Origin of the sequence: Azohydromonas australica DSM 1124 (assembly GCF_000430725.1) — a bacterium.
Classification (GTDB): domain Bacteria; phylum Pseudomonadota; class Gammaproteobacteria; order Burkholderiales; family Burkholderiaceae_C; genus Azohydromonas; species Azohydromonas australica.
In genome coordinates this window covers 1-55501 of the sequence record NZ_AUMO01000066.1, presented here as the reverse complement: position 1 = coordinate 55501, position 55501 = coordinate 1, and the positions used below count along the sequence as shown (strand labels likewise).

At 72.4% G+C, this 55501-nt stretch carries 50 protein-coding genes and 1 riboswitch (1 of these 51 cut by a window edge); of the genes, 15 read left to right on the top strand and 35 right to left on the bottom strand.

Features of this window, described 5'->3' with window-relative positions:
• Positions 1-648, top strand: partial view of a LysR substrate-binding domain-containing protein gene (locus H537_RS0111535; RefSeq protein WP_043458591.1) — the 3' portion only. It extends 252 nt beyond the left edge of the window; only the last 648 of its 900 coding nucleotides appear in the window; its start codon lies beyond the left edge, outside the window; the stop codon is at positions 646-648.
• Between the two features lie 144 nt (positions 649-792).
• Here H537_RS0111535 and H537_RS0111530 read toward each other — a convergent pair whose 3' ends face one another.
• The 15 genes from H537_RS0111530 to H537_RS0111460 all read right to left on the bottom strand — a co-directional run bounded on the left by H537_RS0111530 (position 793) and on the right by H537_RS0111460 (position 21861).
• Positions 793-1020, bottom strand: coding sequence for a hypothetical protein (locus H537_RS0111530; protein ID WP_028998057.1), 228 nt, complete (start codon positions 1018-1020; stop codon positions 793-795).
• 125 nt (positions 1021-1145) lie between these two features.
• Entirely contained in the window at positions 1146-2879 is a 1734-nt protein-coding gene (locus tag H537_RS42390; protein WP_051242395.1) for a GGDEF domain-containing protein, read from the bottom strand.
• Positions 2872-4632, bottom strand: a complete 1761-nt coding sequence (locus tag H537_RS42385; RefSeq protein ID WP_028998056.1) for a GGDEF domain-containing protein — start codon at positions 4630-4632, stop codon at positions 2872-2874. Before H537_RS42385 ends, H537_RS42390 begins: the two co-directional genes overlap by 8 nt.
• Positions 4616-7690: an NAD(P)-binding protein gene (locus tag H537_RS0111515; RefSeq protein WP_238446664.1), complete on the bottom strand. Its 3075-nt coding sequence runs from the start codon at positions 7688-7690 to the stop codon at positions 4616-4618. Before H537_RS0111515 ends, H537_RS42385 begins: the two co-directional genes overlap by 17 nt.
• Positions 7691-8012: 322 nt before the next feature.
• Entirely contained in the window at positions 8013-8834 is an 822-nt protein-coding gene (locus H537_RS42380; RefSeq protein WP_051242394.1) for a caspase family protein, read from the bottom strand.
• Positions 8835-8861: 27 nt separating this feature from the next.
• Positions 8862-9524: an anti-sigma factor family protein gene (locus tag H537_RS0111505; RefSeq protein ID WP_028998054.1), complete on the bottom strand. Its 663-nt coding sequence runs from the start codon at positions 9522-9524 to the stop codon at positions 8862-8864.
• Positions 9521-10111 (bottom strand): RNA polymerase sigma factor, encoded by a 591-nt coding sequence (locus H537_RS42375; protein WP_051242392.1) that lies wholly within the window; start codon positions 10109-10111, stop codon positions 9521-9523. Before H537_RS42375 ends, H537_RS0111505 begins: the two co-directional genes overlap by 4 nt.
• Positions 10112-10200: 89 nt before the next feature.
• Complete coding sequence (locus H537_RS49060; RefSeq protein ID WP_051242389.1) at positions 10201-10791, bottom strand: OmpA family protein; 591 nt, start codon at positions 10789-10791, stop codon at positions 10201-10203.
• Between the two features lie 96 nt (positions 10792-10887).
• Positions 10888-12636, bottom strand: coding sequence for a caspase family protein (locus H537_RS49055; RefSeq protein WP_156901608.1), 1749 nt, complete (start codon positions 12634-12636; stop codon positions 10888-10890).
• The gene (gene tagF, locus H537_RS49050; protein WP_051242386.1) at positions 12633-13307 is read right to left on the bottom strand and encodes a type VI secretion system-associated protein TagF; all 675 of its coding nucleotides are present in this window, start codon (positions 13305-13307) and stop codon (positions 12633-12635) included. Before tagF ends, H537_RS49055 begins: the two co-directional genes overlap by 4 nt.
• Entirely contained in the window at positions 13289-16732 is a 3444-nt protein-coding gene (gene tssM / locus H537_RS0111480) for a type VI secretion system membrane subunit TssM (protein ID WP_051242384.1), read from the bottom strand. The genes tagF and tssM overlap by 19 nt, the downstream gene beginning before the upstream one ends.
• Positions 16733-16748: 16 nt before the next feature.
• Complete coding sequence (icmH, locus tag H537_RS42355) at positions 16749-18614, bottom strand: type IVB secretion system protein IcmH/DotU (protein WP_156901607.1); 1866 nt, start codon at positions 18612-18614, stop codon at positions 16749-16751.
• A 28-nt stretch (positions 18615-18642) separates the two neighbouring features.
• Positions 18643-20088: a serine/threonine-protein kinase gene (locus tag H537_RS42350; RefSeq protein ID WP_051242379.1), complete on the bottom strand. Its 1446-nt coding sequence runs from the start codon at positions 20086-20088 to the stop codon at positions 18643-18645.
• 25 nt (positions 20089-20113) lie between these two features.
• Positions 20114-20986 (bottom strand): Tll0287-like domain-containing protein, encoded by an 873-nt coding sequence (locus H537_RS0111465; RefSeq protein ID WP_028998052.1) that lies wholly within the window; start codon positions 20984-20986, stop codon positions 20114-20116.
• Positions 20983-21861 (bottom strand): FecR family protein, encoded by an 879-nt coding sequence (locus tag H537_RS0111460; protein WP_043458574.1) that lies wholly within the window; start codon positions 21859-21861, stop codon positions 20983-20985. The genes H537_RS0111465 and H537_RS0111460 overlap by 4 nt, the downstream gene beginning before the upstream one ends.
• Before the next feature lie 197 nt (positions 21862-22058).
• Here H537_RS0111460 and tagH point away from each other — a divergent pair, with 197 nt between their 5' ends.
• From tagH to H537_RS0111435, 5 genes are all read left to right on the top strand, one after another.
• The gene (tagH, locus tag H537_RS42345; RefSeq protein ID WP_028998050.1) at positions 22059-23165 is read left to right on the top strand and encodes a type VI secretion system-associated FHA domain protein TagH; all 1107 of its coding nucleotides are present in this window, start codon (positions 22059-22061) and stop codon (positions 23163-23165) included.
• 44 nt (positions 23166-23209) lie between these two features.
• Positions 23210-23301: riboswitch (S-adenosyl-L-homocysteine riboswitch) on the top strand.
• 70 nt (positions 23302-23371) lie between these two features.
• Complete coding sequence (gene ahcY / locus H537_RS0111450; RefSeq protein ID WP_028998049.1) at positions 23372-24805, top strand: adenosylhomocysteinase; 1434 nt, start codon at positions 23372-23374, stop codon at positions 24803-24805.
• 33 nt (positions 24806-24838) lie between these two features.
• Positions 24839-25612, top strand: a complete 774-nt coding sequence (locus H537_RS0111445; protein WP_028998048.1) for a TlyA family RNA methyltransferase — start codon at positions 24839-24841, stop codon at positions 25610-25612.
• Positions 25609-26466, top strand: coding sequence for a methylenetetrahydrofolate reductase [NAD(P)H] (metF, locus tag H537_RS0111440; protein ID WP_028998047.1), 858 nt, complete (start codon positions 25609-25611; stop codon positions 26464-26466). The genes H537_RS0111445 and metF overlap by 4 nt, the downstream gene beginning before the upstream one ends.
• A gap of 150 nt (positions 26467-26616) precedes the next feature.
• A complete protein-coding gene (locus H537_RS0111435; RefSeq protein WP_028998046.1) occupies positions 26617-27234 on the top strand; it encodes an OmpW/AlkL family protein in 618 nt (205 codons plus the stop codon).
• A 67-nt stretch (positions 27235-27301) separates the two neighbouring features.
• Here the strand turns inward: H537_RS0111435 and H537_RS42340 are convergent, their stop codons facing one another.
• Together H537_RS42340 and H537_RS42335 are read right to left on the bottom strand one after the other, a co-directional pair.
• The gene (locus H537_RS42340) at positions 27302-27928 is read right to left on the bottom strand and encodes a 5-formyltetrahydrofolate cyclo-ligase (RefSeq protein ID WP_051242376.1); all 627 of its coding nucleotides are present in this window, start codon (positions 27926-27928) and stop codon (positions 27302-27304) included.
• Between the two features lie 94 nt (positions 27929-28022).
• A complete protein-coding gene (locus H537_RS42335) occupies positions 28023-28400 on the bottom strand; it encodes a DUF2917 domain-containing protein (protein WP_064735951.1) in 378 nt (125 codons plus the stop codon).
• A gap of 93 nt (positions 28401-28493) precedes the next feature.
• On the opposite strand from H537_RS42335, the gene H537_RS0111420 reads away from it, so the two are divergent.
• The 3 genes from H537_RS0111420 (at position 28494) to H537_RS0111410 (ending at position 32626) form a co-directional block, all read left to right on the top strand.
• The gene (locus tag H537_RS0111420) at positions 28494-29450 is read left to right on the top strand and encodes a LysR substrate-binding domain-containing protein (RefSeq protein ID WP_028998045.1); all 957 of its coding nucleotides are present in this window, start codon (positions 28494-28496) and stop codon (positions 29448-29450) included.
• Positions 29451-29633: 183 nt separating this feature from the next.
• Entirely contained in the window at positions 29634-31628 is a 1995-nt protein-coding gene (locus H537_RS0111415) for a lytic transglycosylase domain-containing protein (protein ID WP_028998044.1), read from the top strand.
• 47 nt (positions 31629-31675) lie between these two features.
• Positions 31676-32626 (top strand): complex I NDUFA9 subunit family protein, encoded by a 951-nt coding sequence (locus H537_RS0111410; RefSeq protein ID WP_028998043.1) that lies wholly within the window; start codon positions 31676-31678, stop codon positions 32624-32626.
• A 78-nt stretch (positions 32627-32704) separates the two neighbouring features.
• On the opposite strand, the gene glmU is transcribed toward H537_RS0111410, so the two are convergent.
• Positions 32705-34075 carry a bifunctional UDP-N-acetylglucosamine diphosphorylase/glucosamine-1-phosphate N-acetyltransferase GlmU gene (gene glmU, locus H537_RS0111405; protein WP_028998042.1) on the bottom strand — a complete coding sequence of 457 codons (1371 nt, stop codon included), beginning with the start codon at positions 34073-34075 and terminating at the stop codon, positions 32705-32707.
• Here glmU and H537_RS0111400 point away from each other — a divergent pair.
• Positions 34074-34946 carry a DUF6279 family lipoprotein gene (locus tag H537_RS0111400; RefSeq protein WP_028998041.1) on the top strand — a complete coding sequence of 291 codons (873 nt, stop codon included), beginning with the start codon at positions 34074-34076 and terminating at the stop codon, positions 34944-34946. The two genes, glmU and H537_RS0111400, sit on opposite strands and share 2 nt — an antisense overlap.
• 22 nt (positions 34947-34968) lie before the next feature.
• On the opposite strand, the gene H537_RS0111395 is transcribed toward H537_RS0111400, so the two are convergent.
• The 4 genes from H537_RS0111395 to H537_RS0111380 form a co-directional block, all read right to left on the bottom strand.
• A complete protein-coding gene (locus H537_RS0111395) occupies positions 34969-35619 on the bottom strand; it encodes a DUF4136 domain-containing protein (protein ID WP_028998040.1) in 651 nt (216 codons plus the stop codon).
• 64 nt (positions 35620-35683) lie between these two features.
• On the bottom strand, positions 35684-36604 hold the full coding sequence (gene ttcA / locus H537_RS0111390; protein WP_238446665.1) for a tRNA 2-thiocytidine(32) synthetase TtcA: 921 nt from the start codon (positions 36602-36604) through the stop codon (positions 35684-35686).
• A gap of 26 nt (positions 36605-36630) precedes the next feature.
• A complete protein-coding gene (locus H537_RS0111385; protein WP_028998038.1) occupies positions 36631-37035 on the bottom strand; it encodes a dihydroneopterin aldolase in 405 nt (134 codons plus the stop codon).
• A gap of 1 nt (position 37036) precedes the next feature.
• The gene (locus H537_RS0111380) at positions 37037-37813 is read right to left on the bottom strand and encodes an SDR family oxidoreductase (protein ID WP_238446663.1); all 777 of its coding nucleotides are present in this window, start codon (positions 37811-37813) and stop codon (positions 37037-37039) included.
• 19 nt (positions 37814-37832) lie between these two features.
• Between H537_RS0111380 and H537_RS0111375 the strand changes: the two genes are divergently transcribed.
• Both H537_RS0111375 and H537_RS0111370 read left to right on the top strand, forming a co-directional pair.
• Positions 37833-38939 (top strand): class I SAM-dependent methyltransferase, encoded by a 1107-nt coding sequence (locus H537_RS0111375; RefSeq protein WP_028998036.1) that lies wholly within the window; start codon positions 37833-37835, stop codon positions 38937-38939.
• 32 nt (positions 38940-38971) lie between these two features.
• Positions 38972-39163 (top strand): DUF2905 domain-containing protein, encoded by a 192-nt coding sequence (locus tag H537_RS0111370; RefSeq protein WP_028998035.1) that lies wholly within the window; start codon positions 38972-38974, stop codon positions 39161-39163.
• Here H537_RS0111370 and H537_RS0111365 read toward each other — a convergent pair.
• Positions 39160-40407 (bottom strand): multifunctional CCA addition/repair protein, encoded by a 1248-nt coding sequence (locus H537_RS0111365; protein WP_028998034.1) that lies wholly within the window; start codon positions 40405-40407, stop codon positions 39160-39162. The genes H537_RS0111370 and H537_RS0111365 overlap by 4 nt on opposite strands.
• A 302-nt stretch (positions 40408-40709) precedes the next feature.
• Here H537_RS0111365 and H537_RS0111360 point away from each other — a divergent pair, with 302 nt between their 5' ends.
• Positions 40710-41066: a hypothetical protein gene (locus H537_RS0111360; RefSeq protein WP_028998033.1), complete on the top strand. Its 357-nt coding sequence runs from the start codon at positions 40710-40712 to the stop codon at positions 41064-41066.
• 91 nt (positions 41067-41157) lie between these two features.
• On the opposite strand, the gene H537_RS0111355 is transcribed toward H537_RS0111360, so the two are convergent.
• From H537_RS0111355 to tsaB, 3 genes are read right to left on the bottom strand one after another with little or no spacing between them, the layout of a single operon-like run.
• Positions 41158-42138, bottom strand: a complete 981-nt coding sequence (locus H537_RS0111355) for a uracil-DNA glycosylase (protein ID WP_028998032.1) — start codon at positions 42136-42138, stop codon at positions 41158-41160.
• Between the two features lie 5 nt (positions 42139-42143).
• On the bottom strand, positions 42144-42650 hold the full coding sequence (gene rimI, locus H537_RS0111350; RefSeq protein ID WP_028998031.1) for a ribosomal protein S18-alanine N-acetyltransferase: 507 nt from the start codon (positions 42648-42650) through the stop codon (positions 42144-42146).
• Positions 42647-43399, bottom strand: a complete 753-nt coding sequence (tsaB, locus tag H537_RS0111345) for a tRNA (adenosine(37)-N6)-threonylcarbamoyltransferase complex dimerization subunit type 1 TsaB (protein ID WP_211234996.1) — start codon at positions 43397-43399, stop codon at positions 42647-42649. The genes rimI and tsaB overlap by 4 nt, the downstream gene beginning before the upstream one ends.
• Positions 43400-43488: 89 nt before the next feature.
• Between tsaB and dacB the strand changes: the two genes are divergently transcribed.
• Complete coding sequence (gene dacB, locus H537_RS0111340; protein WP_028998029.1) at positions 43489-44922, top strand: D-alanyl-D-alanine carboxypeptidase/D-alanyl-D-alanine endopeptidase; 1434 nt, start codon at positions 43489-43491, stop codon at positions 44920-44922.
• A gap of 22 nt (positions 44923-44944) precedes the next feature.
• Here dacB and H537_RS0111335 read toward each other — a convergent pair whose 3' ends face one another.
• From H537_RS0111335 to purE, 4 genes are read right to left on the bottom strand one after another with little or no spacing between them, the layout of a single operon-like run.
• Entirely contained in the window at positions 44945-45943 is a 999-nt protein-coding gene (locus tag H537_RS0111335) for an SGNH/GDSL hydrolase family protein (protein ID WP_028998028.1), read from the bottom strand.
• Between the two features lie 56 nt (positions 45944-45999).
• Positions 46000-46983, bottom strand: a complete 984-nt coding sequence (locus H537_RS0111330; RefSeq protein ID WP_028998027.1) for an L-threonylcarbamoyladenylate synthase — start codon at positions 46981-46983, stop codon at positions 46000-46002.
• A 2-nt stretch (positions 46984-46985) separates the two neighbouring features.
• Positions 46986-48170 (bottom strand): 5-(carboxyamino)imidazole ribonucleotide synthase, encoded by a 1185-nt coding sequence (locus H537_RS0111325; protein ID WP_028998026.1) that lies wholly within the window; start codon positions 48168-48170, stop codon positions 46986-46988.
• Positions 48167-48631, bottom strand: coding sequence for a 5-(carboxyamino)imidazole ribonucleotide mutase (gene purE, locus H537_RS0111320; RefSeq protein WP_028998025.1), 465 nt, complete (start codon positions 48629-48631; stop codon positions 48167-48169). The genes H537_RS0111325 and purE overlap by 4 nt, the downstream gene beginning before the upstream one ends.
• Positions 48632-48737: 106 nt before the next feature.
• On the opposite strand from purE, the gene H537_RS0111315 reads away from it, so the two are divergent.
• A complete protein-coding gene (locus tag H537_RS0111315) occupies positions 48738-49691 on the top strand; it encodes a tetratricopeptide repeat protein (protein ID WP_028998024.1) in 954 nt (317 codons plus the stop codon).
• Between the two features lie 80 nt (positions 49692-49771).
• Here the strand turns inward: H537_RS0111315 and H537_RS0111310 are convergent, their stop codons facing one another.
• The 5 genes from H537_RS0111310 to H537_RS42330 form a co-directional block, all read right to left on the bottom strand.
• Complete coding sequence (locus H537_RS0111310) at positions 49772-51028, bottom strand: methyl-accepting chemotaxis protein (RefSeq protein WP_238446662.1); 1257 nt, start codon at positions 51026-51028, stop codon at positions 49772-49774.
• A 305-nt stretch (positions 51029-51333) separates the two neighbouring features.
• Positions 51334-52242: a phosphoribosylaminoimidazolesuccinocarboxamide synthase gene (locus H537_RS0111305; protein WP_028998022.1), complete on the bottom strand. Its 909-nt coding sequence runs from the start codon at positions 52240-52242 to the stop codon at positions 51334-51336.
• Between the two features lie 116 nt (positions 52243-52358).
• Positions 52359-53423 (bottom strand): class II fructose-bisphosphate aldolase, encoded by a 1065-nt coding sequence (gene fba / locus H537_RS0111300; RefSeq protein ID WP_028998021.1) that lies wholly within the window; start codon positions 53421-53423, stop codon positions 52359-52361.
• 211 nt (positions 53424-53634) lie between these two features.
• Positions 53635-55065 carry a pyruvate kinase gene (gene pyk, locus H537_RS0111295; protein ID WP_028998020.1) on the bottom strand — a complete coding sequence of 477 codons (1431 nt, stop codon included), beginning with the start codon at positions 55063-55065 and terminating at the stop codon, positions 53635-53637.
• A gap of 133 nt (positions 55066-55198) precedes the next feature.
• Positions 55199-55501, bottom strand: a 303-nt coding sequence (locus H537_RS42330; RefSeq protein WP_043458571.1) for a phosphate acyltransferase, incomplete at its 5' end; no start/stop codon positions are given.

The following is a 55501-nucleotide window of genomic DNA, read 5'->3' as shown; positions in this document are numbered from 1 at the left end:
GACGACGTGCGCCAGGGCGTGCGCAACACGCTGTACGTGCACTCCACGCCCAGCCTGGCCAGCCTGTGGCTTATGCCGCGGCTGGGCCATTTCGCGCAGGCGCATCCGGGGGTCTCGCTGTTCCTGTCGGCCTCGCACCAGCACAGCGACTTCGCGCTGGGGCAGGTGGACCTGGACATCCGCTACGGCGTGCCCAGCTGGCCCGGGCTGACGGTGCGCCCGCTGTTCGAGGAGCACATCCTGCCGCTGGCCTCGCCGGCCTTCATCGAGCGCTACCGGCTGCGCGAGCCGGCGGAGCTGCTGCAGGCGCCGCTGATCCAGTCCACCGTCAGCGTGGTGCAGTGGGCCGACTGGCTCACGGCGCAGGGCGTGGAGGCGCCGGTGGAGCGTTTCGCGCTGCGCTTCGACCGCGCGCAGCTCGCGCTGGACGCGGCCCTGCAGGGCCTGGGCGTGGCGCTGGAGAGCAGCACCATCGCCGCCGGCCACATCCGGGCCGGGTGGCTGCGGCCGGTGTTCGACGAGCGGCTGCACCTGCCGGTGAAGGCGCACTTCCTGGTCTACCCGCCGCGGCACGAGCAGCGCCACGAGGTGGCGCAGTTCCTGCGCTGGATGCAGACGCAGGTGCCGCAGCCGGAGGCGGCGGACTGAGCACAGGCGCGCACGCCGGTGGCCTGGGAGGTGGTTTCTCCGCTCGCCCTGGGCTTGTCGAAGGGCCCGCGGCTCGCATGAGCGCGGCAGGCACTTGGACAAGCTCAGCGCGACCGGGCGCTTGGGGGCGTCACGAAGCGGCGCTCAGTGCAGCGTCACCGGCGCGACGACGGGGCGCGCGAACTCGCGGCCGATGACGGTGCGGGCGTAGAAATAGTTCAGCCGGGTATGGACGTCCAGCGCGTCGATGTCCACGTGGCCGGCCTCGTCGCAGGGGAAGGCGAAGACGCGGTCCTGTTCCAGCAGCGAGCTGTAGCGCAGCTCGTAGGCGGCTTCGGCGTGGTCCTGCAGGCTCAGCATCGAGGCGTTCATGGAAGGCTCCTTGAAAGCGGTGGATCGATGCCCTTGGGTTGCGGGCGAGCGCGCCGCTGTTCATGCAGTGGAAGCTTCGCGCCGAAGGTGGCCGGCACGCGCGTGAAGAAGGTCACAAAGGCGCTTCAGCCGCCGTCGCGCACCGCAGACCGGTCGGCGGCACGCCTGCGAGGAGCTTCCGCCGCGAGCGACCGGTTGGCGCGCTTGCTGGCCTTGTGGGCGTACATGCGGTTGTCGGCGCGCTGGATCAGCGCCTCGGCCGTCTGCGCCTCGTAGCCGAAAGCCATGCCGAAGCTCACGCCGCTGGCGGGGAAGCCCTTCGCGCGCAGCCGCCGCTCCAGCACCGGCAGCGCGGCGCACAGCCTGGCCTCGTCGCTCGCGTGGCCCAGCACCGCGAATTCGTCGCCCCCCAGGCGGAACACCGCCGTGCGCTGGTCGCAGAGCGTGCGCAGCAACCGTGCGAAGGCGCACAGCAGCACATCGCCCTGCGTGTGGCCCTGGGTGTCGTTGATCGCCTTGAGCCCGTCGAGGTCGATCATCGCCAGCAGCGTCCGCTGCACCTGCGCCTCGCTGCGCTCGGGCGCCAGCGCCTGCGCCAGCATCTGGTCGAAGGCGTGGCGGTTGAGGATGCCGGTGAGGTGGTCGGTGCGGGTCTGGTCCAGCGCGCGGTCCAGGCGCCGCAGGTACTCGTCCTTCTGCCGCGCCAGCAGCCGCACCTTGTCGGCCAGGGCGAAGGCCAGCAGCAGCCCGTAGGCGCTGACGCCCAGGACGGTCAGCACCTCGGGATTGCGCACCGGGGTGTCCATGAAGTCCAGGTTGGCCAGCAGCAGGATGGCCGCGGGCACGAGGAGGACCAGGAAGCCCGCCAGGAAGTAGCGCGCCGGCTCGAAGCCCGAGCGCAGGCTCTTCCAGACCGCGCTGCCGGTCAGCGCCAGCGCCAGCAAGGTGAGCAGCGAGCACAGCGAGTTCGCCAGCGGCAGCGCCAGGAAGCTGATGGGCAGCAGTGCCAGCGACAGCGCGATGGTGAAGTACGTCAGCCGCGCCAGCCGCGGTGCCAGGCGCGGCAGCTGCAGGAAGCGGATGCAGAACCAGCCGTTGAACACCGGCAGCAGGAAGAAGCCCACGAAGTGCCAGCGCAGGTCGAACCACTGCAGGCCCTGGGCCCCGAGATGGAAGGACAGCCCCCAGGCCACCGCCGAGCACAGCATGAACAGCGCGTAGTGCAGCAGCGCCCGGTCGCGCGTGCCCCAGAACAGGAACAGGTTGTAGAGCGCCAACGTCACCTGCGTGCCCAGCGAGAACAGCACCAGCAGGTTCTCCGTCAGCACGACGTGGCGGTAGGCGTCCTGGGTGAGCAGCGTCGCGCGGGGCACGCGGGCGTAGTAGGGGCTCTCCATGTACAGCAGCACGTGCGCCACCGCCCCGGGCGCCAGCGCCACGTCGCCGCCGTAGTGCAGCAGGTACTGCGGCTCCTCGGCCACGTAGCCGGAGGAAAAGCGCTGCGGCGGCTGCCCGGCCTGCAGCACGTAGGCCTCGATGCGCTCGATCAGGCTGGCATGCGGGTCGAGCACCCAGCGCGTGGCGCTCGAATCGTTGCGCACCACGGCGTGCAGCCAGTAGCGACCGCCCAGCAGGTGCACGGTCGCGGCCGGCTTGAGCCGCGACAGCCAGCCGTCAAGCTGCTCCACCGCCGCCGGGGGCGCGCTGCCGTCGGCCTGGTACAGCCGGCCGTGCAGGATCAGGTCCACCTCGCCGGCCGGATCGAGGGGCACGGGCGCTGGCAGATCGGCCCGCGACACGCCCAGCACCAGCAGGAGCAGCAGGGCGACCAGCAGGCGCAGCAGCCGGGGCTCAGACATGGTGTTGCAGCGGGGACTCGCCCGCGTCGGTCGGCAGCGGCGGTGCGCGGCGCGCGGCGCCCTTGCCTGCCTTGTGGGCGTACATGCGCTCGTCCGCCAGATGGAGCAGCGCCTCCGTCGAAGGCGCTTCGTGGCCCAGGGCCAGGCCGAAGCTCACGCCGCTGTCGTGGAAGCCGGCCGCGCGCAGCCGCGCCTCCAGCCGGGGCAGCGCGGTGCGCAGCCGCCCCGCGTCGTCCGCCCGGCCCAGCACCGCGAACTCGTCGCCGCCCAGGCGGAACACCGCCGTGCCCTCGTCGCGCAGCGTCTCCAGCAGCCGCGCGAAGGCGCACAGCAGCGCGTCGCCCTGCGTGTGGCCCTGGGTGTCGTTGATCGTCTTGAGCCCGTCGAGGTCGATGATCGCCAGCAGCACCCGCCGCGCCCCGGCGCCGCCGGGCCCGGTGGCCAGCGCCTGCGCCACCATCTGGTCGAAGGCGTGGCGGTTGAGGATGCCGGTGAGGTGGTCGGTGCGGGTCTGGTCCAGCGCGTGGTTCAGGCGATGCAGGTACTCGTCCTTCTGGTGCGCCAGCAGCCGGATCTTGTCGGCCAGCGCCAGGGCCAGCAGCAGCCCGTCGACCGCGCAGCCCAGCAGCGACAGCAGCTCGGGATTGCGCACCGGGGTGTCGAAGAAACCCAGGTTGGCCGGCAGCAGGATGGCCCCGGGCGCGGCCAGGACCAGGAAGCCGGCCAGGAAGTAGCGCGCCGGCCTGAAGCCCGAGCGCAGGCTCTTCCAGCCCGCGACGATGGCCAGCGGCAGGAACAGCGAGATCACCGCCGAGCACAGCAGGTGCGCCACCGACAGCGCGAGGAAGCAGCTGGGCAGCAGCAGCAGCGCCAGCACCACGATGCCCCACGCCAGCCGCGTCAGCACCGGGGTCAGGCGCCGCATCTGCAGGAAGTGGATGCAGAACAGCGGGTTGAACACCGGCAGCAGGAACAGGCCGACGTAGTGCCAGCGCAGGTCGTGCCAGCCCAGCCACTGCGCGCCGATGTGCAGCGTCAGCGTCCAGCCGGCCAGCAGGGACAGCATGTACAGCGCGTAGTACAGCAGCGCCCGGTCGCGCGTGCCCCAGAACAGGAACAGGTTGTAGAGCGCCAGCGTCAGGACCGCGCCCAGCGCCCACAGCATGAGCAGGTTCTCGGTCAGCACCACGGAGCGGTAGCCGGCCTGCGTGATCATGCCCACCCGCGGGGTGCGGGCGAAGTAAGGGCTCTCCATGTACAGCAGCACGTGCGCCACCGCCCCGGGCGCCAGCGCCACGTTGCCGCCGTAGTGCAGCATGTACTGCAGCTGCTCGGCCACGTAGCCGGAGGAAAAGCGCTGCGGCGGCTGCCCGGCCTGCAGCACGTGGGCCTCGATGCGCTCGACCAGGCTGGCGTGCGGATCGAGCACCCAGCGCGTGGTGGTCGAGTCGTTGCGCACCACGGCGTGCAGCCAGTAGCGCCCGCCCAGCGGGTCCACGCCCGTGGCCGGCTTGAGCCGCGACAGCCAGGCGTCGATCTGCTCCGCCGCCGCCGGGGGAGCGCTGCCGTCGGCCTCGTACAGCCGGCCGCGGGGGAGCAGGTTCACCTCGTCGGCCGGATCGAGCGGCACGGGCGCCGGCGGCGTGGCGGCCGGGGCACACAGCGCCCACAGCAGCAGCGCCAGTGCCAGGACCCAGTGCAGCGGCGTCGCGCCGCGGTGCCCGGCCCGGGCCGGTTCAGCCGTCCTGCTCACCGGCGATCACGGCCGGGTGCCCGCAGATGGCGCGCGAGGCCTGCATGCCCGACATCACCGCCGCCTCCACGCAGCCCGCGTTGAGGCCGGTGCGGATCCAGTCCCCGGCCAGGAAGAGGTTGCTGAAGCCGCTGCCGTCGGTGGCCAAGCGGTAGCGGGTGCTGCCCACGACGGACTGCACGTAGCGCTCGGAAGGGTCGACGTTGGCGCGCCAGTACTGGCTGTCCAGGCGGCGCACGCCGGTACCGCCGCTCAGGTCGTAGAGCGCGTTCCAGTCGAAGCCCTGCGGCGTGGCGGTGGCCGGCCACAACAGCTGGGCCTGGCGCTCCAGGCACAGCTGCGCCGCTTCCTTGACTTGGCGCTTCATGCGTGCCGGGAAGCCGTGGTCGAACGCGGGCGGGTAGTCCCGCACCTGCAGCACGCTGCAGAAGTAGGAGACGTTGCCCGGTGCCGACTGCGCGGGCCAGTCCTCGCGGCACAGCACCTGGTCCATCGGGCACCAGGTGTCGAAAGGCTCGCTGTAGCCCGTGAGCACCGGCTCCTGCCCGTCCTCGCCGTACAGCGTCCAGCCCAGCCCCCGCAGGTCCGGCACCGTCCAGGCCTGGAAAGCCTGCGTCGCCACCGCCTTCACGTGGGCCACGCAGCCGGCCAGCGCCGGGCTGCGCGCCACGAGTTCCGGCGCCAGCACCGGCACCGAGGCCACCGAGGCGCCGAACACCACCTTGTCGAAGTCCACGCCGCGCTGCAGCGTCACGCGCGGCAGCGGCCGGCCGAAGGCGCGCTCGAAGCGCTCGGGCCAGTCCGACCAGTGCGAATCGAGGTCGTACATGCCGTCCTGCAGCAGCCCGGCCTGCGCCGGGTCCAGCTGCGCCGCCAGCGGCTCGCTGGGCCAGCAGGGCAGCCCCTTGACGTCCACCAGCGGCTCGTAAGCCGCCACGCCCGGGGCCAGGTCGATCTGGCGGCGCACGTGGATCTGGTCCACCGTGTCGCCGCTGCCCGGGACCAGCGCCTCCACCTCGTGGAAGAAGGCGAACTTCACGCCGCGGCGCTTGAGCACCTGGTACAGCGGCGTGAACACCACGTCGCCCATGCCGGCCTGCATCTTCCACATGAAGGCGCCGCGGTAGTCGCAGGCCATGCGCAGCACGCCGCGCAGCATGGTGCCGGCCTCGATGTTGCGGCGCTGCGCGTCCCCGTCCTCGTAGGCGAAGACCAGGTCGTACAGGCCCCGCACCAGCGCGGAACCCACCGTCAGCACCTCGTTGGCGCCATGGCGCCTGAGCCAGGCGCTGAACTCCTCGTCGTTGAGCACGTCGCAGCCGCGCTCGGGCACGTGGTCCTCAAGCATGCCGATGAGGATGGCGAAGCCCAGGTCCGACATCACGAACTGGCGCCGCAGCGGGCCGACGGTGTCGTTGGCGGCGTGCTCGGCGAAGTGGCGCTGCAGCCAGGCGTGCAGCTCCTTCAGCGCGGCCAGGTGCCGCGGCAGCTCCAGGTGCGGATCCACCACCTGCGACAGCGCCAGGGTGGCGGCCACGAGGGCGTCGAGGCAGACCCGGGCATCCGCCGCCAGCACCTTCGCGTCATGGCTCACGTGCAGGGCCAGGTGATGCAGCCAGCCCGCCACGCCCTGCGCATCGGGCTCGTCGGCCACCGGCGGCGGCTCGTCCGGGCAGGCGTGGCGCACCAGCTCCGCCACCCACTGCCGCAGCCAGCCGTGCGCGGTGACCATCAGGCGCCACAGGTCCACCTTCTCGGTGCCCTGGCCCGGCACGCCCGGCATGGGCGGCAGCTCGATGGGCCACAGCGCCCAGTGCTCGCCCACGCGCTCGGTCAACGTGATGAAGTCCTGCGGCTTGAAGGCCTCGTCCCAGGTCGCCAGCGGCGCTCCGGGCGGGCGGTCCAGCAGCCCGTAGGCGCGCTGCATCACCTGGAAGGCATTGGCGTAGAAGCCGAACCAGATGTGCAGCCCGTGCTCCTCGATGCGCTGGCCCTGCAGCGCGTTGCGCCCGCTCGCGCCCTTGCCGCCCAGGCGCCAGCCCGGCTGGTAGACGGTGATCTCGCGCCGGTTCTGCCAGCCGGGTTCGTCGCTGAGGAAGAACGCGGCGGTCAGCGCGCCGGCGCCGCCGCCGATGACGGCGATCTTCTCCGGCGCGATGCTCGAGTTGTCATGGATCTCGTGGCCCGGCGGCAGCTCGAAGTCGAACTCCACGGCAAAGGGCAGCAGCGCGGGCTGCGTGCCCAGCTGCAGGCCCAGCGAGCGGTCCAGCGGGAAGCTGGCGAAACGGTGCACCTGGCACTGGTACTCGGCGCCCAGCAGCCGCACCTCGTGCACCGCCTTGACCTGCACCGGCGCCGCCACCACCGCCTGGTACACCGCCTTGCGGCCCGTGGCGTCGGGAAACTGCTTCAGGAAGATCTGCTCGAAGCTGTGCGCGCGCAGCAGCCGCACCGCGTCCTCCCAGCCCTGGCGGTCCAGCGCCAGCAGCCCGGGCAGATCGGCTTCCATGAGCTCGATGGCCTGCTCGATGAGGTCGTCCAGCCGGCCCAGCACCGTGTGCGGGCCCTCGCCCGTGGCCGTGACCTCCAGCAGCGGGTGCATCTGCAGCCGCGAGTCGGGCGAGAAGGGCTCGAAGCCCTTGGCCGCCACCGCGAAGCGCGTCGCCGGCGCGTCCGGCGGCGGCAGCGTGCACTCGGCCATGTACTTCGTGTAGCCGTAGATCTCGCGCCCGTTGATGAGCGCCATGCAGTCGTCGACCCAGATGTGGCACGGGTACATGAACACCGCATCGACGCCGCGGCTGCCCGCGTTCACCTGCCCCACCAGGACCCACGTGACGACGTCGGTCTCCTCTCCCCAGCCCTTGGCCTCGTCCGTGGGCCAGGACGAGAAGGCGTGCCCCAGGCGCGCGAAGCTCACCAGCACGTACGGCGACAGCACCTGGAAGCGCATCGCACCGCCGGCCACGCTCGTCAGCGTCTCGTCTACCGTGGCCTGCAGCCGCTCCAGCTCGCCGCGCACCCAGAAGCCGTACATGCGCACGCGCTGCATCTGCATGGGCGGATGCATCAGCACGGAACCCGCGGGGTAAAGGAAGTCCGGACGCTGCGCCATATCACCTGTTACTTGGTGTAATCGGAAGGCGCAGTGTAGCCAGTCACCTTTTTTGCGATACGGCCTCAATTGCTGCGGCGCACTGCAGCGTGACGGGTGTCACTACCGGGCGGCGAATTTCCAGGCGCTGCCGTGCGAGGCCAAAGCCCTGGCAGCCGGCGCCAGTGGAGAGGCGCCACGGGCGCGGCGTTGTCCGGAAAGTTTTCCTGCGGCCCCCAGCCTCCGCGGCACAACGTCCCGGGCGGCGCGGGCCGCTCAGCTCGGCTCAGCGCAGCACGGTGCAGCCGCCGCCCGGGCCCGGCTTGAAGCAGAAATCGCCGGTGAGGCTGGAGCTTTCCCAGGGCACCTGCACGCGCCCGGTCTCGCGCGCCACGCTCAGGCGCACCTGCTTGAACAGCATCTCGATGGGCAGCCCCGGCGTCTGCAGCGCGCCCAGCAGGTGCTTGGTGTAGAGGCTGTGCGCCTCCTTGGGGTTGTCCAGCGCCACGCCGCCCGGCGCCGTGGAGAAGGCCACCATCGACCCCAGTGGCGCCTCCACCGGCGCCAGCCCGGCCGGCGTGGCGCCGCGGAATTTCAGGCGCCGCCCGTCGGGCCCCAGGATCTCCGCGCCGGAGAACGGGTTGTTGCGGCAGGCGTCGAGGATGACGATATTGATGCCCTGCGGCAGCGTGCCCAGCCGCTCCAGCAGCTCGTTGAGGTCGGCGCTCTTGGCCGGCACCTCCTCCTCGGCGCGGATCTCGGTGTCCACCGGCAGCAGGTAGTTGCGGCCCTTCACCTGCACGCCGTGGCCGGCGTAGAAGATCAGCCGCACGGCGGCGTTGCGCGTGTCCAGCGAGAAGCGGCGGAAGGCCTCGATGAGGTCGCGCATCGAGGCGTCCTGCACCAGCGCGACCTCGAAGGCCAGGTTGCGCAGCGCGCCGGCCATGGCCTGCGCATCGGCCGCGGGGTTCTTCAGCGGCCCCACGCGGTAGGCGCTGTTGCCGATCACCAGCGCCACGCGGCGCTCGGCCGGCGCGGCAGTGGCCGCGCGCATACCGGCCGCGGCCAGCAAGGCGCTCAGGCACAGGGTGCGTCGAAGCGGCTGCATCCTGAAGTCACTCCCTTTGAAGCTCGATCACTGCCGCGCCGGCAGCCCGTCCACCACCTGCAGGCCTTCCACGATGGGATCGCCCTTGAGCTGCGCGGTGATGGCGTCGATCTGCTGCGCCGGCACGCGCACGTAGTAGTCGCCCAGCTGCCCGGGCCCGGCAGCCAGGCTGCCGTGGATGTTGACCAGCAGCAGCCGGATGTCGGCCTCGCGCGCGTCGGCCTTGAAGTTGAGCTTCAGATACGGCCCCTGCTCCACCACGCTGCCGCGCAGCGCGCGCAGCTCGGTGCTGGCGTCCTCGTTGCGCTCCATGAGCTGCAGGATCGCCACCCCCTGCACCGCCACCAGCGCCACCGCGCCGGCCAGCGCGGGCCGCAGCACGGCCTGCGGCACCAGCGCGGCGAGCCAGCCACGCAGCTTCCTGCCGAAGCCCGGCTGCGCCGCGTGCCGTACGCCCTGCGGCGCCGGGCCCTCGGTGCGGATGCGCTGCAGCGCCCGCTCCAGGCCCACCTCGGCGGACACCGGCGGCACGTCCTCGCGCACCTTGGCCTGCAGCGAGCGCAGCCACTGCGCCTCCGCCTGCGCCTCGGGATGCGCCTGCAAATAGCTCTCCACCTGCTCGCGCTCGGCGTTGCCCAGCGTGCCGTTGACGTAGAACGGCAGCAGTTCTTCCAGTCGTTCGTCGTTCATGGCGCTGCTCCGGTGAGCGATCCGCCGCCTTCGCGCTCCAGCAGCAGCTTCAGGCAGTTGCGCAGCTTCTGCCGCGCGTGGAAAAGCCGGGTCTTGACGGTGTTCTCGGGGCAGGACTGCACCTGCGCCACCTCCGCCAGCGACATCCCCTCGTAGAACACGAGGTGGATGGCTTCGCGGTGGTCGTCCGAGAGCCGCTCCATGCAGTGCTGCACGCCCTCGCGGCGCTGGCGCTGCGCCAGCTGCTCGAAGGCGCCGGCGTCCTGGCTGGCGATGACCTCGGCGATCTCCTGCAAATCCTCGTACACCGCGTCGGGCTTGCGCGAGCGGAAGGCCATCAGCACCTTGTTGCGCGCGATGCCGATGATCCAGGTGCTGAACTGCGACTCGCCGCGAAAGCGCGCGGGTGCCTTCCAGACTTCGTACAGGGTGTCGGCCACGATTTCCTCCGCTTGGGCTTCGTTACCGAGTTTCCTGATCACGTAGGCATAGAGCCGGCGCGAGAAGGCCCGGTACAGCTCCCGGAAGGCCACCTCGTCGCCCTGTCCGATGCGCCCCAGCAGGCGCAGCACCTCGTCGTTGTCCATGGGGGGAGCGCACCGAAGGCACGAGCAGGGATGGAAGGCTCATGGTAGAGGCCGCCTTGAAGGATTGAAAACCGCGCGCCGGGTGGGGCTCACTCGCCGCGGAATTGCACGCGCCGGTTCTGCGGCGCGTCGGGATCGAGCCCGGCCAGCGGCGCGAGCTCGCCCAGGCCCACGGCATGCAGCCGCTGCGGCGCGATGCCGTGCTGCGACACCAGGTACTGCCGCACCGCCTGGGCGCGGCGCTGCGACAGCCGCTCGTTGTAGTCCTCGCCGCCGACGGCGTCGGTGTGCCCTTCGATGCGCACGGCCCGCTCGGCCGGCAGCAGCCGGATGCCCTGGGCCAGCGCGTCGAGCTGGCGCCGCGCGGCGGGATCGATGTCGGCGGAGTTGAAGCCGAAGCGCACCGGCAGCGCCAGCGCGCCGGCGTCGGCCGCGGGCTCGGCGGCAGTCGTGATGGCTTCCCGCGCTGGCGAGGCCTCGTCGAGCAGGCGCAGGCCGCGGAACTTGGGTTGATGGGCGGGGGGCGCGGCCAGGATGGCGGCCACGTCCTTCGGATCCACGGCCTCGTCCGCGCCGTAGAGCCGCACCGATTGCGCCCCGGCCGGGTCGACGGCGACGAGGGCGGCCGCCGCCGCCAGCGCCACGGCCACCGTGGCGGCAAAGGTGATGCGCTTCGTCATGGTGAGGAGTCCGGAAGGGAGGGATGCCGCTGGGTTGCGGCCGGGCCGGACCGGGTTCAAGGAATCGTGCGCGGCACGCGGTGCCGCGCCCTCGCCTCACCGCAGCTCGTACTCCACCAGTTCGAAACTGGTCGCCTCCCGCACCGCGCCGCCCACGCTGGTCGTGACGGTGCTCTTCACCATCCGCCGCGCCGCCGGCGCGTACCAGACGACCTGCTCGGTGCTCACCGCCTTGCCCCCGCGCGGCGTGATGCGCCCGCTGAGCACGACCTTCAGCGCCCTGAAACGCCCGGCCGCGACCTGGATTTCCTCTTCGCCTTCCACGCGCGCCTGCAGCGGCACGCTCACCTGTTCCACCCGCCGCAGTTGCGGCGCCAGCGGCTGCCCCGGCTGCCAGCCGCTGGCGGCCAGCAGGTAGGGCGCGAACTCCGGCGGCGTCAGCGTCCAGCCCGGCAGCTCGTGGAAGCCCGGCGCCAGCGGCGCCACCGCCGTGCGCAGCTTGGCGTCGGAGGTGGTGCTCCAGCTCTCGGCCACGCCCTCCGGCGTCACCGCCTCCACGCGCGCGCTCACGAACAGGTCGCCGATGCGGAACTGGTCCTGCACCCGGTAGCGCCAGCGGTCGCCCACGTGCGGCAGCGCGGCCTCGCGCCCCGGGCTGGCCGGCGCCGCCGCGACCGGAGGCGCGGGCACGGCAAAGGGCGCCGTCGCCACGGTCTGCGGTGGGGGCAAGGAGGCCGGCGGGTCCAGTCCTGGCGGCGCGGCCGAGCCGGAAGAAGCCGCACCGGTGGCGGGCAGCACGGCCGCCACGCCCGTGCCCAGGGTTTCCGTCGCCGAAGCCGCGGCCCCGGCCGAAGCCACCGCCGTTCCCGCGGGCGCGGGCGTGCTCCCGGGCGCAGGTGCCGCCCCGAAGGCGGCCAGCCGCGCCTGCGCCAGGGACGCGAAGCGCCCCTGCGGGTACTGCCGCAGGTAGGCGCGGAACTCCTCGGCGCGCGTGGAGGCCTGGATGCTGTTCCAGAACGCGATCTCGCCCGCCGCCTCCACGTCCGGCGCCGCCGCGGCCGTGGCCGACACACCCGGCACGAAGGCGAACTCGCTCTGCAGCGAGGAGCTTTCCCAGGGCACCTGGTGCTGCTGCGTCTCGCGCACCACGCCCTCGCGCACGCGCTTGAACACCTGCTCCACCGACAGCCCCGGCGTGAGCAGGTGCTTTGCCAGGTGCGCGGCGTAGACGCTGTTGGCGCCGGCGCCAGCACCCGAATCCGCCGCCAGCTTGCCGGGCGCGGTGGCGTAGGCCAGCAGGGTGCCGACGGGCGCGTCCATCTGCGCTAGGCCCTGCGCCGACACCGTCTTGCCCAGGAAGGGGTTGTTGCGGCAGGCATCCAGGATCACCAGGTTGATGCGGCTCCTCGCATGCGCCATGCGGCCGAGCACGAAGCCCACGTCGATGCCGGTGATGGGGATCTCGTCCTCGCTGCGGATCTCGGCGTCCACGGGGATGAGGTAGTTGCGGTCGCGCAGCTGCAGCCCGTGGCCGGCGTAGTACAGCAGCGCCACCGTGTTCTCGTCGAGGCGGCTGCCGAAGCTGCGCAGCGCCTCCAGCAGGCCGGCGCGGTCCAGGTCCTGGCGCAGCGTCACGTCGAAGCCCGCCTTCTGCAGCACGCCGGCGACCAGCCGCGCGTCATTGACCGGGTTGTCCAGCGGGTCGCTGCGGTAGGCGGCGTTGCCGATCACCAGCGCGATGCGCGCCTCCGTCACCTCGCGCCCGGCGGCCGGCGCTCCCACGGCCCAGCCGGCCATCGCCAGCAGCACGGCCATGCACAACAGCAGGCGCAGCAGGGGTTTCACGCGCACGCTCCCAGCAGTTCCGTCACCGCCACGGCCGGCGGCAGCGCGTCGAAGCGGCAGCGCAGCTCGCCGCCGGCGCGCGCGAACCACCAGTGGCTGCCCGGCGGCGCGGCCTGGGACAGCACCGCGGCGCCATCCCAGGCGCCGCGGTGCCCGGCGCCCTCGCCGCCCGGCACCGCCGCCGGCAGCGGCGCGTTCCTCACCGCCTGCGCCAGCGCCTGATCTAGGTCGTCCACCGTGAAGCTCACGTCCAGCGCGCGGCGCATGGCCGCGTCCAGCGCCTCGAACCAGCCCGGCGCGGCCTGCGCCTGCGCCAGCGCCACGCCGGGCTGCGCCACCGTCAGCGGGAAGTGGCGGCCCACGCGGTCGATGCTGGGCATCAGCAGCCCGGTCCAGGCGCTCTCGCCCAGCAGCCCCGGCGGCAGCCAGAAGCGCACGATGGGCGCCACCAGGTAGCCCTGCAGCCAGCGCGGGCCCAGCGCGTCGCGCGAGCTCGCCAGCACATGGCGCAGCCACGCGTCCCACCCGCCGACGAAGGCCTCGGGCAGCCGGCGCGAGGCGAAGTCGCCCAGGTGCGGCAGCTTCCCGTACCAGCCGGGCGGCAGCGCCTCGGCTACCGGGCGTGCCGCGGGGGTCGCAGGTGTCGGGTTGACTAGAGGCGTCTCGGACATGCGAAGGACTCCAGCTCGCTGCGCAGCACCGGGTTGAGCGCGCTGGTGCTGCGCGCCTCGAAACGGGCCTTGCGGCCCTCCACGTCGAAAACCAGCTCCACGCGGCCGCCGCCCATGGGCTCGACGCGCACGCGGTCGAACAGCCGCAGCAGCGCCCAGGGCCCGTCGAAGCTGTAGCCCGCGCCCTGCCCGGCGCGCAGCGTCACGCGCCCGGGCGCGTCCTCGGAGGCCGGCCAGCGCAGGCGCTGCGGCGCCTTGACCTCGCGGCGGAAGCGCAGCACCTGCCCGTCCACGTCGATGGCGAACTCCGACAGCGCCGGGTCCAGCTCCAGCAGCCGCAGCTCCAGCTGCACGCCGAAACGCCGGCCGCCGTCGGTGAAGAAGGCCTCGCGCACCTGCCGCGCGCGCTGGAACGCCGCCGGCGTGGCGCTTTCGCCGTAGGGCAGCAGCTGGCGCTGCACGAAGGCGTCGATCACGCCGCCGACGCCGAAGAAGCGGATGAACTCCTCGCGCGACACCTCCTGCCCCGCGCCGCGCGTGAACGGGTAGCGGTTGTCCAGGCTGCGGCTGCACGCCGTCCCGACCTCGGCCGAGAGCTGGCGCGACAGCGGCTCGCGCAGCGCCGCCAGCGCCTGCGCGCTGGCCGCCGCGGCAAAGGGCTCCAGCAGCGCCTTCACCGGCTCCGGGGCCTGCGCCGCGGCCACGCCCAGGGAGCGCAGCGCCGCTCCGGGCGGCGGCAGGCCGCGCTGGCGCAGGGCGTCGTCGATCACGGTGAGCTGCTGGCCCGCGCCGCCCAGCAGCGACAGCGCGTCGTCCAGCGGCGATGGCGGCCCGGCCACGAAGCGCGACAGCGCGCCGTAACGCTCGGACAGCACCGGCGACACCGCGACCTCGCGCGCCACGGCTCGCAGCAGCTGCGCCAGCGGCGAGTCGGTGCGCGACAGCGCCTGCGCCAGCTCCACGCTGGCCGCCAGCGTGGGCGTGGGCGCCAGCCGCAGGTCGCCGATGAACGCCTCCCACTGGCGCGCGTGGTCGGCCAGGTACAGCCGCTCCACCGCCTCGGCCAGCGAGGGCGCCACCGCGGCGGCGCCGGCCGGGGCGCCGTTGCCCGCACCGGCCTCCGAGGCCGCGCCGGCGGCCACCGGCGGGGCCAGCACGACCGGCATGGCGCGCGCGCCGGCCGAGCCCAGCACCCAGGCGCGCTCGCGTTCGAGCTGGCGCAGCACCTCGTGGGTGCGTTCGCGCAGGCGCTGCGGGTACACCGCGCGCGTGTAGAAGCCGGGCACGCCCTCGTCCAGCGGCCGGCCGCTGGCGCGGGCGAAGAATTTCAAGTGGCCGGCGCCGGCCACCGACGCGACGCTGAAGGTGGGCGCTCCAGCGTCGCCCTGGCGCAGCCGGTTGTAGACGCGGTCGGCCACCGGCACGCTCGCGACCAGCGCGCGGGCCTGGGTGACGAGCGCCGGATCCGCCCGCTGCGGCGCCCCGACCTCGCCGCCGACCAGCAGCCGCTGCAGGTGGTGCTGCAGCTCGGCGCGCTGGGCCTCGGAGGCGGGCAGCGTCGCGTCCCAGTCCGCGCCCAGGTCGGCGCGCAGCGCGGCGGCGTCGAAGTTGCGTCCGGCGAAGAGCATCAGGTAGGCGCGCAGCGCCTCGTACACCACCTCCACGTGCTCGCGCCCGCCGCTGCGCAGCCGCGCCTCCAGCCGCGCGGCGATGCGGGGCAGGTACACCTCCTTCAGCAGCCGCGCGTAGGTGTCGTCGGCGGCAGAGGCCAGCAGGTCGCGCCGATCCAGGCCCAGCGAAGGCATCACGGCCGGCGCGGCCCCCTGGGCGAAGCGCTCCACGCCGCCCAGCAGCGGCAGCAGCGCCACCAGGTCGGTGGGCGCGGTGGCGCGCGCGGCATGGGCCTGCTGCGCCAGCGCGGGCAGCTGCGACGCGGCCTCGGCCAGCAGCTCGCGGTTGTGGGCGTAGGCGCGCCAGCCCAGGGCGATGGTCCCCAGCGCCACGGCGCCGCACAGCCCCGCCAGGCCGAGCTGCAGCGCCGTGCGCCGGCGCTCGCGGCGCAGGTTCAGCCCGGCCAGCCCCGCCTCGGCGAAGACCACGTCGCGCAGCAGCCGCGTGACGAAGAAGCTGCGCCCGCTGGGGCGCGCCGGCGCCAGCAGCCGGCCCGACAGGCCCAGCGTGCGCGCGATGCCGCCCAGCGCGCGGTCGATGGGCGTGCCCTCCTGCGTCGCGCTGGTGAAGTACACGCCGCGCAGCAGCACGGGCGCCACGGCGCCGTCCGGGGCGGGTGCGGCGGCAGCGCCCTCCTCGCCGGACGCGGTGGGCGCGAAGGTGGTCTGCAGCAGCTCCAGCAGCAGCTCGTGCAGCAGCCGCCACTGCTGCGGGAAGGCGAACAGCGCGGCGCGGCGATCGCGGTCGGCCTCGGCGTGCAGCCGCTCCAGCAGGTACTCGCCCAGGCGCTTCTCCAGCGCCGCGAGCTCGCTGCTCATCAGTGGCAGCGGGTCGGCCGGCGCGCCCTCGGCCGGCAAGGTGAAGCCCCAGACCTGGGCGCGCTCGTCCTTGTCCAGGTCGGCGAAGAACTCCATGAAGCCGGCCAGCAGGTCCGTCTTCGTCACCAGCACGTATACCGGGAAGCGCAACCCCAGGTGCTGGCGCAGTTCGGCGATGCGCGCGCGCAGCGCCAGCGCGTGGGCGCGGCGCGCGTCGGGGCCGGTGCCCAGCAGGTCCGCGACGCTGACGGTGAGCAGCACGCCGTTGACGGGGCGGCGCGGGCGGTGGCGCTTGAGCAGCGCCAGGAAGCCCAGCCAGGCGGCGCGGTCCTGGGCCTGGTGGCTGTCCTGCGTGGTGTAGCGCCCGGCCGTGTCGATGAGCACGGCCTGGTCGGTGAACCACCAGTCGCAGTTGCGCGTACCGCCCACGCCGCGCAGCGCCTGGCCGTGCCCGAGCTGCTCCGACAGCGGGAACTCCAGCCCCGAGCTCACCAGCGCAGTGGTCTTGCCCGCACCGGGGGCGCCGATGATCACGTACCAGGGCAGCTCGTAGAGGTAGGGCTTAGGCGACAGCAGGTGGCGCCAGGAGCGCCGAGCGCCCAGGCGCGAGCGCCGCAGCTGCGCCACCGCCTCCTTGAAGCGCCGGCCCAGCAGCTCGACCTCGGCCGTGGGCGGGGCGTCCTCCTCGGCCACCAGGCCGTCGAGCAGCCGGGCGTTGTTGCGCCGCGCCTTGAGCGCCTGCCCGGCCGCCAGGGCCAGGCTCAGCGCCAGCAGCGCCGCCAAGGCCCAGCCGCGCGCGGCCTCGCTGGCCAGCGGCACCACCCCGGCCACCGCCACCAGCGGGCCGACCCACCAGACCAGCGCCGCCGCGGCCAGCACGCCGGCGGCCTGCAGCAGCGGGCGCAGCCAGGGGAGACCGGGCTGGGGCTTGGTCATGGCCGCTCCCATCTCATTACTCCGGCCGCGCCAGCCGCAGCTCGATCTCGACGCGCCGGTTGCGCGCCCGGTCCTCGGCCGAGCGCCCGCTTGCCACCGGCTCGGCGTCCGCGCGGCCTTCGGCATGCAGCCGCTCCAGCGGCAGCCCCTGGCGCGCCAGCTCCTCCATCACCGCCAGCGCGCGGGCGCGCGAGAGGTGCCAGGCGCTGGGGTACTGCAGCGAGGCGGCGGTGGCGTCGTCGCTGTGGCCGATGACGTTGACCTGTCCCGGGCTGGCGCGCAGCGCCTGCGCCACGCGGCCCAGCAGCGCCGGCGCGCGCGGCGAGTCCAGCGTCGCGCCACCGCCCTTGAACAGCGCGTCGGCCGGCAGCGTCAGCACCGAGCGCAGCCGCTCGTCGCGCACCACCAGCGCGCCGGCGGCCGCGTCGGCCTGCAGCAGCGGCGCCAGGCGGGCCGGCGCCGCGGGCGCGGCGCCAGCTGCCGGGGCGCGTTCGGCCTGCAGCGCCGCGGGCAGCGCATGCAGCTCGCGCAGCAGCGGCTGCGCCTGCGCGGCCAGCCGCCACTGGAAGCCCAGCAGCGCCACCACCACCAGCGCGCCAGCCAGCGCGGCCACGCTCCACAGCGGCGGCACGTGCAGCCCCGGGCGCTGCGGCGCCGACACGCCCTGCCAGTGCAGCGACAGGCTGCGCGCGCCGCCGCCCGGCTGCAGCGCGGCGGGCCGCACCTCCGCCAGCACGCGCTCGGCGATCGCCTCCAGCCGCGCCCGGCCGTCGGGCTGGCCGCGATAGCGCCCCTCGAAGCCCAGCGACAGGCAGACGTAGAACAGCTCCAGCACCTCGGCGTTGCCCTTCGGGTCCTCGCCCAGCCGCTCCAGCAGCTCGAAGCACTTGTCGCCGCCCCAGCGCTCCTCGTGGTATTCGCTGAGCAGGGTGTGCGCCTCCCAGGTGCCCTGCCCCCAGGGCGTGGCGGCGATCACCTCGTCGAGGAAGCTGCACAGCAGGTAGCGCGCGGCGGTGATGCGCGGGCGCGCCACGCCGCTGGCGGCGGCCTGCAGCTCGAACTCCGCCATGTGGTTCAGCAGCTGGCGGCGCAGCCCGGCCGGATCGGCATGCGCGCTGGTGGCCCGCAGCTGCGCCACCAGCGCCAGCAGCACGCTGGCCGCGCCCAACAGCGGGTTGACGCCGGCCACCAGGCGCTGCAGCTCCACGCCCCCGCGCGGCGCGCGCCCCGCGGACGGCGTGGCGGCGGAGCGCGGCGGCGGCTGCATCTGCGTGCGCTGCCCGCCGGGCGCGGGCATGTGCAGGGTGAGCTCGTCGGCGGCGCCGGCGTGGAGCGTGCGGTCATCCCCCATCGGGCCGGCGTAGACGGTGCGGTCGTCGGCATCCGCCCCGGCGTAGAACGTGCGGTCGTCGGATGCCGGCCCGGCCCAGAGCGTGGCGTCGTCCGCCGCGGCACCGGGCGGAGCGAACACGGTGGATTCCGCGTCGGCCGCTGCCCCGCCCGGGCTGGGCATGCGCAGCGGCATGCCCGGCGCCACGGCCGGCGCGAACAGCGTGCGGTCGTCGTCAGCGACGCCGCCGCCCGGCACGGGCATGCGCAGCGGCGGGGAAGCACCGCCGCTGGCCAGGATCAGCGTGGCCTCGTCGTCCCCGGATGCCGTGCCGGCCTGGGCTGGAGGCGTCCCGGACACCGCCGGCCGCGCGGGCCCGCCGGCCGGCGGTTCGGCGCCGGCGGAGCCGCCCGGAGCCGCCGCGCGCGGCAGGGGCATGAACAGCGTGCGGTCGTCGTCGCCGGCGTCCGCTGCGTCGCCCGACGCTTGGCGGGCCTCCTGCGGCGCGGGCGTGTCGCCGCCGGGCATGGGGCTGGGAGGCCTGGACTGCATGCGCGCCGCCTTCGACCGCCACCGGCGTTCAGTGGGCCGTCCCGGCCTCGCGCAGGAAGCGCTGGCGCTGTGCGTCGTCGTCCAGGCTGCGCGCCACCGCTTCCAGGAAGGCGCGCCGGCTGCCGCCCTGGGCGGCGGCGCGCTTGGTGATGACGCGGGCGATGGGGCCGATGTAGGTGGTCAGCACCCGCGTGGCGTGCTCCACGTCGGCCGGGGTGAGCGCCGGGCCGGTGGCGTCGAAGTGCGTGGGCGTGGGGGTAGGCGTGCCGCCGACGGTGGCGGCCACGCCCACGGTGCCCGGCGTCGCCGTCGCCGCGCGCCCCAGCACGGCGCGCAGGAAGGCCTCGCGCTCGCCGGGCTTGTCGATGCTCTCGGTCAGCGCCGCGGCCAGCGAGCCCAGCTGCTTGTGCTGCTGCGCGGCGCGGCGCACCAGCACCCGCGCCACCGGGCCCACGTAGCGCGCCAGCGCCAGCTCCACGTCCTTGAGCACCGGCGGGCTCCAGCCCGTGGGCGGCGGCGTGCTGGGCTGCGCCGGGCCCAGCGCGGTGGCCGGCGCCGGCGTGTGGAAGTGGCCGCCGTCCAGCGGCAGCGGCCGCATCGGCTTGCCCGCGGAGATGACGGTGGACTCGGAGATCGTGTCCGCCAGCGGCAGTCCGTACTGCGCCAGCAGCGCGGCGCGGAAGGCCGCGGCGCTCTGGAAGCGCTCGGCCGGCGCCTTGGCCAGCGCGCGCGCCACCACCGCGTCGTACTGCGGCCAGCGGTGCTCCGGGTCCGCCACCGAGGGCGGGTCGGGGTCGTGGTAGCAGACGTCGTGCATCACCGCCTCCAGCCGGCCGCGGAAGGGCGGCTGGCGCGCCAGCAGGTGGTACAGCAGCACGCCGGCGGAGAAGATGTCGATGCGGTGGTCCAGCGCGCCGCCCAGGTAGAACTCCGGCGCGATGTAGCCCGGCGTGCCCATGATGATGTTGGTGCGCGTGCGGTCCGCGGACTCGATGCGGGCGATGCCGAAGTCGGTGAGCTTGATGCGCCCGCTGGGCATCACCAGGATGTTGGCGGGCTTGATGTCGCGGTGCCAGATCTCGTGGCTGTGCGCGTACTCCAGCGCATCGAGCAGCTGCGCCATGGTGCTCACCGCGTCGCGCTCGTTGAAGGCGGTGTTGCGGTCCAGGTACTCGCGCAGGCTGTGGCCCTGCACGTACTCCATGGCGATGTAGGCGTAGGCGCCGTCCTCGCCGTACTCGTACACCGAGACGATGCCCGGGTGGCTCAGCGTGCCCGCGGCCTGCGCCTCGCGGCGAAAGCGCTCCGACAGCGACTGCGCCTTGTCGTCGTCCTCGATCAGCTCCTTGTGGATGGTCTTGATCGCCACCGGGCGCTTGATGACGGGGTCGTAGCCGCGGTAGACGATGCCCATGGCCCCCCGCCCGATCACCTCGGTGATCGGGTACTTGCCCAGGCGCTGGGGGATGGCCATGTCCTGCGTCGCGCGGCGCGCGGCTTCAGCCGTCGAGCATCTTCATCGCCTGGACCATGCTGGTGCGCATGCGGGCGATGGAGCGCGCGAGCACGCCGATCTCGTCGTTGGCGGTGCGCTCGAAGTCGGGAATGTCCAGCTCGCCCAGGCTCACGCGGTCGGCGAAGCGCGAGAGGTGGTCCACCGGGCGGATCACCATGGCCCACAGCATCAGGTTGAGCACCACGCCGATGGCCAGGAACACGCCCGCGATCGAGCCCATGAACACCGTGTAGACGCGCTCCGCGCGGTCCAGCGCCACCTTGGTGGGCACCGAGATGATCTGCGCGCCCACCACTTCGTTGAGGTTCCAGCCGAAGCCGTTGGCCGGGCCGTAGCGGTCCACCAGCGTCTTGGGCGCCACCTCCACGGAGCTGTGGCAGCGCAGGCACGCGGGGTTGGAGATGCGGATCGGGCGCGCCACGTAGAAGGAGCGGCCCGTGGGCGTTTCGCGGTCGCCGATGAGCTCGGTGGCTTCGGCGTTGCCGCGGAACTGCGTGACGATGTCGGCCTCCCATTCCACGGCGCGGTCGCGCGGGTTGGTCGGGTTGAGCACGGCCTCCTTGTAGCCGTACTCATCGTGCTTCTTGCGCAGGTCGTTGAACACCTCGGTGGCCGAGTAGGCGGGAATGGTCTGCGGCAGGAAGGTGTATTTCATCTGCGTATCCAGCAGCGGGCCGATCTGCGACGAGGTGTAGTTGCGCGTGGCCAGCGCGGTGTCCATCAGCAGCCGCGCGCTGCCGGCGATCTCCTCGCGCGCGTTGCGCTCCAGCAGCCGCCAGGACACGAAGCCCGTGGCGGCGAAGCCCAGGGCGAAGATCAGCACGAACACCAGGTTGAACTTCAACAGCAGCTTCACGGCGCGCCTCCATCAACGCGGGCCTGCCGGGGCGCCGGGGTGGGCTTGGGCAGGTATTTCTCGGGGAAGAGGATCCGGTCCCATTCGGGATGGGCCGCGAGGTTGGACACCAGCGCGGCGCGGAACGCGGGCTCCCGGGCCTTGGCCTTCCAGCGCTGCACCAGCGGCTTGCGCAGCCCGGGCTCGGCCTTGAGCCAGGGCTCCACGTCGGCATAGCCGAAGTCCGGCGCCGCCTTGGGCGCGACGGCCTGGTCGCGCCAGCGCTCCGCGCGCAGCGGCAGCGAGTCGCGGAAGGGCCGCGGCATCTCCTGCAGCAGCCCGGAGGTGGCGACCGACACCAGCTCGCCGCGCGCCCCGGCCTTGCGCTGGTAGAGCGAGCCCTCGCTCAGCGACAGCGGCGCGGGGGCCGCGCCGGCACCGCGCTCGCCCACGCGCACCGGGCCGCCTTCGACGAAAAGGGTCTGCGCCGTGGGCAGCACATGCAGCACCACCGTGCCCGGCGCCGACTGCAGCTCGACCCAGGGCGTGCGCACGGCCAACGGCACGGCCTTGCCCTCCGGCGTGGGCAGCCGCACCTTGGCCCAGCCCTGCAGCAGGTACAGCGAGCGCTCGCTTGTAGGCGGCAGAAAGGCCCGTGTGGACGGGCCGAATTGCGCCACGCTGCGGTCGGCGAACTCCATCTGCAGGAACGCCGAAGGCGCGGTCTCGACGATGTCCCCGGGCGCCAGCGCCAGGCCCTCGGCCGCCAGCACACGGCCCGCGCCGCGGTAGACCAGCGCCTCGCCTTCGAGGATGGTGATGCCGCCCGGGGCGTCGGCGGCGACGGCGCCCAGCGGCGCCGCGAACGCTGCGATCAGCATGAGTGCACGCAACATGGCGCTGGCCTCCTGCAATCCCCGAGCTGGGTTGCCAATGAATTAGGACCCCGAGCATGAGTACTGTCAATTGAACTTCCGACACCCTGTGGAGGGGCCCTTGCGGTGGTCCTGCCCTGTGCGCGAGCGCCTTTGAAGGCGGCAGTAGCATGGTCCGCGGTGCTTGTGTTGCACCACCGCCCCGGGGGTTCAAAACCATGCTGATCCGAGTGCTCTCCCATGGCGGCCAGCCGCTGCCGGCGCCCTCGGCCGCCCGCTTCGACGCGGCTGGCGGCTTCATCGGGCGCGGCATCGACTGCACGCTGGTGCTGCCTGACCCGCAGCGCCTGATGTCGCGCCGGCACGCGCAGGTGAGCTGGCGCGAAGGGCGCTTCTTCATCCGCCAGCTCGGCGCCAACCTGGCGCTGGAAGTGGACGGCCGCCCGCTGGGCCCGGAGGCCGAGGCGCCGCTGGCACCGGGCATGAGCCTGCGCATCGGCGCGTACCTCATGGAAACCGAGGACGACCTCGCCGAAGCCGCCACGCCGGCGCCACCGGCGCCTGTACCCGCTCCTGCCCTGCTCCCGCCCGCACCGGTCGCGTCCGCACCGGCCGCCCGCCCCAGTGCCTTCAGCGAGGTGCTGGGCGAAGGCGCGCCGCCGCCGGCCGAGGTGGATGCGCCCGCACCCATGGTGCCGATCGCGGCCGTGGCGCCACCTGCCGACCCTGCCGCCGCGGCGCTACTGGCGGCGTTGTACGCCGGGCTGGAAATGCCCGTGCCGCCGGCGCCCACGCCGCAGGAGACGAACCTCGTCGGGCGGCTGCTGCACGCGGCCATCGGCGGGCTGCTGCAGCTGCTGGCCGCGCGCCACGTGGCCAAGCGCGAGCTCGGCGCCGCGGGCACGCGGCTGCAGACGCGCGAGAACAACGCGTTGAAATTCTCACCCGACGTCGACACCGCCCTGGCGCACCTGCTGGGCCCGGCGCGCCGGGGCTTCATCCCGCCGCTGGCGGCGGTGCGCGAGGCCTTCGAGGACGTGCGCACGCACGAGATCGCGCTGCTGGCCGGGCTGCGCGCGGCGCTGGACGCGCAGCTCGCGCGGCTGGCGCCGCAGGCGCTGGAGGAGCAGCGCCACGCCCGCGGCGGCTGGAGCGCGCCGCTGGACGTGTGGCGCAAGGCGCAGCTGTGGGACCGCTACTGCGAGCTGCACGCGCAGGCGCTGGCGGAGCTGCAGGAGCAGACCGACCCGTTCTCGGCCCGCGCCTTCCTGGAGGCCTACGAAGCGCAGCGGGAAAAACTCTCGCGCCAGCCGGGCGGGCAATGACCCGAGTCAATTCCGCCCCTGGAGGCCATGGCTACAATGGCGGCCTTTCCGAGGAGCGTTGCAAGGTCCCAAGGTCGGCATGACCGGGGCCCCAGGCTCGGAAACCTTCCCCAAGAAGCAACCGCGCTCACCCGCAACGTCCAACAACGTGGGTGAGTCCCTCTTCACGGTTGCGTGCGCGTTGCGGGCTCTGCACTGGAGACCCCATGAACGCCGCTGTTCTCAAGCCCACCCAAGACTACGTCATCGCCGATGCCTCGCTGGCCGATTGGGGCCGCAAGGAAATCCGCATCGCCGAGACCGAGATGCCCGGCCTGATGGCCATCCGCGAGGAGTTCGCCGCGCAGCAGCCGCTCAAGGGCGCGCGCATCACCGGCAGCCTGCACATGACCATCCAGACCGCCGTGCTGGTGGAGACGCTGCAGGCGCTGGGCGCCGAAGTGCGCTGGGCCTCGTGCAACATCTTCTCCACCCAGGACCACGCCGCCGCCGCGCTGGTCGCCAAGGGCACCCCGGTGTTCGCCTACAAGGGCGAGACGCTCAAGGACTACTGGGACTACACGCACCGCATCTTCGACTTCGGGCCCAAGGGCAGCCAGGGCGAAGGCCCCAACATGATCCTGGACGACGGCGGCGACGCGACGCTGCTGATGCACCTGGGCAAGCGTGCCGAGAAGGACCCCTCCGTCATCGCCAATCCCGGCAGCGAGGAAGAGCGTGAGCTCTTCGCCGCCATCCAGGCCAAGCTCGCCGAGGACGCCACCTGGTACAGCCGCAAGTCCGCCCACATCATCGGCGTGACCGAGGAAACCACCACCGGCGTGCACCGCCTCAAGGAGATGAGCGCCAAGGGCACGCTGCTGTTCCGCGCCATCAACGTCAACGACTCCGTCACCAAGAGCAAGTTCGACAACCTCTACGGCTGCCGCGAGTCGCTGGTGGACGGCATCAAGCGCGCCACCGACGTGATGATCGCTGGCAAGGTCGCCGTGGTGTGCGGCTACGGTGACGTGGGCAAGGGCTCGGCCCAGGCGCTGCGCGCGCTGTCGGCCCAGGTGTGGGTGACGGAGATCGACCCGATCAACGCCCTGCAGGCCGCCATGGAAGGCTTCAAGGTCGTGACGATGGAGTGGGCCGCCGACAAGGCCGACATCTTCGTCACCACCACCGGCAACCGCGACGTCATCACGTTCGAGCACATGGCGGCCATGAAGGACCAGGCCATCGTGTGCAACATCGGCCACTTCGACAACGAGATCCAGGTCGCCAAGCTGGAGCAGCAGTGCAAGTGGGAGGAGATCAAGCCGCAGGTGGACCACGTCATCTTCCCTGACGGCAAGCGCATCATCCTGCTGGCCAAGGGCCGCCTGGTGAACCTGGGCTGCGCCACCGGCCACCCCAGCTTCGTGATGAGCTCCTCCTTCGCCAACCAGACCATCGCGCAGATCGAGCTGTTCACGCACAGCGACGCCTACGACGTGGGCAAGGTGTACGTGCTGCCCAAGCACCTGGACGAGAAGGTGGCGCGCCTGCACCTGAAGAAGGTCGGCGCGATGCTCACCGAGCTGACCGACGAGCAGGCCGAGTACATCGGCGTGCCCAAGCAGGGCCCGTACAAGCCCGACACCTACCGCTACTGATCCAGTAGCCGCAGCACCGAAGGAGGCCAGGCCATGCGAGTGGACCAGCTGCTGGTGCAGCGCGGCCTGGCCCCCAGCCGCTCCGCGGCGCAGCGCCTGATACAGCGCGGCGCCGTGCGCTGGCTCGGCGCCGCCGGCTGGATGACGCCGCGCAAGGCCGGCGACGAGGTGGGCGAGCACTGCGAGCTCGAAGTCGCCGACGACGCCGAGCTGCGCTGGGTCTCGCGCGGCGGCCTCAAGCTCGAAGGGGCGCTGGCCGCCACCGGCTTGCAGCTCGCCGGCCGCTGCGCCCTCGACGTGGGCCAGAGCACCGGCGGCTTCACCGACGTGATGCTGGCGCAGGGCGTGGCGCGCGTGGTGGGCGTGGACGTGGGCCACGGCCAGCTCAACCCGAAGCTGCGCGCCGACGCGCGCGTGCACGCCTTCGAGGGCGTGAACGCGCGGCAGTTGACGGCGCAACAGCTCGGCGACGCCATGCCGGCCGAGGGCTTCGGCTTCGTCACCGGCGACCTCTCCTTCATCTCGCTGACGCTGGTGCTGCCCGCGCTGGCGCCCTTGCTGGCGCCGCAGGGCGACCTGCTGATGCTGGTGAAGCCGCAGTTCGAGCTGCAGCCGGCGGACATCGGCAAGGGCGGTCTGGTGAAGGACGCCGCGTCCTATGCGCGCGTGGAGCAGCGGCTGCGCCAGGCTTGCGCCGACGCCGGGCTGCAGGTGCAGCGCTGGCTCGACAGCCCCGTGACCGGCGGCGACGGCAACCGAGAATTTTTCGTGTGGGCACGGCCCGCACGCCAGGGAGACCACACATGACTCAACCCGTGACGCGGGACGTCCCGCTCAGCCTTGAGTTCTTCCCCCCCAAGACGCCCGAGGGCGTGGCGAAGCTCGCCGCCGTGCGCGAGCAGCTGTATGCGCTGAAGCCCGAGTTCTGCTCCGTGACCTACGGCGCGGGCGGCTCCACGCAGAGCGGCACGCTGCAGGCGGTGCGCTCCATCCTGGCCGAAGGCCAGCAGGGCGCGCCGCACTTCTCGTGCATCGGCGCCAGCCGCGAGTCGATCCGCGCGCAACTGGCCGAGTTCAAGGCCGAGGGCATCAAGCGCATCGTGGCGCTGCGCGGCGACCTGCCCAGCGGCTTCGGCGCGGGCGCCTTGGGCGAGTTCCGCTACGCCAGCGACCTGGTGCGCTTCATCCGCGAGGAGACGGGCTCGCACTTCACCATCGAGGTGGGCGCCTACCCGGAGATGCACCCGCAGGCGCGCTCGCCGCGCGCGGACCTGCTGGCCTTCGCCACCAAGGTCGAGGCCGGCGCGGATGCGGCCATCACGCAGATGTTCTTCAACGCCGACGCGTACTTCCGCTTCGTGGACGAGACGCGCGCGCTGGGCGTGGGCATCCCGATCGTGCCGGGGATCATGCCCATCACCAATGCCAGCGGCATCCTGCGATTTGCCGACGCCTGCGGCACCGAGGTGCCGCGCTGGATGAGGCTGCGGCTGGAGTCCTTCAGCGACGACACGGCCTCCATCAAGGCCTTCGGGCTGGACGTGATCACGGCGCTGTGCGAGCGGCTGCTCGATGCCGGCGTGCCCGCGCTGCACTTCTACACGATGAACCAGTCCGCCGCGGTGCTGGAGCTGTGCCGCCGGCTGGGGCTGGGCCGCTGAGTTTGATCTCGATCAGGTGCAGCAGGCCTGCCGTGGTGCGTCCGCAACAACCCCCGGTGGACCTTGCTGCAGCTCAATTCGGCCCCAAGGCCCGGCGCGCCTAATTCTCCTCAGCCAAACGGCTTTACCCCGTATCGAGGAGAAGAGGACATGAAAAAGCATCTGATCGCCCTGGCCGCCGTTGCCGCCACCCTGGCCGCTCCCCTGGCCCAGGCCCAGGACACCGGCTCCTGGATCGTGCGCGGCCGCGCGCTGCACCTGGACTCGGCGGACAAGGGCACGGCCAAGGACACCGCGGCGGCTGCCGGTCTGCGCGTTGACAACAAGACCTTCCCCGAAGTTGACATCACCTACTTTTTCACGCCCAACCTGGCCGCTGAGCTCGTTCTGACGTATCCGCAGAAGCACGACGTCTACACCAACGCGGGCCTGCTGGGCACCGTCAAGCACCTGCCGCCGACGCTGAGCCTGCAGTACCACGTCACCGGCCTGACGGGCTTCCGCCCCTACGTCGGCGCCGGCCTGAATTACACCCGCTTCTCCGGCATTCACCTGGGCAACGACACGATCACGCTGGACAAGAACAGCGTGGGCCTGGCCTTCGGCGCCGGTGCGGACGTGCCGCTGGGCGGCGGCTGGCTGCTGAACGTCGACGTCAAGAAGGTCCACATCCACACCGACGTGCAAGTCAAGAGCAGCGGCGCCACCGTGGGCAGCCTCAAGATCGACCCGGTGCTGTTCAGCCTGGGCGTGGGCTACCGCTTCTAAGCAGTTCCTGCTCCAACGAAAACGGCGGCCCGCGGGCCGCCGTTTTTCATGGTCGTTGCGCCGTCGATCAGCGCTTGAGGTCGGGCGCGGGATGCTCCGAGTCGGGCGACTGCCAGGCCAGCCCGTCCTCGTTGAGGATGGCGTCCAGCGGCACGTCGTGCGGCTCGGCCTTGAGCCAGGGCACATGGGCATGCGTGTAGGCCAGGCCCACGGTGTAGGGGCGCGGCTGCAGCGCCGCCAGCGTGCGGTCGTAGAAGCCGCCGCCGTAGCCCAGGCGCACGCCGCCCGGCCCGTAGCCCACGCAGGGCACCAGCAGCATCTCGGGCAGGAAGCTCTCGGTGTCCTTGGGCTTGGGGATGCCGAAGGCGTCCTCCTCCATCGGGCAGCCGGGCCACCAGACGTGGAAGCGCAGCTGCTTGGTCTCGCGGTCGATCACCGGCAGCCCGATGCGCCGGCCCGGCTCGGCCTCGCTCCAGCGGTAGAGCGCGGGCAGCGCGTCGAACTCGCCCTTGATGGGCCAGTAGGCGCCGATGGCCGTCTCCTTGCGCGTGACCAGCCACACCCGCAGCACCTGCTGCAGGTACTGCGCGCGCTGCAGCCGGTCCACCAGCGACTGGCGCTCGGCCTGGAGCTGGCGGCGCAGCAGCGTCTTGTCTCGCGAGAAGTCCAACGGCAGGGACGGGGGCGAAGTCATGGCGGCGGCGTCGGTGTGGCAGGACCTGCCATTGTGCCGGCAGCGGCTTGCACGGGCCTTTTGCGCGCGCAAGCAGCCCCAGCAAGCACCGCGCTCAGCAGGCGGCCGGCGCGCCGCGCTGCGGGCGCGGCAGCGCGCGCGCACGGCGCAGCAGCGCTTGCAACCCGCCCCAGACCGGCCCGGGCGCGGCGGCCGGCGCCAGCAGCAGCTCGAAGCGGCTGTCGCGCCAGCCTTCGGCCACGAACTCCACGCCCGGCGGCAGCACCAGGCGCTCGCCCGCGCGCAGCCACAGGTCCTCGCTCGCCGCCGCACCCGCGGTGGGCGTAAGCCAGAGCTCGCCTTCGAGCACACGCAGCCAGCGCGTCTGGCGGGAGGCGGCCAGGCGACGCGCCTGACGCCGCGCCAGCGTCCACACCGGCGCCGTGGCACTGCGGGACTGTTGCGTTTCAAGCATCAAAATCTGCGTCTTCATGGGGGCCTCCTGGCATCTGTCACGCCTCTACTATCGTCACGGAAGCGGTGCCGGTCCAATGAGATCGCCGCGCTGCATTGATGCGTTTTGATCATGAATAGACTGTCCCAGCGCCCACTGGCCGTGGGCCCGCTGCGCGCCTTCGAGGCGGTGGCGCGGCTGCTGAGCTTTCGCGCCGCGGCGCAGGAGCTGTTCCTGACGCAGTCGGCCGTGAGCCGGCAGATCCGCGCGCTGGAGGAGGAGCTGGGCGCGCCGCTGTTCGCGCGCGGCACGCGCCACGTGGAGCTCACCGCCGCGGGCGTGACGCTGCAGCGCGGCGTGCTGCCGCTGCTGGACCGGCTGGACTCGACGGTGCGCCAGATCCGCCTGGCGCGCGGGCGGCGCCAGGTGAACATCTCCACCTTCGCCTCCTTCGCCTCGATGTGGCTGCTGCCGCGGCTGGAGGCGTTCCAGCGCGCGCAGCCGGACATCGACATCCGCATCAGCGCCACCGACCACCTGGTGGACCTGGACGACCCGGAGCTGGACCTGATCCTGCGCTACACGCTGCCCGGCAACGTGCCAGCCGAGGCGCAGCGGCTCTTCGGCGAGGTGCTCACGCCGGTGGTCAACACCGGGCTGTGGACGCAGTCGCGCCAGGGGCAGGCGCCGGCGCTGGCCACGCCGGCGGACCTGGCGCGCCACACGCTGCTGGAGGAGGACGATCCACGCGCGTCCATCAACTATTCGAGCTGGCGCCACTGGCTGCGCCAGCACGGCCAGCCGCGGCTGGAGCCCGCGCGCTGGATCTACCTGAACTTCACCTACCAGCAGGTGCAGGCCGCGCTGGCGGGTCAGGGCGTGGCGCTGGCGCGGCTGGCGCTGGTGCTGGAGGCGCTGGAGCGCGGCGAGCTGGTGGAGCCCTTCGGCGCGGCGGCGCGGGTGTCCTCGCCCTACGCCTACTGGCTGATCCCCAGCCGCGCCGCGCAGGCGCGGCCGGAGCTGGCGCAACTGCAGGAGTGGCTGCTGGCGCAGGCGGCGGTGTCGCGCCGGGCGCTGGGCGAGGAGTGAGCCGGCCACGGGGCCGCGGCTGCTTGCGCCGGCAACAGTTCACGCCCGCCCGGCCTTTTTGGAGGAGCCGCACGGGCTCGGGCCCGCCCAGTAGGCCAGCCCGGTGCCGGGGCTTTTTTTGAGCGCTTTGAGGCGGCCCGGGCTGCGCTAGATTCGACCGCATCTCCTCCCTCGCGCCCTTTCATGAACCGCCCTTTCCGCCTGGCCGCGCTCTCGCTTGCCCTGCTGACCGCCCTGCCCTGCACCGTCGCCCACGCCCAGAGCGGCGACGACATCGTGGTGGAGGCCCGCGACGCGCTGCGCAAGCGCGACCGCATGAAGCTGGCCGCCGCCCGCAGCCTCGTCACCGCCGAGCGCCATCCGCTGGCGTCCTGGGTCGAGTACTGGGAGCTGAACAACCGGCTCGGCCAGGCCAGCACCGAGGAGGTCGAGGCCTTCTACGCACGCTGGAGCGGCACCTACGTCGAGGACCGGCTGCGCAACGACTGGCTGCTGGAGCTCGGGCGGCGGCGCGACTGGTCCGCCTTCAGCCGCGACTACCCGCGCTTTCGCATGAACGACGACCGCGAGGTGAGCTGCTACGCGCTGCTGACCGAGCACCTGGCCGGCAAGGACGTGCGCGAGGCCGCGCGCGAGGCCTGGCTGGCGCAGCGCGACGCCGATGACGGCTGCAACTTGCTGGCCGGCACGCTGGCCCGGGCCGGCGTCTTCGGCGCCGACGAGGTGTGGGCCAAGCTGCGCCTGAGCGCCGAGGGCAACCGGCCCAAGGCCGCGCAGGCCGCCGCGGCGCTGCTGGGCAATCCCGCCGTGGGCGCGGCGCTGGGCGAGGTGTTCGGCCAGCCCCCGCGCTACCTCGCGCGCAAGGCCTCGGCGTCCGACCGCGCCGGCGCGGAACTCGTCGCGCTGGCCATCGCGCGCGCCGCCGCGGCCGATCCCGAGAGCGCCGCCACGCTGATGCAGGACTGGCAGGGCCGGCTGCCGCCGCAGCTCGCCGGCTGGGCCTGGGGCCAGGTGGCGCTGCAGGGCGCGCTGAAGCTGCTGCCGCAGGCCGCCGAGTGGTACCTGCGCGCCAGCGCGCTGTCCACGGCGCCGGGGCCGAAGGTGGCGTGGTCCGAGGACATGCTGGCCTGGCAGGTGCGCGCCGCACTGCGCGGCAGCCCGCAGCGCTGGGCGCTGGTGCGCGACGCGGTGGACGCCATGCCCGCAGCGCGCCAGCGCGAGCCGGTGTGGGTGTACTGGAAGGCGCGCGCGGTGCTGGCCGAGGCCGTGCCCGGCGCCGAGGGCGACACGGTGCGCCAGCAGGCGCAGCAGGCCCTGGCGGGCATCGCCAACGGCCTGAGCTTCTACGGCAAGCTCGCCGCCGAGGAGCTTGGGCGCAAGACGGCGCTGCCGCCGGCGCCGCAGGCCCTGACCACCGCCGAGCGCGACGCGGCCAATTCGCACCCCGGCCTCACGCGCGCGCTGCAGCTCATCAACCTGGGCCTGCGCAATGAGGGCGTGCGCGAGTGGAACTACAGCCTGCGCGGCATGGACGACCGCGCGCTGCTGGCCGCGGCGCAGCGCGCCTGCGAGCGCGAGGTGTGGGACCGCTGCATCAACACCAGCGAGAAGACGCGCGACGAAGTGGACATGAACCAGCGCTTCCCCATGCCGCACCGCCAGGCGGTGCTGCGCGAGGCGCGCGCCATTGGGCTGGACCCGGCCTACGTGTACGGGCTCATCCGCCAGGAGTCGCGCTTCATCACCGACGCGCGCTCGCACGTGGGCGCCTCGGGCCTGATGCAGGTCATGCCCGCCACCGCGCGCTGGACGGCCAAGAAGCTGGGCATCCCCTACTCCTCCGACCTCATCACAGACCGCGACACCAACCTCAAGATCGGCACCGGCTACCTGAAGCTGGTGCTGGACAGCTTCGAGGGCCGGGAAGCGCTGGCCGCGGCCGCCTACAACGCCGGGCCGGGCCGGCCGCGGCGCTGGCGCGAGGGCAACACGCTGGAGGCGGCGGCGTGGGCGGAGAACATTCCCTTCAACGAGACACGCGACTACGTGCAGAAGGTGCTGTCCAATGCCGCCGACTACGCCGCGCTGATCACCGGCCAGCCGGTGACGCTCAAGGCGCGGCTGGGCACGACCATCGGCCCGGCCGCGCGCACCACGCCGGACGCGGAACTGCCCTGAGCCGCGCGGGTCTGTCTTTCAGGGAATCACTTGCCAAGGAGTCCGTCATGCACCGCCTCTTGATCCTCGGCGGCACCGGCTTCGTGGGCCGGGCGCTGTGCTCGCAGCTTGCCGACCGCTACCCCGACACCGAGCTGCTGGTGCCCACCCGCCACGCCGGCCAGCGCCGCGAGCTGCTGGCCCTGCCCGACGTGGAGCTGGCACAGGCCGACATCCACGACGAAGCCGCGCTGGCGCGGCTGCTGCCGGGCTGCGACGCGGCGGTCAACCTGGTGGGCATCCTGCACGGCGACGAGGCGCGCTTTCGCCGCGTGCACGCGGAGCTGCCGCGCAAGCTCGCGCATGCCTGCCGCATCGCGGGCGTGCGCCGCGTGGTGCACATCAGCGCCATCGGCGCGGCGCCGGACGCGCCCTCGCGCTACCTGCGCTCCAAGGCCGCCGGCGAGGCGGCGCTGCAGACCTCGGGGCTGGACGTCACGATCCTGCGGCCCTCGGTCATCTTCGGCGAGGAGGACCACTTCCTGAACCTGTTCGCCAAGTTGCAGGCCTGGGCGCCGGTGCTGCCGCTGGCCAGTGCGCACGCGCGCTTCCAGCCGGTGTGGGTGCAGGACGTGGCGCGGGCGCTGCTGAAGAGCCTGGAGGAGCCGCGCACCATCGGCGAGGTCTACGAGCTGGCGGGCCCGCGCGTGTACACGCTGGCGGAGCTGGCGCAGCTGGCCGGGCGCGCCAGCGGGCACGAGCGGCGTGTCATCGCGCTGCCGGATGCGCTGGCACGGGTACAGGCCGGCCTGATGGCGCTGCTGCCGGGCGAGCCGCTGATGTCGGGTGACAACCTGGACTCGATGAAGGCGGACAACGTTGCCAGCGGCCACCTGCCGGGGCTGCAGGAGCTGGGCATCCAGCCCGCGGCGGTGTCGGCCGTCGCGCCGGAGTACTTGGCGCAGCAGCATGGGTGCCACCGGCTGGATGCGTGGCGGGCGCGGGCGCGGCGCGGATGAGCGCAGCGCCCGGCGGCCGTCCCGCCTGAAACGACAAAGGCCGCTCGATGCGGCCTTTTTTACTTCAAGCAGCGAACCTTACTTCGCCTTCTTCACCGGCCGCTGCCACCCTGCCAGCGACACCTGCCTGGCGCGCGCCACGGTGAGCTGGCCGGCCGGGGCGTTCTTGGAGATGGTGGAGCCTCCGCCGATGGTCGCCCCCGAGCCGATCTCCACCGGCGCCACCAGCACGCAGTTGGAGCCGATGCGCACGTCGTCGCCGATGACGGTGCGGTGCTTGTTCACGCCGTCGTAGTTGGCGGTGATGGAGCCCGCGCCGTAGTTGGTGCGCTCACCCACGGTGGCGTCGCCCAGGTAGGCCAGGTGGTTGGCCTTGGCGCCGCGCGCCAGCGTGGAGTTCTTGACTTCCACGAAGTTGCCGATGTGCACCTCCTCGGCCAGCTGCGCGCCCGGGCGCAGCCGCGCGAAGGGGCCGATCTGCGCCTGCGAGCCCACCTGCGCGCCGTCGATGTGCGTGAAGGCGACGATCTGCACCCCGGCGCCGATGTGCGCGTTGCGGATCACGCAGTGCGGGCCGACGCGCACGCCGTCGCCCAGCACCACGTCGCCCTCGAACACGCAGCTGATGTCGATTTCCACGTCCTGCCCACAGGTGAGGCGCCCGCGCAGGTCGAAGCGCGCCGGGTCGGCCAGGCGCACGCCGGCTTCCATCAAGGCTTCGGCCTGCTGGCGCTGGAAGCGCCGCTCCAGGTCGGCGAGCTGCAGCGGGCTGTTGACGCCCAGCACCTCGGTCTCGCCGCCGGGCTGCGCCGCCACCACCGGCACGCCCTCGGCCACGGCCATGGCGACGATGTCGGTCAGGTAGTACTCGCCCTGGGCGTTGTCGTTGTTCAGCTGGGACACCCAGCGCTGCAGCAGCGCGGTGGGCGCGGCCATCATGCCGGTGTAGACCTCGCGGATCTGGCGCTGCGCGGCGCTGGCGTCCTTGTGCTCGACGATGGCGCGCACCTGCTCGCCCTCGCGCACGATGCGCCCGTAGCCGGTGGCGTCGTCCAGCTCGATGGTCAGCAGCGCCAAGCGCTGGCCGCCGCAGGCCTCCACCAGCGCTCGCGCGGTCTCGGCGCGGATCAGCGGCACGTCGCCGTTGAGGATCAGCGTGGTGGCCAGCGCCGTGTCCAGCGCAGGCGAGGCCTGCTGGATGGCATGCCCTGTGCCCAGTTGCGGCTGCTGGCGCACGAACTGCAGCCCCGGCGCGGCGACGGCGGCCTCCACCGCCTCGGCGCCATGGCCGGTGATGACAACCGTGCGCTGCTGCGATCCCAGCGCCTCCACGGTGTTGAGCACGTGCTGCAGCAGGCTGCGGCCCGCGAGCTTGTGCAGCACCTTGGGCAGCGCTGATTTCATGCGGGTGCCTTTGCCCGCGGCCATGATGACGACGTTGGATGCCATGAGTGAGTCCTTGCGACGGTGGCGAATTATCGGGTTGGCGCTGCTGCTGTTGGCCCTGGCGGGCTGCGCGGCTTTGCGCCTGGTCTACAAGCAGGCCGACGAGCTGCTGTACTGGTGGGCCGACGGCTACGTCGACTTCACCGACGCCCAGGCGCCGCGCGTGCGCGCCGGGCTGGACGAGTTCTTTGACTGGCACCGCCGCACGCAGCTGCCGCAGTACGCCGCGCGGCTGGCGCAGCTGCAGCCCCAGGTGACGGCCGACACCACGCCCGCGGCCGCCTGCGCCTTCAAGGACGAGCTGCAGCACTGGTTCGACGGCGCCTTCGAGCAGGGCCTGCCCGCGCTGTCAGCGCTGGCCGTGACGCTGGAGCCCGACCAGCTCAAGTCGATGCAGAAGCGCTTCGACAAGCTCAACCGGGCCTTCCGCGACGACTTCGTCAAACCCGATGCGGACGGCCGCCGCGAGGCGCTGCTCAAGCGCACGGTGGAGCGCGCGGAGAAGCTCTACGGCCGCCTGGACCACGCGCAGCGCGAGCGCATCGGGCAGATCGAGGCCGGCTCGCCCTTTGACGGCGAGCACGCGCTGCGGATGCGCGTGTCGCGCCAGCAGGACGTGATCCAGACCCTGCGCGGCCTGCAGGGCGCCACGCCCGCGCAGGCCCAGGCCGCGCTGCGCGCGCTGGCCCGGCGCGTCGAGGAGCCGCCCGACCCCGGCGACCGCCGCTACCAGCTGGCGCTGCAGGAGTTCAACTGCGGCCTCTCAGCCCAGATCCACAACCTCAGCACCCCCGAGCAGCGCCGCACGGCGCGCGAGCGGCTGCGCGGGTGGGAAACGGACTTCCGGGCGCTGGCGGCGCAGGGGAAGCATTGAAGGGCACGCCCCGCGCGCCCTCTCACTGCGCCTTCGCCGCCGCCTCCTGCGGGTCCAGCGGCACGTTCACGCGCCGCGGCGAGGGGTTGCCTTGCGGGAAGTCGGCCAGCGCGGCGCGGAACATGGCCTCGAACAGCGCCGATCCGCCAGAGAGCGCGCCGTCGCTGCGCGCATGGCTCTCGTACAGCACCTGGCTGCCGCCGTGGTCGCGGATGATCACGCTGACCTCGCGCTCGTACCACGGCGAGCTGTAGGCCGGGCCCCAGCCCGCGCCCCAGCCCGGTCCCCACGGGCTGCCCCAGAAGCCGGGATAGCGGCGGTACGGCCAGCTCCAGCCCGGCCCCCACGGCCCGCCCCAGGGCCCCCAGTAGTCCAGCCGGTCGTAGCGCACGTTGCGCATGGATATCTGCACCTTCACGCCCGCCTGCGCCGCGTCGGTCGCGGGCGTGAAGCCAGCCTGCGCCAGCGCCGGACGCGCCGCGTCCTCCAGCTGCTGCTGCAGCGTGAGCTCGGCCTGCTGCGAGGGCAGCCGCTCGAACACGTAGCTGCCGGGCGCGCGCCCGGACGGCCAGGCGCCGTAGCCCACCACGTCGGACGACACCTGGTTCAACGAAGCACAGCCCCCCAGCAGCACGCCGGCAGCCAGGGTCACGCTCAGGCGAAGGGACAACATGACAGCTCCTGTGACAAGGGGAAACGGCAAGCGCCGTGCCCCGTGGGGGCGGCGGGATGGCGGCTCAGCGGTCCAGCTGCAGCTGCACCACGCCCTGCGCCGGCGCTTCTTCTTCCTCGTGGTCGAAGGCCTTGTCGCCGTCCGGATCGGGCACGCCCGTGGCCTTGAGGCCCATGAAGTCGTAGAGCTTCCTGTCCATCATGTGCGACGGGACGATGTTGCCCATGGCGGTGAACATGTTGTCGATGCGCCCGGGGAAGCGCTTGTCCCAGTCGCGCAGCATCTGCTTGATCTGCACCCGCTGCAGGTTCTCCTGGCTGCCGCACAGGGTGCAGGGAATGATCGGGTACTGCCGGTGCGCGGCCCAGCGCTCGATGTCGGTCTCGGCCGCGTAGGCCAGCGGGCGGATGACGATGTTCCTGCCGTCGTCGCTGACGAGTTTCGGCGGCATGCCCTTCATGCGGCTGCCGAAGAACATGTTCATGAACAGCGTCTGCAGCATGTCGTCGCGGTGGTGGCCCAGCGCGATCTTGGTGGCGCCCAGCTCGCCCGCCACGCGGTAGAGGATGCCGCGGCGCAGCCGCGAGCACAGGCTGCACATCGTCTTGCCCTCGGGGATGTGCTTCTTGACGATGCTGTAGGTGTCCTGGTTCTCGATGTGGAACGGGATGCCCAGGCTCTTGAGGTAGTCCGGCAGCACGTGCTCCGGGAAGCCGGGCTGCTTCTGGTCCAGGTTGACGGCCACCAGCTCGAACTTGATGGGCGCGCGCTGGCGCAGGTTCATCAGGATGTCCAGCAGCGTGTAGCTGTCCTTGCCGCCGGAGAGGCAGACCATCACGCGGTCGCCCTCCTCGATCATGTTGAAGTCGGCAATGGCCTGGCCGACCTGGCGGTGCAGCCGCTTGCTGAGCTTGTTGATCTCGAAGGCGGCCTTCTTCTCGGCGCGGCGGGCTTCGTCATCCAGCGCCGGGACGCTCTCGGACATCAGGTCGGGGGTGCTGCTCATGGCTTTCAGGACTGCTCGTCGTTCTTGACTGCGAACACTTCAACGCCCACCGCCTCGCAGTCGGGATACACGTCGGGCTTCTCGGTGGAGACGCGCACGGCCATCACGCGCGGATGCTTGAGCATCAGCGCCAGCACGTCGTCGCACAGCGTTTCCTGCAGGTGGATGTGGCCGCGCGACACGCGCTCGGCGATGGTGCGGCGGATGAAGTCGTAGTCCACCACCTCGTGCAGCTCGTCGGCCTTGGGCGTGGACAGCGCCAGCGGGATGTAGAGCTCCACGTTGATCAGCACCCGCTGCTCGCCCTTCTTCTCGAAGTCGTGCACGCCGATGTTGATCCACACCTCGTAGTTGCGCAGGAACAGCCTGCGGCAGGACATGAGGCTGGGGTGGGAAAGCAGGCTTTGCATCTCAATCGGGTTTAGTGGGCGCGAGAAAAAGCACGTCGCGCGCCTGCCGTGCCAGGTGTTGGCCGCCGTCCACCAGCAGCGTGGTGCCGGTGATCGCCGGCGATTCGAGGACGAAGCGCACGGCGTGCGCGATGTCCCCGGCGGTGGAGGAGCGGCCCAGCGGCGTCATCGCATGCGCGGCCGTGAACTGCTGCTCGTCCATCGGGCCCGAGGGCAGCGTCACGCCCGGGGCCACGCCGGCCACGCGCAGCCGCGGCGCCAGGGCCATGGCCAGCAGCGTGGTGGCGCTCTCCAGCGCCGCCTTCGAGAGGGTGTAGGACAGGTGGTCCGGATTCGGGTTCCACAGCTTCTGGTCCAGCAGGTTCACCACGCAGCCGCGCGCCTCGCGCGTGGCCAGGTGCGCGTGCAGCGCGTGCGCCAGCAGCACGGGGGCGGCGGTGTTGGCCCGCCAGTGCCGCTCCATGGCCGCGTGCGTGAAGCTCTGCACCGTGTCGTGCTCGAACAGCGAGGCGTTGTTGACCACCGCGTCAAGCCGGCCCAGCGCCTCCACGGCGGCAGGCACCAGGGCCCGTGTCGCGGCCTCGTCGGCCAGGTCGGCGCTGAACACCTCGGCGCGCGCGTCCAGCGCGCGGATCGCCGCCACGGTGTCGGCCGCCTCGTCCTGCGAGCCGCGGCAGTGCACGGCCACGTCCCAGCCGTGGGCGGCCAGATCGAGCGCGATGGCGCGGCCGATGCGTCGGGCGCTGCCGGTAACCAGCACGACGGGTCGCTGGACCATGATTCCTACAATCCCCCACATGCATAGAGAAGACGAACCCGCCAGTGTATCGGCCGCGCTGGCCCGGCAAATCCGGCAGGACATCGCTGCGGCCGGCGGCTGGTGGCCCTTCGACCGCTTCATGGCCGCCGCGCTGTACCTGCCGGGCCTGGGCTACTACGCCCACGGCGGCGTGAAGTTTGGCTGGTCGCCCGAGAGCGGCAGCGACTTCGTCACCGCGCCCGAGATCAGCCCGCTGTTCGGCCACACCGTCGCGGTGCAGGTGGCGCAGGTGCTCGATGCCACGGGCCTGGCGGAGGTGGTGGAGTTCGGCGCCGGCACCGGCGCGCTCGCCGCGCAGCTGCTCGAAGCCCTGGGCGACCGCTGCGCCCGCTACACCATCGTCGAGCTCTCAGCCTCGCTGCGGGAGCGCCAACAGCAGCGGCTGGCCGCCTTCGGCGAGCGCGTGCGCTGGGTCGATGCGCTGCCCGAGGCCATCGAGGGCGTGGTGGTGGGCAACGAGGTGCTGGACGCCATGCCCGTGCAGCTGCTGCACTGGGACGGCGCGCAGTGGCTCGAACGCGGCGTGGCGGTGGACGAGTGGAAATTCGTCTTCGCCGACCGCCCCACCGAATTGCGCCCGCCGGTGGAAGGCCCCTTCGTGCCCGGCACCGTGACGGAGATCCACCCGCAGGCGCGCGCCTTCATCGCCACGCTGGCCGACAGGCTCCAGCGCGGCGCCGCCTTCTTCATCGACTACGGTTTTCCGGAAGCCGAGTACTACCACCCGCAGCGCCACGGCGGCACGCTGATGTGCCACCGCGCGCACCAGGCCGACACCGACCCGCTCAGCGACGTGGGCCTCAAGGACATCACCGCGCACGTGGACTTCACCGGCATCGCGCTGGCCGGCCAGGACGCCGGGCTGGACGTGCTGGGCTACACCTCGCAGGGCCACTTCCTGATGAACTGCGGCCTGGCCGAGCGGCTGGTGCAGGCCGGCGTGCGCGAGCGCGCCATGGCGCAGAAGCTGATGCAGGAGCACGAGATGGGCGAGCTGTTCAAGGTCATCGGCTTCGGCTGCGGCCTGCCCGAAGGCTTCGATGCCATCGGCTTCGTGCACGGCGACCGCAGCCACCGGCTGTGAAGCGGGCCCACGATCTGCCGGGCCCCTGACCCATGCGCTGGCTCCTCGTCTTCCTGCTCGCTTCGCTGGTCTTCAGCGGCCTCAACGGCTGGCTGCGCAAGATCGGCCTGGGCCGGCTGCCGGGTGATTTCAGCTTCCGCTGGCGCGGGCGCGACATCCACCTGCCGCTGGCCAGCAGCCTGGTCCTGAGCCTGATCGCCGGGCTGATCGGGATGCTGATCTAGAGCGGCTCTCCGCCCGCCAACTCCGCCAGCCCCGCCTCGATCGCCCGCACCCGCGCGCGCTGCACCGCCTCGCCGATGGCCGGGCCCTTGAGGCCGCGCGCCACGGCCTCGGACGAAGCGGCGCGCGCGTCGATGCCACGCGCCCAGCGCAGCACCGCCTGCAGGCGGCGGCGCTGGGGATAGGCCTCGTCCTCGCGCCCGGCGCGCCCGCGCATGTCGCACTCGCAGGCCAGCAGCAACTGCTCGAAGCGCTCGGGCCGGCGCAGCGCGTCGCAGCGGTCCAGCAGCCGCAGCAGCGCCTTGGCGCCCAGCTCGCCGCTGCGGTGCACGTTGCCGTGCTCGCGCGCCACCACCTCGGCCAGCTGCGCGCAGTCGTTGGGCACCTTCAGCCGATCGCACAGGCCCTTGAGCAGCTCCACGCTGCGGCCCTCGTGGCCCAGGTGGCGCGGCAGCACTTCCGCCGGCGTCTCGCCCTTGCCCAGGTCGTGGCCCAGGCAGGCGAAGCGCACCGGCAGCGGCGCCTCCAGCCGCGCGGCGCAGTCCAGCACCAGCATCAGGTGCACGCCGGTGTCCACCTCCGGGTGGTGCGCCTCGGGCTGCGGCACGCCCCAGAGACGGTCCACCTCGGGCAGCAGCACCGCCAGCGCGCCGCACTCGCGCAGCAGCTCGAACATGCGCGAGGGGCGGTGCTCCATCAGCCCGCGCGAGAGTTCCTGCCACACGCGCTCGGGCACGAGGTGGTCGAGCTCGCCCTCTTCCACCATGCGGCGCATCAGCGCCAGGGTCTCGGGCGCGAGCGTGAAGTCGGTAAAGCGCGCGGCAAAGCGCGCCACGCGCAGCACGCGCACCGGGTCCTCGACGAAGGCGGGGCTGACGTGGCGCAGCACGCGCGCGCGCAGGTCGCGCTCGCCGCCCCAGGGGTCCACCAGCGTGCCGTCCTCGCGCATGGCCATGGCGTTGATGGTCAGGTCGCGCCGCCGCAGGTCGTCCTCCAGCGTCACGTCCGGCGCGGCGTGGACGACGAAACCGCGGTAGCCGCGCCCACTCTTGCGCTCGGTGCGCGCCAGGGCGTGCTCCTCGCCGGTATGGGGATGCAGGAACACGGGGAAGTCGGCACCCACGGGGCGGAAGCCCGCGTCCGCCATTTGCTGTGGCGTGGCACCAACGACGACCCAGTCGGTGTCGGTATGTGGAATGCCCAGCAGGCGGTCGCGCACCGCGCCGCCGACGATGAAACGTTGCATGCGGCGCAGTCTACGCAGCGGGTCTGGCCCCGGCGGCACATCGAGAGTGCAGGGGTCACGGGAGCCTGGGCGCGGCAGGCAAAACCATCGTTTTTCGCAGAAGAACCAACGTCTTGTGACAGCAGGCCTTGGAGCACGGGGGTGCCAGCCTGGGGGTCTACATCGGTAAATACCCGAACCTACGGTAGAGCAGCCGCGTCGCGCGGACCGCTGCTCCAGCCGTCCCCAAAGTGCCGCGGCGGCCATGCGCCCCGCGGCGTGATTGCAAAGCTGCTTGAGTGCCGACCTTCAGGAGAGATGGCATGAGATCGAAGTTCTGGGTCCTGACCGCCTGCATCGCGGTGGCCGCCGCCGCTGCCGTCAAGCCGGCCCCCGCCCTGGCCGCCCCGTCCGGCCCCGCCGCCCTGGGGGCGGCCGCCGCCACGGCCACCGTTGCTGCACCCGCCGCCGCGGCAACAGCGGTGCAGGTGTTGTCGCAGCGCGACAACGGCGTCGATCCTGCCGCCGTGCGCCCGACGACCGCAACCGCCACCACGCAGGCGCCGGCCAAGCCCACCGAGCCGGACCCGTCGCAAAGCCCCATCCCCGTGTCCGAGACCGTGCTGCTGCTGGCCGGGCTGCTGGCCGTGGGGATCATCGTGCGGCGTCGCAACTACTGAACGGCCGTAGCAGCAGCAGTCCGGCGAGCCTCTTTCCCGACGGGCCTGCGGGCCCGTTTTTCATGGCCGGGGCGGCACAGCCCCGGCGGGCTCACCGGCCGCCCTGCCGCTCCATGACCGAGGCGGCCAGGCACAGGTCGTCCCAGGCGCGCGCCTTGTCCACCGGGTTGCGCAGCAGGTAGGCCGGGTGGTAGGTCACCACCAGCGGGGTGCCCTGGTAGCTGTGCACCTGGCCGCGCAGCTTGCCGATGGGCAGCGTGCTGCGCAGCAGCGATTGCACCGCGAAGCGCCCCATGGCCAGGATCACCCGCGGCTGCACCAGCGCCAGCTGGCGCTGCAGGTAGGGCTCGCACTGCGCCAGCTCCTCGGGCGCCGGGTTGCGGTTGCGCGGCGGGCGGCATTTCAGGGTGTTGGCGATGAACACCTGGCGCTGCGGCGGCGCCTCCTCGCGCGTCAGGCCCAGGGACTGCAGCATCGCGTCCAGCAGCTGCCCGGCCGGGCCGACGAAGGGCTCGCCGCGCAGGTCCTCCTGCTCGCCCGGGGCCTCGCCCACGATCATCCAGTCCGCGCGCTCGTTGCCGACGCCGAACACGGTGTTCTTGCGGCTCTCGCACAGCGCGCAGGCACGGCAGTGCTCGACCGCCGCACGCAGCGCGGGCCAGTCCATGGACGCCACCTCGCCGCCGCCGAAGGACAGGCCCGGCGCCACGTCGATGGGCCCGTCCACGCGCAGCGCCGTGGCGGGCGCCGAGGCCGCGCTGGCGCTGCCGGCCCCGGCGGCCGGCGGCAACGGACGGCCCGCCGACTGCAGCGCCACCCCGGCCGCGGCCGTGACAGGAGGCCGCGGCGCGGGCGCGGACCAGGCCGGCGCGCGGGCAGCGGACGGCTCCGGCGCCCGGGACACGGGCTGCTGCGGCGGCGGCGTTTCGGCGCGTGCCGCCGGCGCCATGGCCGGCTGGGGCTCGGCGACGACGCCCGGCGCCTCGTCCGGGGTGCCGGCCTCGGCCGGCGGCTGCCAGACCCGGATGCCCATCCAGGCCAGCATCTGCTGCTGGCGTTCGCTGTAGGCCATGGGCTTCAGCCTCCCGCGGGCGCGACGGCCAAGTTCATCAGCATCGCGTCCTCGCGCTTGCCGTCGGCGGCCGGGTAGTAGCCGCGGCGCCGGCCCACCAGGGCGAAGCCGTAGCGCTCGTACAGGCGCCGCGCGCTGGTGTTGCTCTCGCGCACCTCCAGCCACAGGCTCAGCGCCTCGACCATGCGGCAGTGGCGCACCAGGTCGTCGAGCATGAAGCGGGCGTAGCCGCGCCGTCGCGCGGCCGGCGCCACCGTGATGTTGAGCAGGTGCACCTCGTCCACACCGGCCATGGCGACGTAGTAGCCCAGCGGCACGCCGCCCGGCGCCTCGCGCAGCAGCTGCGCCGGGTAGCCGGCATGCAGCGAGTCGACGAAGTTGCCGCGGCTCCAGGGGAACTCGTAGCTGGCGTTCTCCAGCGCCATGACGGCGTCCAGGTGCGACACGCGCATGGGCTCCAGCACCGGATGGGACGCGGCAGCGCCGCTGGACGCCTGCACCGTGGCGCTCATGGCGCGGCTCCCGCAGCGGCGGCGCGCGCGGCCTCGCGCTCGGCCGTGGTCTGCGCCACCTTGTCGCGCAGGTACAGCGGCAGCGCCTGCGCCGCGTCCAGCGCCTCGCCGCGCGCCCAGGCCAGCTGCGCCAGCCGCAGCAGCGCGCCGGCGCGGTCCTGCGCCTGCGGCAGCTGCCGCGCCGCGGCCGTGGCGTCGGGAGCCAGCAGCCCCAGCCCCGAGCCGGCGAGCACCGGCGCGTCGGCGGCCCAGGCGGCGGGCGCGTACAGCGCAGGGGCCTGCAGCGTCTGCCAGTCATCGCCCAGCCAGCGGTAGCGGGCGGCGTAGAGCTCGTTCATGCGCGCGTCCATGGCCACGCCGACCTCGAAGCCGGCCGCGCCGGCGCATTGGGCGCGCGCGTCCTCGGCCACGATGAGCAGGCTGTCAAGCGCCAGCACCGGCTTGCCCGCGCCGTAGGCCAAGCCTTGGGCCACCGAGGTGGCGGTGCGCAGACCGGTGAAGGCGCCGGGACCGCGGGCGAAGGCGATAGCGTCCAGCGTCTGCAGCGTCAGCCCCGCCTGGGCCAGCAGCTCCAGCGCGGCGGGCAGCACGCGGCGCGAGGACTCGGCACCGCCGGCCTCGTCCAGCGTCAGCACGCCCGCCAGAGCGGACACCGCCAGTACCAGGCGCTCGGTGGAGCAGTCCACCGCCAGCAGCGCGGCGCTCATTTCGGCATCGGCGCGCCGGCGCGGCGCAGCAGGCAGGCCCATGGCGGGCAGGGAAAAACCGGGGCATCCATCGGTCCGGATTATCCGGCAGTGCCATCCCCCGGCCGGGGGCCCGGCTACGATCGCCCGCCATGCCGACCCGCCGCCGCTGCCTCCACGCCCTGCTCGCCCTGCCCTTCAGCGCCTGCGCCCAGCCGATCTCCGCGCCCCCGGGCGCCGAGGCCGGGGCCTCCACACTGCCCCCGCCGGTGGCCCTGGCGCTGCAGCAGGCGAACCTGCCGCCGCAGGCGCTGTCGGTGGTGGTGCAGGAGGTGGGCGCGGGCCCGGCGCGGCTGGGCTTCAACGCCGGCGTGCCCATGAACCCGGCCTCGGTGATGAAGCTCGCCACCACCGCCGCCGCGCTGGACCTGCTGGGCCCCGCCTGGAGCTGGCGCACGCCGGTGTGGGTGCAGGGCGCCGTGGAGCGCGGGCGGCTGCGCGGGTCGGTACTGATCCAGGGCCGGGGCGACCCCAAGCTCACCCAGGAGCGGCTGTACCTGCTGATGCGCCGGCTGCGCGCCTGGGGCATCGACGAGATCGACGGGGACTTTGTGCTCGACCGCAGCGCTTTCGAGCCTGCGGGCGGCTCGCCGGGCGACTTCGACGGCGAGTCGCTGCGCCCCTACAACGTGCTGCCCGACGCGCTGCTGCTCAACCTGCGCGCGCTGACGCTGAATTTCATGCCCGATGCCGAGCGCGGCGTGGCGCGCGTGGGATTGGAGCCGCCGCTGGAAGGCGTGCGCCTGGACCCGTTGGTGCCGCTGTCCAACGGCCCCTGCGGCGACTGGCGCGGCACGCTCAAGGCCGATTTCAGCGACCCGGCGCGGCTGCGCCTGGCCGGGCGCTACCCGCTGTCCTGCGGCGAGCGCTACTGGCCCCTGGCCTACGCCGAGCCGGCCGCCTTCGACGGCCGGCTGCTGCGCGCGCTGTGGCAGGAAGCCGGCGGCAAGCTGCGCGGGGGCGTGCGCGAGGGCCGCGCACCGGCCGACGCCGCGCCCAGCTTCGAGCTGGCCTCGCCGCCACTGGCCGAGGTGGTGCGCGACATCAACAAGTTCAGCAACAACGTGATGGCGCAGCAGCTGTTCCTGACGCTGGCGCTGGAGCGCCGGGGCCAGGGCAGCCCGGCGCTGGCGCGCGCGGCGCTGGCGGAGTGGCTGCAGGCGCGCCTGGGCGCGGCGGCCGAGGGTGCCGTCATCGACAACGGCTCGGGCCTGTCGCGCCAGACGCGGCTGAGCGCGGCGCTGCTGGGGCGGCTGCTGCAGACCGCCTGGGCCGCACCGTGGATGCCGGAGTTCATGGCCTCGCTGCCCATCCAGGGCCTGGACGGCACGCTCAAGCGCTGGGCCGGCGAGCCCGGGCGCGCGCACCTGAAGACCGGCTCGCTGCGCGACGTGGCGGCCGTGGCCGGCTACGTGCTGGGCCGCAGCGGGCGGCGCCACGTGCTGGTGGCGATGGTCAACCACCCGCAGGCCTCCGTGGCGCGCCCGGTGCTGGACGCGCTGCTGCAGTGGACGCTGGAGGACTGACGCCCCGCCGCGGCCAACGGGATCAGTTGTCCTGGCCCGGCGCCAGCGTGTTGCGCACCAGGGTGGTGGCGTTGTTGCCCAGCTTGGTGTGGGTGACCGGCGTGGGATACACGTCGGCGGCCCAGATCCAGGTGTTGACGTCCGCGCCGGACTGCACCGTGGTCGTCGTGCAGTCGGGCACGCCCACGGTACAGATCGCCTGGTTGGTGTAGCCCTGGACCGGATCGCCGTTGCGGTCCATGCCCACCGTGCGGCCGTACACCAGGCCCACCTTGCGGCCGGTCTCCGGGATGCTCAGGACCAGAGCCTCGTTGAAGGCGTCCGTCAGCTGCCGGATCGCATCCCGGGTCGCCAAGTTCTCCTGCAGCATGGCGTAGGGCGACTGGTGCAGGTCAGGCAGGGTGGACACGATGACGCCGATGCGCGCATCGGTCACGCGCGTGATCGCAGCGCCCAGGTCCTGGCCCAGCTTCGTCGCCGCCGCCACCGCATCCGGAATGCTCAGCTGAGCGGCCTTGACCTGCTCATGCAGCGCCTTCACGTCGTTCGTGCCCACCAGCACCGTCGCCAGCGTGCTGGGACCGGGGTTCAGCTTGATCAGCCCATCCAGGTCACTGATGACCTCGCGCGCCTTGCGGCCGGGCCGGGCATTGCTGATGGCCGCCGCGCTGGGGTAGGTGCCCAGGCACTCCTTGAAGGCCATGCCCAGGTTGGCGGCCAGGATCTGCACCCAGATCGGGTTGACGGTGCAGTCCAGCAGGCCTGTCGTGCCGTTGAAGCCGTTGACCGTGTACTTGACGCCGTTGCCGGGGCCCGAGGTGCTGGCAACGCCGGAGGAGTTGGTGGCGTTGATGCTGACGCTGTCGTCGATCACGCTCAGCTCGTCGCCATAGGCCAGCAGCTGCGTGGGCACGTAGGGCTCGGCGCGGTTGCCGCCGCCGCAGGCGCTCAGCACCGCCGCGGCGCACAGCGCCAGGGCCCCGCGCCGCACGCGGCGCGTCAACAGTCGATTCAGGCTCATGGGTTCTCCACAGGCAGCCGGACGCAAGCGCCGGCGTCTTCAGGTGAGGTGTGTTCTCAGGCGGCAGCCGCGGCGCGCCGCAGCCGGTCACGCACGCCGTCCCACTCGGGAGCGGGCGGCGGCTGCTCGACCCAGATCTGCGCCACGCCCAGCGCGTCGAGGTCGCGCAGCACGGCAAAGAGCTCGAAGGCCGCGGCGCGCGCGTCCTCGGGCATGCGCCGGTGCAGCACGCCGGCCGGCGCCGCGACGGAGCGGGAATATAGCCCCAGCGCCATCCCGGGCTCGGGGGCCCCGGCCAGCGCCTGGCGCAGCGCCTCGGCATCGAGCAGGCGCAGCGGCGCGCGCGGCGCGTAGTGCGCCTCCAGCGTGCCCGAGGCGCGCGGGGCCTGCGCATCGGGCGCGCGCAGCGGCTCGCCGCAGGCGGCCTCGATCTGCGCCGGCGTGAGCACGCCCGGTCGTAGCAGCACCGGCGCGCCGCGGGTCAGGTCGACGATGGCCGACTCGATGCCCACCGCGCAGGCGCCGCCGTCCAGCACCGCCAGCGCGTCGCCGAACTCGCCTTGCACGTGCGCCGCCGTGGTGGGGCTGATGCGCCCGAAGCGGTTGGCGCTGGGAGCGGCCACGCCGTGGACGCCCAGCCGCGCGGCGGCCTGCAGCAGCGCGTGCGCCACCGGGTGCGCCGGGCAGCGCAGCCCGATGCTGTCCTGCCCGCCCGCGGCGGCGGCGGCCATGCCCTCGCGCCGCGGCAGGATCAACGTCAGCGGCCCGGGCCAGAAGGCGTCCATCAGCCGCCGCGCCAGGGGCATGTCGGCCGCCGAGGTGAAGGCCGGCGCCTCGGACGCCTCGCTGACGTGCACGATCAGCGGGTGGTCGCTGGGGCGGCCCTTGGCGGCGAAGATCTTCGCCACCGCCGCGTCGTCGTCGGCGCGGGCGCCCAGCCCGTAGACCGTCTCGGTCGGGAAGGCCACAAGCTCGCCCGCGGCCAGCAGCGCGGCGGCCTGCCGCAGGGCCTGGGAGTCGGCACCCTCGAGCAGCGGCATGGTCAGAAGGCCGGCAGGCCCAACAGCGCCGCGGCCTGCAGCGCCACGTCGCGGGCGCCGGCGGCATCGGCGGCGGTGACGGTCAGGTGACCCATCTTGCGTCCGGGACGCGCGCCGGCCTTGCCGTACAGGTGCAGGTGCACGCCGGGCAGCGCCAGCACCTGCGCCCAGGCCGGCGAGCGCTCGCGGCCCTGGGCGTCGAACCACAGGTCGCCCAGCAGGTTGAGCATCACGGCGCAGGAGTGCAGCCGTGGCGCGACCAGCGGCAGCCCGGCCAGCGTGCGCACCTGCAGGTCGAACTGCGACAAGTCGCAGGCGTCGATGCTGTAGTGGCCGGAGTTGTGCGGGCGCGGCGCCATCTCGTTGGCCACCAGCGAGCCGTCCTGCAGCACGAAGAACTCCACGCACAGCACGCCCACGTAGCGCAGCGACTGCGCCACCGCCTGCGCGCACTGCACGGCCTGCTGGCGCAGCGCCTCGGAGACCTCGGGCGCGGGCACCTGCGTCACGGCCAGGATGCCGTCGCGGTGCAGGTTCTGCTGCACGGGGAAGCACACCGCCTGGCCGTCGGCGGCGCGCGCCACGATGACGCTGATCTCCAGCGCCAGCGGCAGCATCTTCTCCAGCACGCAGGGCACGCCCTTGAGCTGCTCCCAGGCGGCGGCGAGCTGCGCGCGGTCGGCCACGCGGATCTGGCCCTTGCCGTCGTAGCCCATGCGCGCGGTCTTGAGGATGCCGGGCAGCAGGTCGTCGGACACGGCGGCCAGCGTCTCGGCCGTCTCGATCAGCGCCCAGGGCGCGCAGGGCACGCCGCAGCCTTCGAAATGGCGCTTCTCGGCGGAGCGGTCCTGGCACACGGCCACGGCGTCGGCCGCGGGCGCCACGGGGCGCTGCATGCCCAGCGTCAGCAGCGCGGCGGCGGGGACGTTCTCGAACTCGGTGGTGATGGCGCTGGCGCGCTGCATCAGCTGCGCCAGGGCCTGCTCGTCGAGGTAGTCGGCGCGGATGTGGTGGTGCGCCACCGCGCCGGCAGGGCTGCCGGTGTCGGGGTCGAGCACCACGGTGACGAAGCCCATTTCCTGCGCGGCCTGCACGAACATGCGGCCGAGCTGGCCGCCGCCCATCACGCCCAGCGTGGCGGGGCGGCCGTCCTCCAGGAGGGCGCCGGGAAGCAGCGCGGCGCTCACGTGAGGTCCGCCGTCATGGCGCGGGCGGCTTCGGTCTGGCGGGCCCGGAAGGCCTCCAGCTTCGCGCGCAGCGCCGGGTCCTCGTTGGCCAGCATCGCCACCGCGAACAGCGCCGCGTTGCCGGCGCCGGCGGTGCCGATGGCGAAGGTCGCCACGGGAATGCCCTTGGGCATCTGCACGATGGAGTGCAGCGAGTCCACGCCCTGCAGGTGCCGGCTGGCCACCGGCACGCCCAGCACCGGGACCGTGGTCTTGGCCGCCAGCATGCCGGGCAGGTGCGCCGCGCCGCCCGCGCCGGCGATGATGGCCTTGAGCCCGCGCGCGGCCGCCGTTTCGGCGTAGGCGAACATGTCGTCGGGCATGCGGTGGGCGGAGACCACCCGCGCTTCGAAGTCGATGCCGAACTCGGCGAGAATCTGCGTGGCGTGCTTCAGGGTCTCCCAGTCGCTGCTGGACCCCATCACCACGCCCACCGTCACAGGGGCAGTGCTCACTGCTTGCTCCACCGGAAATCAGGGAAACCTTGCATTGTAGGCGGGGCCCTCTTCCCTCCGCCTCGCCACAGACATGACCGACATCACCATCCAGAACTTCGAACAGGAACTCATCACCGAGTCCATGCGCCAGCCCGTGCTGCTGGACATCTGGGCACCGTGGTGCGGACCGTGCCGCACGCTGGGTCCGCTGCTGGAAAAACTGGAGGTGGCCTACGCCGGGCGCTTCAAGCTCGCCAAGCTCAACAGCGACGACCAGCCCGAGATCGCCGGCCAGCTCAGCCAGGCCTTCGGCGTGCGCTCCATCCCCTTCTGCGTGCTCTTCGACCAGGGCCAGCCGGTGGACGGCTTCGTGGGCGCGCAGCCCGAGGCGCAGATCCGCGAGTTCCTCGACCGCCACGTGCCCAGCGCCCAGGAGGCGCAAACCGAGGAGGAGCACGAGGAAGCGCAGGAACTGGCCGCCGAAGGCGACCCCAGCGCGGCGCTGGAGCGGCTGCTGGAAACCATAGCGGCCGATCCGAACAACGACACCGTGCGCTGCGACGTCGTCAAGCTGCTGCTCGGGCGCGGCCAGGTGGCGCTGGCGCGCCAGGCCTGGGAGCCGATGGCGGGCAAGGTGCAGCTGGACGCGCGCATTGCCGCGCTGGGCCACTGGCTCGACGCCGCCGAGAAGGCCGCGACGGCCCGCGGCGCCGAGGCGCTCACGGCGGCCATCGCCGCCAACCGGCGCGACTTCGAGGCGCGCTTCGAGCTGGCGCAGACACACTTCGCCGCCGGGCGCTTCACCGAGGCGATGGACGAGCTGCTGGAGATCCTGATGCGCGACAAGGCCTGGAACGGCGAGCTCGCGCGCAAGACCTACGTCGCCATCCTGGAGCTGATGACCAAGCCGGCTCCGAAGCCCGCCGCTGGCGCCGAGGCGGTCAAGAAGGGCACGCTGGAAGTGGCCGGCAAGGCCGCCGTCCAGGCGCCGTCGGACCCGGTGGTGGACCAGTACCGGCGCAAGCTCAGCATGGCGCTGTTCTGATCCGGCCCCCGGCAAGGCCGGGAGCGCCATGAGAAACGGCCCGGGATCCCGGGCCGTTTTTCATTGGGAGCGCGCCGGGCTCAGAAGCTGAAGCCGATGCGCAGGCCGCCCCAGTGGCGGCCGCCGACGGTGATCGGCGCCGAGGCCTCCTTGAGCAGCACGTACTGGCCGCCGCCCATGTCGCGGCGGTAGGTCTGCAGCAGGAACGGGCGCTGGTTGCGCGCCGAGGCCAGGCCGGTGCGGTCGTTGAAGATGCGGCGGTAGCGGCTGTTGGCCGTGTCCCAGACCACGTCGCCGCGCTGGGGCAGCGCGTACTTCTTGTTGTGCATCGGGCAGTAGCCGTTGCGGTCCACGGCGATGACGTAGCTCACGCGCGGCGACAGCGCCAGGGAGCGCTCCTGCACCTGCGGGAACAGCCGGTCGGCCACCTCCACGAAGCGCGTGAGGTACTGCGGCGGGTTGGTCTTGGGAATGCCCCGGTACTGCTCGTCGAACAGGTCGCCGAGCTTCACGCTGCCCTGGCGCACCGCGTTCTCCAGCATCGCGGCGATCTCGTCGGCGGCCTGCTGCGCGGCCTGGATGAAGGGCGTGTCCTCGGTCTCAATGCCGAAGCCCGCCACCTGCTCGATCATGGCCTCCGACACCTTCAGGAAGCGGTCGCTGCACGCCAGCGCAGTGTTGAGCCGGGCGGAGGCCTGCTGCACCTCGCTCTCCAGCTCCTGGGTGTGCTCGTTGAGCCGGGCGCAGATGTTGCGGCTCTGGTCCGCGGCCTGGCTGATGCGCTCCACGTCCGCCTCAACGCTGCTGAAGGCCACGTGCACGGCGCTGCGGGCGCTGACGTCGGCGCTGTCGTCGAAGCGCAGGTCGCGGCTGAAGCTCTCGATGCGCTCGTCGAGCTGGCCCACGGTGCGCATGATGGTCTTGGAGGTGGTCTCGACCTGGCCGGCGAGGTCCTTGACCGCGTCGGCCACCACGCCGAAGCCGCGGCCGGCGTCGCCGGCGCGCTTGGCCTCCACCGAGGCGTTGAAGGCCACCAGCCGCGTCTGCAGCGCGATCTGCGTGATCTGCCCGGCCGCGTCCGAGACCTGGTGCAGCGTCTCCACGATGCCCTGCACCTCGCGGCTGACCGCCTGCAGCGCCTCGCGCGCATGGGCCACCGCCTGCAGCGTCTCCAGCGTCGCCGTGGCGATGGAGCCCTGTGCGCGCTGCACCTCGTCGAGCTGCTGGGCCACCTGCTGCATGGCCTGCCCCTGGGCATGGACGATCTTCTGCGTGTCCTCCATGGCGCCGCGCACCTCGGCGGCATCGCGCCCGACGTTGGAAGCCTGGGTGGACATCGCCCTGACCACTGCCACCGCATCGGTAGTGCCTGCTATGGATGCGCTCGGCGGTGCGGCACCTTGGTCAGGCTTGGCGCCAGCACCACCCTCGGATCGGCGGAAGAGTCTGAGCATGGGATCGTCTCCAAAACAGCGGGTCCACGCTCCGGAGGAGCGACTACAGGACATCGCAGTCTTATCGGGTGGAACTGCGCGGCGTTTGAGGAGGGATTACACGCAGAAATACTTACACCAACCCACCTTTCGATGTGCCAGGAAGGAGCACTTTTCCCGATTCGACGTTCCCGATCAGGCTTGCCCGCTCAGGCCGTGAGCCGCTGCAGCGCCTCGCGGTACTTGTCGGCGGTTTTCTGCACCACGTCTGCGGGCAGCGCCGGCGCGGGGGCCGTCTTGTTCCAGGGCTGGCCGTCCACCTGGGCCGCTTCCAGCCAGTCGCGCACGAACTGCTTGTCGTAGCTGGGCGGGTTGTCGCCGCGGGCCACCGCGTCGGCGTAGCTCTCCACCGGCCAGTAGCGCGAGGAGTCGGGCGTGAGCACCTCGTCCATCAGCGTCAGCTGCCCGGCCTCGTCCAGGCCGAACTCGAACTTGGTGTCCGCGATGATGATGCCCTTGGTCAGCGCGAAGTCCGCGGCCTCGCGGTAGAGCTGGATCGACACCGTGCGCACCTGCTCGGCGAGATCCTTGCCGACGATCTCGACCATGCGCTCGAAGCTGATGTTCTCGTCGTGCTCGCCCATCTCGGCCTTGGTCGCGGGCGTGAAGATGGGCTCGGCGAGCTTGGCCGCGTTGTGCAGGCCCGGGGGCAGCGCCACGCCGCAGACGGTGCCGCTTTGCTGGTATTCCTTCCAGCCGCTGCCGGCCAGGTAGCCGCGCACCACGGCCTCCACGGGCAGCGGCTTCAGGCGCTTGACCAGCATGGAGCGGCCACGCACCTGCGCGCGCTCGGCCTCGGTCACGACGGATTCGGGGTCCTCGCCGGTGAGGTGGTTGGGCACCACGTGGCCCAGGCGCTCGAACCAGAACAGCGCCATCTTCGTCAGCAGCTCGCCCTTGCCCGGGATGGGCTCGCCCATCACCACGTCAAAGGCCGAGAGCCGGTCGCTGGCCACCATCAGCAGCCGATCGGCGCCGACGGCGTAGTTGTCGCGGACCTTGCCGCGGGCCAGCAGCGGCAGTGAGGTGATGGAGCTCTCGTGCAGGGCAGTGGTCATGGCGGTCAGGCGGTGCTGTGCAAAAAAATGAGGCGGGATTGTAGGAGCAGCAAAAAGGCCCGCCGAAGCGGGCCTGGTGCGTCATGCAGGGCGACGGGCCGGGCGGCCCGGGGCGATCACTGCACGAGCTGGGCCAGCGCGCCGCTGGCGTACTTGGCGGCGATCTCGTCCAGCGACACCGGCTTGATCTTGGCGCCCTGGCCTTCGCAGCCGAATTCCAGGTAGCGCTGCTTGCAGATCTGCTTGGCGGCTTCGCGCGCGGGCTTGAGCCACTCGCGGGCGTCGAACTTCTCGGGGTTCTCGGCCAGGAACTTGCGCACCGCGCCCGTCATCGCCAGGCGGATGTCGGTGTCGATGTTGATCTTGCGCACGCCGAACTTGATCGCTTCCTGGATCTCCTCGACCGGCACGCCGTAGGTCTCCTTCATCTTGCCGCCGTACTGGTTGATGATGGCCAGCAGGTCCTGCGGCACCGACGAGGAGCCGTGCATCACCAGGTGCGTGTTGGGGATGCGGGCGTGGATTTCCTTGACGCGCGAGATGGCCAGGATGTCGCCGGTGGGCTTGCGGGAGAACTTGTAGGCGCCGTGGCTGGTGCCGATGGCGATGGCCAGCGCGTCGAGCTGCGTCTGCTTGACGAAGTCGGCGGCCTGCTCCGGGTCGGTCAGCAGCGCCGAGTGGTCGAGCTTGCCCACCGCGCCGATGCCGTCTTCCTCGCCGGCTTCACCGGTTTCCAGCGAGCCCAGGCAGCCGAGCTCGCCTTCGACCGTCACGCCCACCTTGTGGGCCATCTGGACCACCTTGCGGGTGACGTCCACGTTGTACTCATAGCTCGACGGCGTCTTGCCGTCTTCATTCAGCGAGCCGTCCATCATCACGGAGCCGAAGCCCAGGTCGATGGCGCCCTGGCAGATGGCCGGGCTCTGGCCGTGGTCCTGGTGCATGACCAGCGGGATCTGCGGATAGGCCTCGACGGCGGCCTGGATCAGGTGCTTGATGAAGCTCTCGCCCGCGTACTTCCGCGCCCCGGCGCTGGCCTGCAGGATCACCGGCGCGCCGGTTTCCTTGGCCGCTTCCATCACGGCCTGCACCTGCTCCAGGTTGTTGACGTTGAAAGCCGGAATGCCGTAGCCGTTTTCGGCGGCATGGTCCAGCAGCTGGCGCATCGAGACGAGAGGCATGGTGAAAGTCCCCGGGAAGTGATGAGAAGAAAGCTTGAGCAGACGGCGTACTCGCCGCCGCGCGGGCGAAATTTTACCGGCGCGCCCAGGGCCACCCGCCCGGGCGACGCACGCCCGAACCGGGCCTTCCTCGATCCACGTCAATCGCGCATGGGCTCACGGCATGAGCCCGTCCGGCGGCCGGTCCGGCAGGCTGGCGCGGGTGGGAGTTTCAGCGCACCTCGACCACCTTGAGCATGTTGGTGCCGCCGGGGTGGCCCATGGGCTCGCCGCAGGTGATGGCGTAGGTGTCGCCGGGCATCAGCACGCCGCGCGCCACCAGCAGCGCCTCGGCCTGCTTGAGCGCCTCGTCGCGGTCGGTCAGGCGCGGCATGAGCATCGGCTGCACGTTGCGGTAGAGCGCCATGCGGCGCTGCGTCAGCGGCTGCGAGGTCAGGCCGTAGATGGGCGTGTGGATGCGGTGGCGGCTCATCCACAGCGCGGTGGAGCCGCTCTCGGTGAGCGCCAGGATCGCCTTGCAGCCCAGGTGGTGCGCGGTGAAGAGCGCACCCATGGCGATGCTCTGGTCAATGCGGGCGAAGCGCCGGTTGGCGAAGTCGCCGTCGAGCCGCGTTTCCTCGGCCCGCTCGGCCTCGACGCAGATGGCCGCCATGTACGAAACCGTCTCCACGGGGAAGCGCCCGGCGGCCGTCTCGGCGCTGAGCATCACGGCGTCGGTGCCGTCCAGCACGGCGTTGGCCACGTCGGAGACCTCGGCACGCGTGGGCACCGGGTTGACGATCATGCTTTCCATCATCTGCGTGGCGGTGATGGCGACCTTGTCCATGGCGCGCGCCATGCGGATCATCTTCTTCTGCAAGGCCGGCACCGCGGCGTTGCCCACCTCCACCGCCAGGTCGCCGCGCGCGACCATGATGCCGTCGCTGGCCTTGAGGATGGCTTCGAGCTGCGGGATCGCTTCGCTGCGCTCGATCTTGGCGATCATCCCCGGCTTGTGGCGCCAGGGCTCGCCGGCCACGTTGGCCAGCTGGCGCGCCATCTCCATGTCGGTGGCGTTCTTGGGGAAGCTCACCGCCAGGTACTCGCACTGGAAGCTCATCGCGGTGCGGATGTCCTCCATGTCCTTGCCCGTGAGCGCGGGCGCCGTCAGCCCCCCGCCCTGCTTGTTGATGCCCTTGTTGTTGGAAAGCTCGCCGCCGATCTTCACCAGCGTGTGCACCGCCTCGCCCTGCACGCGGTCCACCGTCAGCACGATCAGCCCGTCATTGAGCAGCAGCACGTCGCCGGGCTTCACGTCGCGCGGCAGTTCCTTGTAGTCCAGGCCCACGCGCTCGACGTTGCCCGGCTCCTTCAGGCCGGCATCCAGCACGAAGGGTTGGCCGGCTTCGAGCATCACGCGCCCGTTCTCGAACTTGCCGACGCGGATCTTGGGGCCCTGCAGGTCGGCCATGATCGCCACCGACTTGCCCGCGCGCTCCGCGGCGGCGCGCACCAGCGCGGCACGGTCGATGTGGTCCTGCGCCGTGCCGTGGGAAAAGTTCAGCCGCACCACGTCCACGCCGGCCCGGATCAAGGCCTCCAGCGTTTCCGGCGAGGACGAGGCGGGGCCCAGGGTGGCGACGATCTTGGTCTGGCGCGACATGCAGTCTCCGAAAAGGAAAACGGGGTCCAAAAAGCACAAAAGCGGCGGCGCATTATCCGCGCCGCCGCTGACCCGCCTGGAGTCGTGGGGCGTCACGGGCGGCGCCTGCCGCCCGTGACCTGGGACGGCTTCCTCAGGAAGCCGCCACCACGTCCGCCACGGCCAGCGCCGTCATGTTGATGACGCGGCGCACGGTGGCCGAGGGGGTGAGGATGTGCGCGGGCTTGGCCGCGCCCAGCAGCACCGGGCCCACCGTGACGCCGTGGCCGCCGGTCATCTTCAGCACGTTGAAGAGGATGTTGGCCGCGTCGATGTTGGGCAGCACCAGCAGGTTGGCCTCGCCCGTGAGCGTGCTCTGCTCGGGCAGCAGGCGGTCGCGCACGTCCTGCGACAGCGCCGCGTCGCCGTGCATCTCGCCGTCGCACTCCACGCCGGG

What these genes read in the sequence shown, in the direction of transcription:
- H537_RS0111505 (WP_028998054.1), bottom strand. Translation starts at nt 9,524, where the DNA reads ATGAACGACGAACGACTGGAAGAACTGCTGCCGTTCTACGTCAACGGC.
- H537_RS0111515 (WP_238446664.1), bottom strand. Translation starts at nt 7,690, where the DNA reads ATGCAGATGCAGCGCGTGCGCATGTACGGCTTCTGGGTGCGCGGCGAG.
- glmU (WP_028998042.1), bottom strand. Translation starts at nt 34,075, where the DNA reads ATGGCATCCAACGTCGTCATCATGGCCGCGGGCAAAGGCACCCGCATG.
- ahcY (WP_028998049.1), top strand. Translation starts at nt 23,372, where the DNA reads ATGAACGCCGCTGTTCTCAAGCCCACCCAAGACTACGTCATCGCCGAT.
- H537_RS0111445 (WP_028998048.1), top strand. Translation starts at nt 24,839, where the DNA reads ATGCGAGTGGACCAGCTGCTGGTGCAGCGCGGCCTGGCCCCCAGCCGC.
- H537_RS0111420 (WP_028998045.1), top strand. Translation starts at nt 28,494, where the DNA reads ATGAATAGACTGTCCCAGCGCCCACTGGCCGTGGGCCCGCTGCGCGCC.
- H537_RS0111410 (WP_028998043.1), top strand. Translation starts at nt 31,676, where the DNA reads ATGCACCGCCTCTTGATCCTCGGCGGCACCGGCTTCGTGGGCCGGGCG.
- H537_RS0111415 (WP_028998044.1), top strand. Translation starts at nt 29,634, where the DNA reads ATGAACCGCCCTTTCCGCCTGGCCGCGCTCTCGCTTGCCCTGCTGACC.
- pyk (WP_028998020.1), bottom strand. Translation starts at nt 55,065, where the DNA reads ATGTCGCGCCAGACCAAGATCGTCGCCACCCTGGGCCCCGCCTCGTCC.
- H537_RS0111365 (WP_028998034.1), bottom strand. Translation starts at nt 40,407, where the DNA reads ATGCAACGTTTCATCGTCGGCGGCGCGGTGCGCGACCGCCTGCTGGGC.
- metF (WP_028998047.1), top strand. Translation starts at nt 25,609, where the DNA reads ATGACTCAACCCGTGACGCGGGACGTCCCGCTCAGCCTTGAGTTCTTC.
- H537_RS42390 (WP_051242395.1), bottom strand. Translation starts at nt 2,879, where the DNA reads ATGTCTGAGCCCCGGCTGCTGCGCCTGCTGGTCGCCCTGCTGCTCCTG.
- icmH (WP_156901607.1), bottom strand. Translation starts at nt 18,614, where the DNA reads ATGCAGTCCAGGCCTCCCAGCCCCATGCCCGGCGGCGACACGCCCGCG.
- H537_RS0111380 (WP_238446663.1), bottom strand. Translation starts at nt 37,813, where the DNA reads ATGGTCCAGCGACCCGTCGTGCTGGTTACCGGCAGCGCCCGACGCATC.
- H537_RS0111400 (WP_028998041.1), top strand. Translation starts at nt 34,074, where the DNA reads ATGAGTGAGTCCTTGCGACGGTGGCGAATTATCGGGTTGGCGCTGCTG.
- H537_RS0111395 (WP_028998040.1), bottom strand. Translation starts at nt 35,619, where the DNA reads ATGTTGTCCCTTCGCCTGAGCGTGACCCTGGCTGCCGGCGTGCTGCTG.
- H537_RS0111530 (WP_028998057.1), bottom strand. Translation starts at nt 1,020, where the DNA reads ATGAACGCCTCGATGCTGAGCCTGCAGGACCACGCCGAAGCCGCCTAC.
- H537_RS42380 (WP_051242394.1), bottom strand. Translation starts at nt 8,834, where the DNA reads ATGCAGCCGCTTCGACGCACCCTGTGCCTGAGCGCCTTGCTGGCCGCG.
- tssM (WP_051242384.1), bottom strand. Translation starts at nt 16,732, where the DNA reads ATGACCAAGCCCCAGCCCGGTCTCCCCTGGCTGCGCCCGCTGCTGCAG.
- rimI (WP_028998031.1), bottom strand. Translation starts at nt 42,650, where the DNA reads ATGAGCGCCACGGTGCAGGCGTCCAGCGGCGCTGCCGCGTCCCATCCG.
- tsaB (WP_211234996.1), bottom strand. Translation starts at nt 43,399, where the DNA reads ATGGGCCTGCCTGCTGCGCCGCGCCGGCGCGCCGATGCCGAAATGAGC.
- ttcA (WP_238446665.1), bottom strand. Translation starts at nt 36,604, where the DNA reads ATGTCCGAGAGCGTCCCGGCGCTGGATGACGAAGCCCGCCGCGCCGAG.
- H537_RS42335 (WP_064735951.1), bottom strand. Translation starts at nt 28,400, where the DNA reads ATGAAGACGCAGATTTTGATGCTTGAAACGCAACAGTCCCGCAGTGCC.
- H537_RS0111355 (WP_028998032.1), bottom strand. Translation starts at nt 42,138, where the DNA reads ATGGCCTACAGCGAACGCCAGCAGCAGATGCTGGCCTGGATGGGCATC.
- purE (WP_028998025.1), bottom strand. Translation starts at nt 48,631, where the DNA reads ATGGGGTCCAGCAGCGACTGGGAGACCCTGAAGCACGCCACGCAGATT.
- H537_RS0111460 (WP_043458574.1), bottom strand. Translation starts at nt 21,861, where the DNA reads ATGTTGCGTGCACTCATGCTGATCGCAGCGTTCGCGGCGCCGCTGGGC.
- H537_RS0111435 (WP_028998046.1), top strand. Translation starts at nt 26,617, where the DNA reads ATGAAAAAGCATCTGATCGCCCTGGCCGCCGTTGCCGCCACCCTGGCC.
- H537_RS0111305 (WP_028998022.1), bottom strand. Translation starts at nt 52,242, where the DNA reads ATGACCACTGCCCTGCACGAGAGCTCCATCACCTCACTGCCGCTGCTG.
- H537_RS42375 (WP_051242392.1), bottom strand. Translation starts at nt 10,111, where the DNA reads ATGGACAACGACGAGGTGCTGCGCCTGCTGGGGCGCATCGGACAGGGC.
- H537_RS0111310 (WP_238446662.1), bottom strand. Translation starts at nt 51,028, where the DNA reads ATGTCCACCCAGGCTTCCAACGTCGGGCGCGATGCCGCCGAGGTGCGC.
- tagF (WP_051242386.1), bottom strand. Translation starts at nt 13,307, where the DNA reads ATGTCCGAGACGCCTCTAGTCAACCCGACACCTGCGACCCCCGCGGCA.
- H537_RS0111375 (WP_028998036.1), top strand. Translation starts at nt 37,833, where the DNA reads ATGCATAGAGAAGACGAACCCGCCAGTGTATCGGCCGCGCTGGCCCGG.
- H537_RS49060 (WP_051242389.1), bottom strand. Translation starts at nt 10,791, where the DNA reads ATGACGAAGCGCATCACCTTTGCCGCCACGGTGGCCGTGGCGCTGGCG.
- fba (WP_028998021.1), bottom strand. Translation starts at nt 53,423, where the DNA reads ATGCCTCTCGTCTCGATGCGCCAGCTGCTGGACCATGCCGCCGAAAAC.
- H537_RS42340 (WP_051242376.1), bottom strand. Translation starts at nt 27,928, where the DNA reads ATGACTTCGCCCCCGTCCCTGCCGTTGGACTTCTCGCGAGACAAGACG.
- tagH (WP_028998050.1), top strand. Translation starts at nt 22,059, where the DNA reads ATGCTGATCCGAGTGCTCTCCCATGGCGGCCAGCCGCTGCCGGCGCCC.
- H537_RS0111330 (WP_028998027.1), bottom strand. Translation starts at nt 46,983, where the DNA reads ATGCCGCTGCTCGAGGGTGCCGACTCCCAGGCCCTGCGGCAGGCCGCC.
- H537_RS42350 (WP_051242379.1), bottom strand. Translation starts at nt 20,088, where the DNA reads ATGGCCATCCCCCAGCGCCTGGGCAAGTACCCGATCACCGAGGTGATC.
- H537_RS0111335 (WP_028998028.1), bottom strand. Translation starts at nt 45,943, where the DNA reads ATGAGCCTGAATCGACTGTTGACGCGCCGCGTGCGGCGCGGGGCCCTG.
- H537_RS0111360 (WP_028998033.1), top strand. Translation starts at nt 40,710, where the DNA reads ATGAGATCGAAGTTCTGGGTCCTGACCGCCTGCATCGCGGTGGCCGCC.
- dacB (WP_028998029.1), top strand. Translation starts at nt 43,489, where the DNA reads ATGCCGACCCGCCGCCGCTGCCTCCACGCCCTGCTCGCCCTGCCCTTC.
- H537_RS0111385 (WP_028998038.1), bottom strand. Translation starts at nt 37,035, where the DNA reads ATGCAAAGCCTGCTTTCCCACCCCAGCCTCATGTCCTGCCGCAGGCTG.
- H537_RS0111370 (WP_028998035.1), top strand. Translation starts at nt 38,972, where the DNA reads ATGCGCTGGCTCCTCGTCTTCCTGCTCGCTTCGCTGGTCTTCAGCGGC.
- H537_RS0111315 (WP_028998024.1), top strand. Translation starts at nt 48,738, where the DNA reads ATGACCGACATCACCATCCAGAACTTCGAACAGGAACTCATCACCGAG.